Below are 56,329 nucleotides of genomic sequence, written 5' to 3'. Positions count from 1 at the left end.
CAGGCGGCCGGGTGCGCGCCGCCGCGCGTGCGCAGGTATTCGTCGAATTCCACGCCGACTTCCGAATGACGAAGCGCGAATTCGACCGTCGCCTTCAGGTAACCGAGCTTGCTGCCGCAGTCGTAACGCGTGCCCTGGTACTTGTAGGCCAGCACCTGTTCATCGGCGAGCAGCGCCTGGATCGCGTCGGTGAGCTGCAGCTCGCCGCCCGCGCCCGGCTTGAGCTTGCGCAGGTGCTCGAAGATCCGCGGCTTCAGGATGTAGCGGCCCACCACGCCGAGGTTCGACGGCGCGACTTCCGGCGCCGGCTTTTCGACGATCGCCGACATCTTGACGATCGACTCCTCCCACTCCTTGCCGTCGACGATCCCGTACGACTTCGTCTCCGACGGCGGGATCTCTTCGACGCCGATCACCGAGCTGTGATAGTGGTCGAACACGTCGACCATCTGCTTCATCACGGGCGGGTTGCCGTCGAGCAGGTCATCGGCGAGGATCACCGCGAACGGGTTGTCGGCCACGAGCTTTTCCGCGCACAGCACCGCGTGGCCGAGGCCGAGCGCTTCCGGCTGGCGCACATAGAAGCAGTCGACATGGCTCGGCTTGATGCTGCGCACGAGCTCGAGCAGCTTTTCCTTGCCGCGTGCCTCGAGCTCGGCCTCGATCTCGTACGACTTGTCGAAGTGATCCTCGATCGCGCGCTTGCTGCGCCCGGTGACGAAGATCATCTCGGTGATGCCGGCGGCGATCGCTTCCTCGACCGCGTACTGGATCAGCGGCTTGTCGACGACCGGCAGCATTTCCTTCGGGCTCGCCTTCGTTGCCGGCAGGAACCGCGTGCCGAGGCCGGCAACGGGGAATACCGCCTTGGTGACTTTCAACATGATCGAACCTTTATTCCTGTAATCGACTTGTCAGACGGTACATGTTCACGTCCCCATTATAGTGAACGCAAACGGCCTTACCCTTTGTTACGCAGGCAACCGATCGAGCTGCGCGCGCAGTTTTTCGAGCGTGCTCTGGAATTCCGCGACGCGTTTCTGTTCCTGTTCGACCACCGCCGGCGGCGCCTTCGCGACGAATGCCTCGTTGCCGAGCTTCGCATTGCACTTCGTGATTTCGCCAGTCAGGCGCGCGATTTCCTTCGACAGGCGCTCGCGTTCGGCCGCGACGTCGATTTCGACCTTCAGCACCAGCTTGTTCGGCCCGACGATCGCGATCGGCGCGCCGTGCGCTTCCTTGTCGAGCGCCGCTTCGTCCGCGAGGATCTGCACTTCCGACAGGCGCGCGAGAGCCTGGACGTACGGCGCGAACGAGCGCAGGCGCTCGGCATCGCCGGCAGCGAGCAGCGGCACCTTGGTTGCCGGCGACAGGTTCATCTCGCCGCGCAGGTTGCGGCACGCGTCGACGATCGCCTTCAGGTCGGCCGCCCACTGCTCGGACGCCTCGTCGATCTTCTGCAGGTTCGCGACCGGGTACGCCTGCACCATCAGCGACGCTTCGCCCTCGGCCTTACCCTGCGGATAGCGGCCCGCGAGCGGCGCGACCTTCTGCCAGAGCGCTTCGGTGATGAACGGGATGATCGGGTGTGCGAGGCGCAGCACCGTCTCGAGCACGCGCAGCAGCGTGCGGCGGGTTGCGCGCTGCTGTTCCGGCGTGCCGTTCTGGATCTGGACCTTCGCGAGTTCGAGATACCAGTCGCAGTATTCGTCCCACACGAACTTGTAGATGCTGCTTGCGATGTTGTCGAAGCGGTAATCGGCGAAACCCTTCGCGATGTCGGCCTCGGTGCGCTGCAGCAGCGACACGATCCAGCGGTCGGCCGCCGAGAAGTCGAGGTAGCCGCCCGGGCCGCAATCGCCCGCGCCGCACACTTCCGGCTTGTCGCTGCCGCAGTCGTGGCCTTCGCAGTTCATCAGCACGAAGCGCGTCGCGTTCCACAGCTTGTTGCAGAAGTTGCGGTAGCCTTCGCAGCGTGCGAGGTCGAAGTTCACGTTGCGGCCGAGCGTCGCCATCGACGCCATCGTGAAGCGCAGCGCGTCGGTGCCGAACGCGGCGATGCCGTCCGGGAACTCCTTGCGCGTCTTCTTCTCGATCGTCGGGGCTTTCTTCGGGTCCATCAGGCCCGTCGTGCGCTTCGCGACCAGCGCCTCGAGGTCGATGCCGTCGACGATGTCGATCGGGTCGAGCGTGTTGCCCTTGCTCTTCGACATCTTCTGGCCTTCCGCATCGCGCACGAGGCCGTGCACGTAGACGGTGTGGAACGGCACCTGGCCCGTGAAGTGCGTGGTCATCATCACCATCCGGGCGACCCAGAAGAAGATGATGTCGAAGCCCGTGACGAGCACCGACGACGGCAGGAAGTGCTTCAGTTCAGGCGTTTCGTTCGGCCAGCCGAGCGACGAGAACGGCACGAGCGCCGACGAGAACCACGTGTCGAGCACGTCCTCGTCGCGCTTCAGCGCGCCCGCATAACCCTTGGCGGCAGCCTGCGCACGCGCTTCCTCCTCGTTGTGCGCGACGAACACCTCGCCGTTCTCGCCGTACCACGCGGGAATCTGGTGGCCCCACCACAGCTGGCGCGAGATGCACCAGTCCTGGATGTTCTCGAGCCACTGGTAGTAGGTGGTCGTCCAGTTTTCCGGCACGAACTTGATCTGGCCGTTACGCACGACGTCGAGCGACGTTTCGGTGATCGACTTGCCCGGGTTGAACGTGCCTTCCGGCGCCGGCTTTGTCATCGCGACGAACCACTGGTCGGTCAGCATCGGCTCGATCACGACGCCCGTGCGGTCGCCGCGCGGCACCATCAGCTTGTGCGGCTTGACGGAGTCGAGGAAACCCTGCGCGTCGAGATCGGCGACGATCGCCTTGCGCGCGTCGAAGCGGTCGAGGCCGCGATACTGCTCGGGGCCGTTGTCGTTGATCTTCGCGTCGAGCGTCAGGATTTCGATCGGCGCGAGGTTGTGGCGCTGGCCGACCTGGTAGTCGTTGAAGTCGTGCGCGGGCGTGACCTTCACGACGCCCGTGCCGAACTCGCGGTCGACGTAATCATCGGCGATCACCGGGATCTCGCGGCCCGTCAGCGGCAGCGTGACGAGCTTGCCGATCAGGTGCGCGTAGCGCTCGTCTTCCGGATGCACCATCAGCGCGACGTCGCCGAGCATTGTCTCGGGGCGCGTGGTGGCGACGGTCAGCGAGCCCGAGCCGTCGACGAGCGGGTAGCGGATGTGCCACAGGTGGCCGTTTTCCTCTTCGCTCGCGACTTCGAGATCCGACACCGCGGTGAGCAGCACCGGATCCCAGTTGACGAGGCGCTTGCCGCGGTAGATCAGGCCCTGTTCATAGAGCGTGACGAACACGTCGCGCACGGCGGCCGACATCTTGTCGTCCATCGTGAAGTATTCGCGCGACCAGTCGGTCGACGCGCCGAGGCGGCGCACCTGGCCCGTGATCGTCGAGCCGGACTTCTCCTTCCATTCCCACACGCGCTCGACGAACTGCTCGCGACCGAGGTCGTGGCGCGAGACGCCCTGCGCGTCAAGCTGGCGCTCGACGACGATCTGGGTGGCGATCCCCGCGTGGTCGGTGCCGGGCACCCACAGCGTGTTCTCGCCGAGCATCCGGTGGTAGCGGGCGAGGCCGTCCATGATCGTCTGGTTGAACGCGTGGCCCATGTGCAGCGTGCCCGTGACGTTCGGCGGCGGCAACTGGATCGCGAAATCGGGGCGGGACGGATCGAACGCCGGGGCGGCATAGCCGCGTTTTTCCCACTCCGGCCCCCATTGGGACTCGATGGTGTGGGGCTCGAAGCTCTTCGCAAGCGTGTTGTCGCTCATGTTGGAAATCTGCCGAAAAATGCGTGAATTGGATGCCGAATCTGACAATTATAAATGGATGCCCATCGGCCAGCCATCGCCTTGCCGGAACGGCCCTGTCGCGACGGGGCCGCAACGCGCCGGCAGCGCGTCCGAGACGCGTGGTCGAACGGATCGGGAACGGCATCGCTCGGCCGACTTATAATGTCGGGTCCGCATTTTTCTCGCCCGTCCGCTGCCGCTCCATGCCCGATCTGCTCGCCAATCTGAACCCCGAACAACTCGCCGCCGTCACGTTGCCGAACGAACCGGCGCTGATCCTTGCAGGGGCGGGCAGCGGCAAGACCCGCGTGCTGATCACGCGCATCGCGTGGCTGATCCAGCAGGGCTACGCATCGCCGCCCACCGTGCTCGCCGTCACCTTCACGAACAAGGCCGCGCGCGAGATGATGGCGCGTCTGTCGGCGATGATGCCGATCGACACGCGCGGGATGTGGATCGGCACGTTCCACGGCCTGTGCAACCGGATGCTGCGTACGCACTGGCGCGACGCCGGCCTGCCGCAAACCTTCCAGATCCTCGATACGGCCGACCAGCTGTCCGCGATCAAGCGGCTGATGAAGGCCGCGAACGTCGACGATGAAAAGTACCCGCCGAAGAACGTGCAGTACTTCATCAACAATGCGAAGGAGCAGGGGCTGCGTCCCGACAAGGTCGACGCGTCCGACAACTTCAACCGCAAGTTCGTCGAGCTGTACCAGGCATACGACCAGCAATGCCAGCGCGAGGGCGTCGTCGATTTCCCCGAGCTGCTGCTGCGCTGCTACGAGCTGCTCGCGTACAACGCACCGCTGCGCGCGCATTACCAGGCGCGCTTCCGGCACATCCTCGTCGACGAGTTCCAGGACACCAACAAGCTGCAGTACGCGTGGCTCAAGATGCTCGCGGGCGGCGAGAACGCGATCTTTGCGGTCGGCGACGACGACCAGTCGATCTATGCGTTCCGCGGCGCGAACGTCGGCAACATGCGCGACTTCGAAAACGAATTCCGCGTGCGCAACCTGATCAAGCTCGAGCAGAACTACCGGTCGCACGGCAACATCCTCGACGCGGCGAACCAGCTGATCTCGAACAACGCGCACCGCCTCGGCAAGAACCTGCGCACCGACGCGGGCCACGGCGAGCCCGTGCGCGTGTACGAGGCGAGCACCGATTCGCAGGAAGCCGGCTGGATCGTCGAGGAGATCCGCTCGCTGATCAACACCGGGATGGCGCGCAGCGAAGTGGCCGTCCTGTACCGCAGCAACGCGCAGTCGCGCTCGATCGAGCATACGCTGATGTCGTCGGGCATCCCGTACCGCGTGTACGGCGGCCTGCGCTTCTTCGAGCGGCAGGAAGTGAAGCACGCGCTCGCGTACCTGCGCCTGATCGACAACCCGAACGACGACACGGCGTTCGTGCGTGTCGTGAACTTCCCGACCCGCGGGATCGGCGCGCGCTCGATCGAGCAGCTCGCCGACGCCGCGCGCCTGTACGGCTGCTCGATGGCCGCCGCGATTCCGTACGTGACGGGCAAGGCCGGCACGAGCCTCGGCGGGTTCGCGAACCTGGTCGCGAAGATGCGTGCCGACACGCAGCAGATGAACCTGCCCGACACCGTCGAGCACATCGTGCGCGCCAGCGGTCTCGCCGATTTCTACCAGGGCGAGCGCGAAGGCCAGGACCGTCTCGAGAACTTGCAGGAACTCGTGAACGCGGCCACCGCGTTCATCGCCGAGGAAGGCTACGGGCTCGACACGCCCGCCCGTTCGATCCCGCTGCGCGCGGGTGCGATCGCGGCACCCGAGCTTGGCACCGCGACGGACGATCCGGCGGTCGAGGTGCTCGATCCGGTATCGCCCGTTGACCCGGCACAGAACCCCGACACGATGACGCCGCTCGCCGGCTTCCTGTCGCATGCGTCGCTGGAGGCCGGCGACAACCAGGCGCAGGCCGGCCAGGACGCCGTGCAGCTGATGACGGTGCACGCGGCGAAGGGGCTCGAATTCTCGGCCGTGTTCATCACGGGCCTCGAGGAAGGGCTGTTCCCGCACGAGAACAGCGTGCTCGAATCGGACGGCCTCGAGGAAGAGCGCCGGCTGATGTACGTCGCGATCACGCGCGCGAAGGAGCTGCTCTACCTGTCGTTCGCGCAGAGCCGGATGCTGCACGGCCAGACGCGCTACAACGTGCGCTCGCGCTTCTTCGACGAACTGCCCGAACACGTACTCAAGTGGCTGACGCCGAAGGTCGAGGCCGGTTCGCGCTGGGGCGGCCGGTCGGACAACGCCGGATACGGGCGCGACTGGTTCGCGCGGCCGGGCGGCGGCAGCCGCGAGCAGATCGTCGATGCAGCGGTGTCCGCGCCGCTGCCGGCGTTCGCGAACAAGCAGCGCGCCGCTGATACCGGCTTCCGGGTCGGCCAGCAGGTGTTCCATACCAAGTTCGGCGAAGGCACCGTCACCGCGCTCGAAGGCAACGGCACCGATGCGAAGGCGCAGGTGAAATTCAAGCGGCACGGCGAGAAGTGGCTCGCGCTCGCGGTCGCGAAACTGCAGGCGGTGGAATGATGGGCATCGATAAGGTTTCCACGTCTTCGGCCCGCCCGCTGGGCATCCTGGCCGCGCTGCCCGAGGAACTCGGCGACCTGATCGCCGCGATGCGCGCCGACGGCGCGATGAAGACGGTCACGCTCGGCCGCCGCGATTATCACGTCGGCACCGTGCACGGCGCGGCCTGCGTTGTCACGCTTGCGCGGGTCGGCAAGGTCGCGGCCGCCGCGACGGTCAGCGCGCTGATCCACGTGTTCGGCGTGGCGGGCGTGGTGTTCACCGGCGTAGCGGGCGGTGTGTCGCGTACGGTGCGCGTCGGCGATGTCGTCGTGGCCGATACGCTGCTGCAGCACGATCTCGATGCGTCGCCGCTCTTTCCGCGCTACGAGGTGCCGTTGCTCGGCATCACGCGTTTCGCAACCGACGCCGTGCTGACGGCCTGTCTCCGCGAAGCCTGCACGCAGTTCGTCGCAGAAGAGGGCGCGCAGTTCGCCGAACGCTTCGGCCTGGGCGGCGCGACGCTGCACGCGGGGCTCATCATCAGCGGCGACCGCTTCGTGTCGAGCGAGCGCGAGGTCGTCGCGCTGCGCGACGCGCTGCCGGATGCGCTCGCGGTCGAAATGGAAGGGGCCGCGATCGCGCAGGTGTGCGCGGAGCACGACGTGCCGTTCGCGCTCGTGCGCACGATCTCCGATACGGCCGACGATCACGCGACGCAGTCGTTCTCGCACTTCCTGTCGGCGATCGCGAGCAGCTATTCGTCCGGCATCCTCAAGCGTTTCCTGACGCTGCATGCGACGACGGCGGCCTGAAGCCGCCGTCAATTCCGTCGATCGGAGCATCACGGCCGCGGCGCCAGCAGGCGCGCCGCGGCCGTTTTTTTACGCCTTCTTGCGTCGGCTGCTTTCGAGGTTCGGCAGGAACACCGTCAGCACGCCGATCAGCGGCAGGAACGAGCACACCTTGTAGACGAACGTGATGCTCGTCGCGTCGGCGAGCTGGCCGAGCACGGCCGCGCCGACACCGCCGAGGCCGAACGCGAAGCCGAAGAACAGGCCCGCGACCATCCCGACCTTGCCGGGCATCAGCTCCGTCGCGTAGACCAGGATCGCGGCGAACGCCGACGCGAGCACGATGCCGATGATCACGGTCAGCACGCTGGTCCAGAACAGGTTCGCGTACGGCAGCAGCAGCGTGAACGGCGCGACGCCGAGGATCGATACCCAGATCACGTACTTGCGGCCGATCCGGTCGCCCACCGGCCCGCCGATCAGCGTGCCCGCCGCCACGGCCGCGAGGAACACGAACAGGTGGATCTGCGCGGCCTGCACCGACAGGTGGAACTTGTCGATCAGGTAGAACGTGAAATAGCTGTTGATGCTCGCGAGGTAGAAATACTTCGAGAACACGAGCAGCACCAGTATGCCGATCGCGCCCATCACGCGGCCGCGCGACAGCGTCGGGTGGCCGGCCGCCGCGACCTTCTTCTTCATCGACGGATGCTTCTTGTACCAGTGGCCGATCTGCGTGAGCACGATCATCGCGACGAGCGCGGCTGCCGAGAACCACGCGATGCTGTGCTGGCCGTGCGGAATGATCACGAGCGCGGCGAGCAGCGGCCCGAGCGCGGAACCCGCATTGCCGCCGACCTGGAACACCGATTGCGCGAGCCCGTGCTGGCCGCCCGACGCCATCCGCGCGACGCGCGACGATTCGGGGTGGAACACCGACGAGCCGCAGCCGACGAGCGCCGCGGCCACCAGCAGCATCGTGAAATTCGGCGCGACCGACATCAGCAGCAGCCCCGCGAGCGTGAAGCCCATGCCGACCGGCAGCGAATACGGTTTCGGCCGCTTGTCGGTATAGAGGCCAATGAGCGGCTGCAGCAGCGACGCAGTGATCTGGTAGGTGAGCGTGATCAGGCCGATCTGTGCGAACGACAGCGCGAACTGGCTCTTGAGCATCGGATAGATCGCGAGGATCAACGACTGGATCATGTCGTTGAGCATGTGCGAGAAGCTGATCGCGCCGAGCACCGGGTAGACGGTGCGGGCGACGGGTGGCGCGGACGGCTGGGTGGCGGCTGCGCCGACGGTGCCGGTGTCGAGGCTGGTTTCCATGTGAGAGCTGAACGAGTTGAGGTGGTGGGCGCGCTCTGCTGGGGATCGGCGCGTCGTGAATCGTTGCTGCGTCAAAGAAGTGTAATTTGGCGTATCGAGAATGTCCGGACAAGTTTTATCGTGAATCGGACATTCATCTGACGGATCGACCGATGCCCGCTTTTTTGACCGGGTATAACGCAGGCGGCATGCCCGCCCGTCGGCGAGGGGGCGTGCACGGGCCGGTACGTGGTTTACCGGACTCAAGAAACGGCGGTGGCGGCCGTAGAACGACCCAATGACAACAGGCGCGCCGCGCCCGGCACCGGCTATCCGCCGTGCGGGCGCAGGACGCGCGGCATGGCCAGCCATCGCGGGAACGCCGGGACCGACCTTTCCGGCCGCGTGATCAATACGGGGATAGTTCGATGAAAGCAGCATCTTTGCATCCACAGCCGGGTGCGGCCGCCGCCGCACCCGACGTTGCCGCCGGTCGCGCCGCCCGGCGCCTGCGGGCGGCGCGCCGTGAGCGCCGGCCGTGGACCGTCAAGGCGACGTTGCGCGCCGCATTCGCGATCCTGCTCGCCGGCACGCTGGCGATCGGCGTGTTTTCGCTGTGGCAGATCAGCCGGCTGAATGCATCGATCGCGTCGGTCTACGAGCAGGGCCACGTCGCGAGCCGCGCGGCCGAGGAGGTTCGGGCCGAATTGCTGCGCGCGAGCCGCGCCCAGAAGATGCTGCTGACCGCGACCACCGCGAAGGAGCGCGACGAACTGGGTGCCGAGGTTGGCGCGGGGCTCGCGTCGATCGGCCAGGCGCTCGGCACGCTGCAGCGCTATGCGGATCCGGCCGACGTCGACGATTCGGCACGGTTGCGCGCATTCTCGACAGCGGTCGGCACGTGGAGCGCGCATCTGCGCGATTTCGTCGCGCTCGTGCGCGCGCAGCCGCTCGACCTGTCGCAGATGAACTGGCAGGTCGGCACGCAGGACGTGTCGCTGCTGGTCGAAACCGGCAAGCTCGAGAAACTGGTCGCCGAACTCGTGAAGACGCGCGGCGCGAAGTCGAAGGCGACGCTCGATGCGTCCGCCACCATTTTCTCGTCGTCGTTCGCGATGATCGCGGCGATGACGGTTGCGCTGATCGTGCTCGCGATCGTCATCGCCGAGCGCGTCGTGCGCCGTCTCGCGTCGCAGCTCGGTGGCGAGCCCGCGCACGCCAAGGCGATCGCCGCGGACATCGCGCGCGGCGACCTGACGCGACCGATCACGCTGGGCCGGCACGACCGCGACAGCATGGTGCGTGCGCTGGCCGAGATGCAGACGGGGCTCGCGGCGACCGTCGGCGAGATCGCCGTCAGCGCCGAGGCGATCGCGGCCGCGTCGGGCGAGATCTCCACCGGCAACCTCGATCTGTCGAAGCGCACCGAGCAGCAGGCCGTCGCGCTCGAGCGCACCGCGGCCAGCATGGAACAGCTCACGTCGACCGTACGGCAGAACGCCGAGAATGCGCGGCAGGCGAGCGCGCTCGCGGCCAATGCGTCGGTCGTTGCGGAGACGGGTGGGGAAGTCGTCGGGCGTGTGGTGGCGACGATGAGCGAGATCGACGACAGCGCGAAGAACATCCGCGACATCATCGGCACGATCGAGGGGATCGCCTTCCAGACCAACATTCTCGCGTTGAACGCGGCGGTCGAGGCCGCACGCGCCGGCGAGCAGGGGCGCGGCTTCTCGGTGGTTGCGGGCGAGGTCCGCCTGCTCGCGCAGCGCGCGGCGACCGCGGCGAAGGAGATCCGTGCGCTGATCGGCGCGTCGGTCGAGCGAGTCGCGAACGGCGCGGCCCTTGCGCACGATGCGGGCCGCACGATGGGTGACGTCGTGCGCGCGGTCAAGCGGGTGACCGACATCATCGGCGAAATTTCCGCCGCATCGGACGAGCAGAGCGCCGGGATCGACGAGATCGGCCGCGCGGTCACGCAGATGGACGCCGGCACCCAGCAGAACGCGGCACTCGTCGAGCAGGCGGCCGCCGCGGCGAACGCGCTCGACGAGCAGGCGCAGGCACTGAAGTCGCTGGTCGGGCGCTTTCGCATCGCGGCCTGAGCGCCGCGCGGTCGCGGGCCGGCCACCCGCGACACGCGCATTCCGCCGCTTTTCTGTTGCTCGGTGACAAAACCGGCAGTGACGCGGCGCGCAATCCCCTACAATGCGCTTCCACACAGTTGGGGGCAGAACTCGCGGCGCGCGCATCGACACCGGTGCGGCGGTGCGCCGAGCGGGTCATTCATAACAATGACAACGACGATTTATCTGAGCGGATACCTGTGCATCCTCGTCTCCGCGGCGATCGGCTTGCGTACGCGCATGCCCGCGTGGCGGTGGCTCGCGGCGGGCATCGCGCCGGCCGCGACGTTCGCCGTGCTGCGTGGCCGGACGGGCACCGACACGGCGATTTACCAGGACATCATCGCCGGCATCTGGAGCGGGAACCTGAAGGTCGTACCGCGCACGCTCGAGCCCGGCTTCGTGTGGCTCGTGCGCGCGCTCGAATGGGTCGGGCACGACCCGCGGATCGTGACGGCGATCCTGTCGCTGCTGATCGTCATCGCATGTGTCGTCGCGTTCGGGCGGACGGCCGAAGATGCGTGCGTGTTCGCCATGCTGATCTTTCCGCTGTTCTTCTACGACATGGCGATGAGCGGGCTGCGCTACGGTCTCGCGTTCTGCGCGGCCAAGATCGCGTCGGACGCGTGGGCGCGCCGGCGGCATGGCACGTCGATCGCGCTGTCGGCCGCGGCGGCCAGCATGCATGTGTCGGCGGTGCTGCTCGTCGTGCTGCTGCAGGTGCGGCGGCTGCGCCTGCTGCGCTATGCGGGGCTGGCGGTCGCGATCGGCGGCGTGCTGTTCGCGATGCATCACGACGCGTTGCTGGCGAAGTTCGGCCTCTATGCGGCGTTCACGCCGCCGGCGCAGATATCGGGCAGCGCGCCGCTCGTGCTCGCGCTGCTGACCCTCGCGGCAGGCTGGGTGCTGCTTGCCCGCATGCCGCGCACGCTCGTGTTCCTGTTCGCCTGCGAGATCGCGAGCTTCGCGCTCGCTCGGGTCAGCTATGCGGGGCTGCGCTTCCAGTGGCTGGTGCTGTTCGCGATGAGCTGCCAGTTCGTGCCGCTGCAACGCGTGCCACACGTGCGGCGCCCGTATGTGATCGCCGCACTCGTCGTGATCGGTGCCATCGGCTTTGCGATGCGGTTGCGCAACATGATCGGCGAAGCGGGGCTCGGCCCGTCGCCGTTCCTGCCTTACCGGTTCTTCTGGGAGTGACGCAGCCGGGCGGGGTGCCGCCCGGCGCGCTCCGCGCTTACGACTTCTTCTGCTTGTCGGGATCGATGATGACCGTGCAGGTCGTGCCCGCCGACAGCACCACGTCGGCCGGCACTTCGTCGATCCGGATGCGCACCGGCACGCGCTGCGCGAGGCGCACCCAGTTGAAGGTCGGGTTCACGTCCGCGACGAGGTCGCGGCTTTGCGGGTTGTCGCGATCGTAGATGCCGCGCGAGATGCTTTCGACGTGGCCCTTCATCACGCCGCCGCTCATCAGCCGCATCTCGGCCGGCGCGCCGATTTTCACGCGCGGCAGCTTGGTTTCCTCGAAGTAGCCGTAGACCCAGAACGAATGGCTGTCGACGATGGCGAGCTTCGCCTGGCCGGCTACCGCGTAGTTGCCCTTGAACGTCTGCAGGTTCGTGATGTAGCCGTCGACCGGGGCGACGACGCGCGTGCGCTCGAGGTTGAGCTTCGCGGCATCGAGCGCGGCGATCGCCTGCTGGTACTGCGCGTCGGCGCTCGACGCACTGTGCGCGGCGTTCTCGCGGTTTTCCTTCGACACGACGAGCGCATCGAGATCCGCGCGGCGGGCCGCGTCGTCGCGGCGCATCTGCAGTTCCGCGCGGCGGGCGGCAACGGCCGCCTGCGCCTGTTCGACGGCGATCTGGTAATGCGACGGGTCGATCTGCATGATCAGGTCGCCCTTTTTCACGAGCTGGTTGTCATGCACGGGCAGTTCGACGATCGCGCCCGACACGTCCGGCGCGACGTTGACGATTTCGGCGCGTACGCGCCCGTCGCGCGTCCACGGATCGTCCATGTAGTGCACCCAAAGCGAGCGCCCGATCAGGATCGCGACGAGAAGAATGACGGCGGTCGCGACGAAGCCGAAGAGTTTTCTGAGAATCATGATGGTTCGGAATCAACGGTAAACGGCAAGACTCAGTCCGCCGCAAATGCAGACGAGGAGGCAGGCCCGAAACAGCGACGGGTGCCAGACGAGACGGTAGAGGCCCGTATAGGCGAGCACGCGGTCGACGGCCCAGGTCGCGAGCGCGCCGAGGACGAACATCAGCACCACCGTGGGCATGTAGGCATCGAGAATGGCGATTTCACGCGGCATCATGACGAGGCTCCTGGTTGGGGACGCACGGGGCGGTTGCGGTTGAGCGCGGCGAGCGGCGATTCGGGATCGAGCAGTGCCGTGCGCACGAAATGCAGGTGGCTCAGGATGCGCTGCAGCCGGTGACGTTCCTCGCGCGTCGGCGTGAACGCGTCGAGCGTCTGCCGGGTCGTGTCGATTGCATCGTTGACCGCGGCGAGCGTTGCCTCGAAGCGTTGGGTGTCCGGCCGGGTGAACAGCGACGACAGCGCGGCACGCATCGTCTCGATCGCGCGTCGCCACGGCATCGTCGGCGCATAGCGCGGATCGGACGGCAGCGTTGCCAGCTCGTGGCGCAGGTCGATGGCCGCATTGCCGGTTTCGAGCACCGCGAACATCCAGCGCAGCGCGTCGCGCTGCACGTCGGGCTGGTCGGCCGACAGCGTGTGCGCCTGGTACATCAGGTCGCGCGCGCCGCTCTCGAAGCGCGTGCGCAATCCGTCGAGCCGCGCGTGGCAGGCCGCGACGGCCTGGTGACGCAGGTCGGCGAACAGGCGTTTCTTGAGCCACGGCGCGGTCGGCGGGAACAGCACGGCGAACGCGATCGCCGATACCAGCATCGACAACAGGAGCGCGAGCGCGTCGTTCATGAAGCTCATGGGATCGTAGTGCGTGATGCTGTCGGGGCCGGCGAGGAAGCAGAAGAAGATCAGGTAGCCCGCCCCGTAGCCCGCGAGCTTCGGCTTCAGCGTCATGTAGATGCCGATCGCGAGCAACGGCGCGAGCGCCGCGCACAGCAGGACGAAGCCGTCGATCCGCGGGTAGATGCCGAACATCAGCAGGAAGCCGGTGCAAACGGCCAGCGCCGTGCCCATCCCCATCTGCGCGGCCATCGCGGTCGGGCGCGGCGCCGACGACGCGAGTGCGCAGGTCGCCGCGGCGTTCAGCACCAGCATCACGCCGCTCGGCCACGCGGTCTCGATCCAGAACCAGCCCAGCGCGAGAATCACCGTCGCGGTGCGGATCCCCGCGATCGTGGCGGCCGTCCGGTTGGTGCGCGGTTCGTAGCGCTCGATCCAGCGTTCGCGCTCGTGCGTTGCGGTCGCGAGCGACGCATAGGTCGCCGCGTATTCCTGCAGGTCGGTGATGAAGCGATACAGCAGTTCGGCGGCCGTATCGAAGTCGAGCAGCGGGAAGCCGGGCTGCGTTTCGAGTTCCGCGCGCGTCGCGCGGATTCGGCGTGGCAGCGCGTCGCGCCACGCGAGCAGTTGCTCGGCCGAGTGCGCGGCGTCGATCGACGTGCGCACAGGTTCGCCATCGCGCGTGAGCAGCGGCGCGATCTCGCGGAAATACGGCTCGATCGCATCGATCGCGGCCTGCGCGCCGGCCGCGTGCAGCCGGTTCATCAGCTGGTGCAGCGCGTGAAAGCGGCTCGATGCGCTCATGAACTCGCTGTTCAGCCGCGCGAGGCGCCCGCTGCGCATGCGCGTGTCCGGATCCTCGAACACGGCCATGCTGCGCGCGGCCTCGAAACCGACCACGTCGGCGACGAAGCGCGTATGGATGGTCTCGATGTGCGCGCGGTCGAGCTGGCCCGACAGCGCCGACGCGACGTAGTCGACGAAGCTGCCGAAGCGCTTGCGCACCGTCGTGCGCATCTGCTCGCCCGTGTACCGCGGAAACACGAGCGCGCTGACGACGCCGGCCGACACGATCCCGATGATGACTTCGGAGACCCGCGTCATCGCGCTCATGAATGCCCCATCCGGGTGTTGCGACGCGGGCAGGCCGATCAGCGCGGTCGTATAGCCGGCGAGCAGGAAGCCGTAACTGCGGAAGTTGCGGTTGCGCGCGGCGCCGGCGGTGCACAGCGCGATCCACAGGGCGATCGCCAGCAGGAACAGCTGCGGCTGCTGCGGGAACAGCCCGACGAACGTGAGCGTCGCGATGAGCCCGAAGATCGTGCCGGCGACCCGGTAGAAGCTTTTCGCGAGCACGGCGCCGCTTTGCGGCTGCATCACGATGAAGACGGTCGTCATCGCCGTTTTCGGCGCCGGCAGGTCGAGCCGCATCGACACGCCGAGCGCGATGAAGGCCGCGAGCAGCGCCTTGAACAGGTAGAGCCACGCGGCGCCGTCGGTGCGGGCCCAGTCGCCGAACGAGGCGGTCCAGGCCGCGAACGGGCCGCCGGCGGACGTGGAAGCGGGGGAGGAGGCTGACATGGGCTCGCTCCGCGTTACCGTGCGGCCGGCACGCCGGACGCACCGGTGGCCGCGACTTGCGCGGGCCGGGCGGCGGCTGCCACGGGTTTCGCCCCCGACGCGGCGGCAGGCGCGGCTGCGCCCGCGGCGGATTCGTCGTGCGACGGATGGCCGCCCCGCGGATGGCTGCCCGGCACGTCCGTGCCCGTCTCGACGCCACCGCCGAGCGCGGCCATCAGCTGAGCGTGCGCGGCGAGGCGTTCCGCATCGATGCGGGCGGCTGTCTCCTGCGCGCGCAACAATTGCTGCTGCGCGACCAGCACGTTGACGTAGTCGGTCAGCCCGCGGCGGAAGCCTTCGCGCGACAACTGGTAGCTGCGGTCGTTGGCGGCCACCGAGCGCGTGGCGTCCTTCTTCTGTGTATCGAGCGAACGGATCCGCACGACCTGGTCGGCGATGTCCTTGAGCGCGCCGACGATCGTCTGGTTGTATTGCTCGACCGCCTGGTCGTAGCCGGCATCTGCCGCCCCCAGCTGCGCGCGCAGCCGGCCGCCTTCGAAGATCGGCAGCGACAGCGCGGGGCCGGCCGTCCAGCCACCGTTCATCGCGCGCAGGAAGTCGGTGAACGGCGCGGTCACGCCGAAGCCGCCGACCGTCGCGAGCAGGTCGATGTTCGGGTAGAACGAAGCCTTCGCGACGTCGATGCCGCGCGCCTGCGCGTCGACCGTCCAGCGCGCCGCGACGACGTCGGGGCGGCGGCCGAGCAGGTCGGCCGGCATCGCCGACGGCAGGCCGGCCTGTGCGTCGAGCGACAGATGCGGCCGCTTGATCGCATCGCCGGCGCCCGGACCCTTGCCGGCCAGCGCGGCGAGCTGGTGCCGCGCGAGCTGGATCGCTTCCTCATAGCTGTCGATCTGGCGCTCATAGTCGGGCAGCGTCGATTCGGCCTGGCTCACTTCGAGCTGGGTGCCGAGGCCGGCCTGCAGTCGCTTGCGCGCGAGATCGGCGAGCGAACGCTGGCGTTCGAACGTTTCGTGCGCGAGGTCGAGCAGCGCATAGTTCATCGACATGCCGACGTACGCGCGCACGACGTTGACTTCGAGTTCGAGCTTCGCCGCGCGTGCGTCGGCGGCGGTCGCATGCGCGGTGTCGAGCGCGCGCTCGGTCGCGTTCTTGTCCTTGCCCCACAGGTCGAGGTGGTACGACAGGCCGAGCGTGCCGGTGTTGTTCCAGGTATCGGTGTTCGCGAGCGGGCCGGGGCCGTAATACACGTTGTCCGGCCAGTGCTGGCGCATCAGCGAGAGGTTGCCGTTGATTTGCGGCAGTTCGGCCGAGCGGGCCACGCGCGCCATCGCCTGCGCTTCGCGTACCCGTGCCTCGGCGGCCGCGAGCGTCGGGTTGCCGGTCTGGGCGGCAGCGATCCAGGCATCGAGCTGCGGATCGCGGTAGGCGCGCCACCAGTCGGCCGCGGGCCAGCCCGCGTCACGGTCGGCCGCGCGGATGGCGGCGCCGGCATCGAGCGCGTTCGCTTCGATGCGGGCCGACTGCGGCTTGTTGTCGCCCATGCTCGCGCAGCCGGCCATTATTAATGAGACTGCAAGAACCGCCAGTGCGAGCGTCCCTTTTGTCGCCGGAGACTGCACGATTTTCTCCCTTTCGGATATAGATGAGTCGGATGCGATTATATTTTTCAGCGATTCCTGAATATATGGACAAGGGTGCAAGTCATTTTTACGAATCCTGAGACAATACTTGTTCGCCTCTGTGCAACAATCCGTTCGGATTCAAACGGGTAATGGGATGGATACGTTACAAAACATGCGGGTGTTCGTCCGCGTGGTCGACGCGGGAAGCTTTACCGCGGCCGCCCAGCAGATGAATTCGACCACCGCCTATGCGTCGCGCGCGGTCTCCGATCTCGAGGCGCACCTGCGCACGCGCCTCCTGAACCGCACGACGCGCCGGATCGCGCTGACCGAAGCCGGCGAGCGCTACCTGCAGCGGTGCGAGCAGATCCTCGCGTATGTCGACCAGGCCGAAGCCGAGGCGGGCGATGCGCATGCGCGCCCGTCGGGCAAGCTGAAGGTGCATTGCTTCACGAGCCTCGGCCAGCACTACCTGGTGCCGGCCATCGCGCGCTATCGCGAGCGCTACCCGGACGTGCACGTCGAGCTGACACTCGCGCAGCGGATGCCCGACCTGCTCGACGAGGGGTACGACGTCGCGATCGTCGTCGGCCGTGACCTGCCGGATTCGGGGCTCGTGTCGCAGCGGCTCGGCGAGAGCTACAGCGTGGTGTGCGCGTCGCGCGGCTATGCCGAGGCGCATGGCGTGCCGCAGCGGCCGGCGGATCTCGCGCAGCACGTCTGCCTCGGGATGGTCGCGCCGGGCTTTCAGTTCGACGAATGGGCGCTGGCCGGGCCGAACGGCGACGAAATCGTCCCGATCACGGCGCCGCCGTTTCGGGTGAACGTCGCCGAGGCGCTCGCCGTGGCCGTGCGGGAAGGGATGGGGATCGGCGGCCTGCCGCTCTATTCGGCGATCGGCTGGTTGCGCAGCGGGCACATCGTGCGCGTGATGCCCGAATACCGCTCGCACGTGATGAACATCTACGCGCTGTATCCGTCGCGTCAGTACCTCGACGCGAAAATCCGGACCTGGGTCGATTTCCTGCGCGACGAACTGCCGGCCACGCTCGCAGCCGACGAAGCCGCGCTCGAGCCGTACACGCGTGTGACATGACAGCGCGGTTGGCCGCAATCTGACGAGATTTGTCCTTCACGCAACATTTTTTTACGAACGCGTGTCAGACAGTTTGATACTGTGGGAATTAACGAGATACGCAACCCCGGAGTAGCAATGGATACGCACCTGATGATCGGCCTTGGAGTCCTGCTGGGCGCGGCCGCGGCCGCCGCGGCGACCCGCGACCTGCTGCGCGCGATGAAGGCGAAGGCGCGGATGAAGCCGGTGCCGGTGCGAGTGCACGAGCCGCGCCGCCCCGGCCGCTGATCCCGCGGTCACGCTCCGGGTTGAAAAAGGCCGCGCAACGCGGCCGGCCGGGCCGGCGTTCAGCCGAGCTCGACGACCTGGTCCCACGCGAACGCGGTATTTTCCCGTTCGCCGGTGCGCCGGTGGATGTAGCCGCGCGGATTGCACACCACGCGTGTGCCGCCGTCCGACACATAATCGAATGACGTATGCGTGTGGCCGTGGAGCCACAGATCTACCGGCGGCTGCACGAGTTCCGCCATGTCCGTGACGAATCCCGCCGACGCAAGATCGTCCGCATAGCGCTGCGCCAGCGAGCGCCGGTGCGGCGCATGGTGGGTAACGACGATCGTCCGGCCCGCGAACGGTTTCGCGAGCTGCGTTTCCAGCCAGGCGCGGCTGCGTCGATGCAGCGCGATTGCGTCGGCCGGCGAGAAATCGCGTTCCGGCGTGCCCGGTGCTGCATGCAGCGCCGCGTCATGCGGCCAGGTCACCTGGATCAAGCCCTTGAAATCGAGCATCACGCGCAGCGCGGCGTCGATTGCGCCGGCCATGCTGGCTTCATCGGCGCCGAACAGCGAAAAATCGGCCCAGAGCGTCGTGCCGAGCACGCGGAAACGCTGCGCGGGATCGACGTAGACGTCGTTGTTCAGGTAATGCACGTTGTCGAGCGCCTGCGCAGCATCGCGCATCGCCGTCTCCAGCGCGCCGAATTCCCCGTCGTAGTACTCGTGGTTTCCCGGCACGTAGATCACCGGCACCGCCGGGTCGAACGTTTCGGCGGCCCAGCGCAGGCCTTCCGCGTGATTGTGGATGTCGCCGGCCAGCACGACGAGATCCGCATCGGCATGCGCGATCGCGTCGGGCTGGTTGCTTTCGAGGTGCAGGTCGGACAGGACGCGGACTTTCACGGGCGGGGCTCCGGAGTGGGCGGCTTCAGCGCAGGACCTTGCCGGGATTCATCAGGCCGCGCGGGTCGAGCGCGGTCTTCAGCGTGCGCATCAGCGTCGTTTCGACCGGCGACTTGTAGCGCTGCACGTCGTCGATCTTCAACTGGCCGATCCCGTGCTCCGCGCTGATCGTGCCGTGGTGGCGGTGCACGTTGTCATAGACGATCCGGTTGATCGGCGCCTGGAACGCCGCGAGGAACGCCTTCGCATCGCCGCCTTCGGGCATCTGCACGTTGTAGTGGAGGTTGCCGTCGCCGAGGTGGCCGAACGTGACCATCCGCGCGCCCGGCGCGGCCTGCTGGATCGCCGTGTCGGTCTCGTCGATGAAGCGCGCGATCGACGAAGTCGGCACCGCGATGTCGTGCTTGATGTTGAGCCCCTCGTCGGCCTGCGCGAGCGGGATGTGCTCGCGCAGGTCCCAGAACGCGCGCGACTGCGCGAGATTCTCCGCGACCACCGCGTCGGTCACGAGCCCGGCCTCGAACGCTTCTTCCATCAGTTTCTCGAACAGCGCGCGCGCATGCGCTTCGCTTTCGTTGTCGGACAGTTCGAGCAGCACCGTCTGCGCATGCGTCTGCGCGAACGGGTAGCGCAGTTGCGGGTAGTGCTTGCCGACGAGCTGCATGCAGAAATCCGACATCAGCTCGAAGCCGGTCAGGAGCGGCCCGGCCGCGCGCTGCGCGAGGGCGAGGAAATCGAGCGCCGCGTGCGGCGACTCGAGCGCGGCGAGTGCCGTGACCTGCGCGGCCGGCAGCGGATGCAGCTTCATCACGGCCGCCGTGATGATCCCGAGCGTGCCTTCCGCGCCGATGAACAGGTCGCGCAGGTCGTAGCCCGTGTTGTCCTTGCGCAGCCCGCGCAAGCCGTCCCAGATCTCACCTTGCGGCGTCACGACCTCGAGCCCGAGACACAGCTCGCGCGCGTTGCCGTAGCGCAGCACCGCGGTGCCGCCCGCGTTGGTCGACAGGTTGCCGCCGATCGTGCAGCTGCCTTCCGCCGCGAGGCTCAGCGCGAACAGCCTGCCACCTTCGCGGGCGCGCGCCTGCACGTCGGCAAGGATTACGCCGGCTTCGACGGTGATCGTGTTGTTGTGCGGATCGAGCGCGCGCACGCGGTTCAGGCGCGCGAGGCTCAGCACGGCCTGGCTGCCGCTCGCGTCGGGCGTGGCGCCCCCGGCGAGGCCCGTGTTGCCTCCTTGCGGCACGAGTGCGACGCCGTGCGTGTTGGCCAGCTTCACGAGTGCGGCGACTTCGGCCGTGTTCGCGGGCTTCAGCACCGCGCACGCGGTGCCCTTGTAGCGGCGGCGCCAGTCGGTCAGGAACGGTTCGGTATCGTGCGGATCGGTCAGCACGTAGTCGGCGCCGATCGCATCGCGGCACGCGGAAACGAAAGCTTCGGAGGACATCATCACCTTGTCGCGTAAGGGTCAGGACGCGGCACGCGATTTTTTCGCCGCGCGCTTGAACGGCGCGACGTACGCCAGCGCCGCCACGAAGAAACCGACGGCGAGCGCGGTCTCGTACCAGCCGAGCGTCGCGGACAGCCCGCGATCGGACATGCCGCGCACGACGCCTTCGGCGAAATAGACGAGTATCAGCATGCTCGCCCACTGCATCGTATAGATGTTACGCCGCCAGACGCCGGGCAGCGCGAGCGCGAGCGGTATGGCCTTGAGCATCAGCGCGGAACCGCCCGGGCGCAGCGGCGCGAGCCACAGCTCCCACGCGAGCGACAGCGCGATCAGCGCGACGAGGCACGCGGTGGCGATCAGCGCGTAGCGCGGCCGGGCCGTGACGGCGGGGCGGGCGGGGGCGTTCATGCTGCCTGGGCGCTGGAGAGGGCGGCCGCCGCGCGCGCGAGCCGCACGCCGAGCGCGGCCGCGAGCGCCTTTTCGTCCGCCGACAGGCCGGCGGCGGCCGAGCGGTCGTGCTGCGCGACGTGGGATGCGCCGTACGGCGTGCCGCCGGTGCGCGTCGTGCTGAGCGCGGATTCCGTGTACGGGATCCCGACGATCATCATCCCGTGATGGAGCAGCGGCAGCATCATCGACAGCAACGTCGATTCCTGGCCGCCGTGCAGGCTGCCCGTCGACGTGAACACGCTTGCCGGCTTGCCGGTCAGCGCACCCGACAACCATTGCGGCGTGGTGCCGTCGAGGAAATACTTGAGCGAGGCGGCCATGTTGCCGAAGCGGGTCGGCGAGCCGAGCGCGAGGCCCGCGCATTCCTCGAGATCGCGCAGCTCCGCATACGGCGGGCCGTCGGCGGGGATGTCGGGGGCGGTGGCTTCACAGACGGTCGACACGGGCGGCACGGTGCGGATGCGGGCCTGCATGCCCGGCACGCTGTCGATGCCGTTCGCGATCGCGAGCGCGAGATCGCGCGTGGCGCCGTGACGGCTGTAATAGAGGACGAGGATGTCTTTCATGGGCGACGGAGCCACGTGCGGCCGCGCGCGTGCCCGGTGCAGTCGGCCCCTGCTGGAATCGAGCGGCTATTATAGGGGCTGAAGCCGTCGCGTAGCGCGGCGGCGGCGCGCCGTGAGGCGCGCGGCATCAAGAAGGAGAAGTCGTTTGCCGAAGTTGAGCGTCGATCTCGACACCCTCAAGCGCCTCGCGCAGTTCGCGGCCCGGCGCAGCGCCGAGGATCGCATCCCGCAAGTGGCGGGCAGCCTGACCTTCACGACGATGCTGGCCCTCGTGCCGCTCGTGACGGTCGCGTTCGCGCTGTTCACCGCGTTCCCGATGTTCGCGTCGTTCCAGATCTCGCTGCAGGGGTTCCTCGCGGATCACCTGATGCCCGCGCAGTTCAACATCCAGATCTTCAAGTACCTGAACCAGTTCGCATCGAAGGCGAAGGGGCTGACGACGGCCGGCCTGATCGTGCTCGTCGTCACGTCGGTGATGACGATGATGACGATCGAGTCGGCGTTCAACCTGATCTGGCGGGTGCGCAAGCCGCGGCCGTTCGCGCAGCGCGTGCTCGCTTACTGGGCGCTGATCACGCTCGGGCCCTTGCTGTTCGGCGTGAGTCTGTCGATCTCGTCGTACCTGTTCACGCAGTCACTCGCCTTTACCGGCGCAGCGCCGTCGACGTCGATCGTCGAGTGGCTGCTCGCGCTCGTGTCGTTGCCGCTGACGGTGCTCGCGTTCACGCTGCTGTACGTGTACCTGCCGAACTGTACGGTCGCATGGCGCGACGCGGTGATCGGCGGGCTGTTCGCGGCCGTCGCTTTCGAACTCGCGAAGCGCGGTTTCGGCTACTACGTGCGGCGCATTCCGACCTATACGGCCGTCTATGGCGCGTTCGCGGCGTTGCCCGTGTTCCTGTTATGGGTGTACCTGAGCTGGTTCATCGCACTGCTCGGCGCGATGGTGGCCTCCGCGCTGCCGGCGATCCGCGTCGGTCAGTTCCACCGCATTCACTATCCGGGCAGCGACCTGCTCGACGCACTGGAAATGCTCGCGCGGCTGGCCGAAGCGCGCACGGCCGGCAAGCGCGGCTATACGGCGATACGGCTCGCGGCCATGCTGCGCTGCGACATGGAAACCGCACAGCGCTTGCTGACGACGATGGAGGAGCGGGAATGGATTGCGCGCCTGGACGGCGGCGGCGACACCACGCCGCGCTATATCCTGCTCGCGAACCCGGAGCAGCTGACGCTCGCGCAACTGTTCGACGTGCTGGTGATCGACCGCACGGAGCTGACCTACCAGCTGCAGCGCCGCCGCAGCCATGTCGAAGGCGCGGCGCTGCTCGCGGTGCTGTCGAGCGATCGCTTCGACGTGTCGCTCGCGTCGCTGATCGCCGCGCACCGGCTTGCCGGCGCACCGCCGGAGGGCATCCCGGGGCAGACGCCGAGCGGCGCGTCCGACCCGCACGCGCGGCCGCCGCGGCCCGCATGAGCGGGGTGCTCGGCCGTTACAACGGGATCTTGCCGGTGCAGATGTCCTTGAACATCACCCAGTCGCCCATCAGGCTGTAGATCGGGTGCCGGAACGTGGCCGGGCGGTTCTTCTCGAAGAAGAAGTGTCCGACCCACGCGAACCCGTAGCCGCAGACGATTGCCGCCGGCAGCCACAGCCAGTCGCCGGTCGCGATCGCCATCGCGACGCAGCCGATCACGCCGAGCGAGCCGACGAAGTGCAGCCGCCGCGACGTCAGGTTCTGGTGTTCGTTCAGGTAATACGGGTAGAAATCAGCGAAGCTGGCGAATTGCTCCGAATGCGTATGCGCCATGGCCGTCTCCTCGGGCCGCTGTTCATGCGGCCATTGTGCTGCCGGCGGCGCGCTTCCGCAAGCGGGGGCGGCCCGCCGCACGGGCCCGAGCTTTCCTTTTGACAGGCTTTCCGATAGGATCGAAAGAGGTTTTGCATTCAAGCATGAGGGGACTACGATGCGCGTCAGCGATATTCTGAAAGTAAAGGGCAACACGCTGTTTACGGTGACGCCCGACAAGCCGCTGCGCGAAGCGGTCGATACGATGGCCGAGCACGACATCGGTTCGCTCGTCGTGATGGAGTACGGAGATCTCGTCGGGATGCTGACGTTCCGCGAGATCATCCTGCGCCTGCACGTGAACGGCGGCGCGATCGGCGACGTGCAGGTGCGCAAGGTGATGGACGAGCCGCTCACGTGTACGCCGGAAACGGACGTCAACGAAGTGCGCCGGATGATGCTCGAGCGCCATGCGCGCTATATGCCGGTGCTCGACAAGAAGGTGCTGATGGGCGTCATTTCGTTCTACGACGTCGCGAAGACGGTCGTCGAGGCGCAAAGCTTCGAAAACAGGATGCTGAAGGCGTACATCCGCGACTGGCCGGAATCGGAAGCCGAAGCGCACAAGTCGTGAACCACGCCGCGCCCGTCGCCGTTATGCGCGGGCGCCGCCACCCGGCACGCGGCGGCGCAGGCTTGTCCTGCGCCGCCGTTTTTTCAATGACCATACAAGGCCCGTGCAGCGTCGCCCAGACGGCGCGCGCGTATTCCGCATGAGCGATCAAACGCAAGCCACTTCCGGGCGGCGCGGCGAACGGCAGGCCCACGCGTCGCAGTTCGACCTGCTGCGCGAGCGCCGTTTCGCGCCGTTCTTCACGACCCAGTTCCTCGGCGCGCTGAACGACAACGTCTTCAAGATCGGCTTCACGTCGCTCGTCACCTATCACACCGCGCGGTTCGCCGGTGTCGATGCGAAGACGGCGGCCTTCCTGATTTCCGCAATCTTCATCCTGCCGTTCGTGCTGTTCTCGGCGACGTCCGGCCAGATCGCCGACAAATACGACAAGGCGACCCTCACGCGTTTCGTGAAGACCTTCGAGATCGGGCTGATGCTGGTCGGCGCGGCCGGCTTCGTCACGCACAGCGCGCCGCTGCTGTATCTGTGCACGTTCATGATGGGGATGCACTCGACGCTGTTCGGGCCCGTCAAGTATTCGTACCTGCCGCAGCATCTCGGCGAGCATGAGCTGGTCGGCGGCAACGGCCTCGTCGAGATGGGCACGTTCATCGCGATCCTGATCGGCACGATCATCGGCGGTGCGGCGGCGGGCATCGAAGGCGCCGGCGAGCGCGTGCTCGCGGTGAGCGTCGTCGTGATCGCGCTCGCGGGGCGGCTCGTCGCGCAGCGCGTGCCTTCCACGCCGGCGCCGCAGCCCGATCTCGTGATCAACTGGAATCCGGTCAGCGAGACCTGGCGCAACCTCGGGCTCGCACGCCAGAACCGCACCGTGTTCCTGAGCCTGCTCGGCATCTCGTGGCTGTGGTTCGTCGGCGCGACGTTCCTCACGTCGTTCTTCAATTTCGCGAAGGACGTGCTGTCTGCGAGCCCCGACGTCGTCACGATCCTGCTCGCGACGTTCTCGGTCGGTATCGGCCTCGGTTCGCTGCTGTGCGAACGGCTGTCGCAGCGGCGCGTCGAGATCGGCCTCGTGCCGCTCGGCTCGATCGGCATCAGCGTGTTCGCGATCGAGCTGTATTTCGCGAGCCACGCGCTGCCCTCGCCCGGCCATTTGCTGTCGGTCGGCGAATTCCTGGCCGGCGCGCGCCACTGGCGCATCCTCGCCGACCTGTTCCTGCTCGCGATGTTCGGCGGCTTCTACAGCGTGCCGCTGTACGCGCTGATCCAGAGCCGCAGTGCGCCGACGCACCGCGCGCGGATCATCGCCGCGAACAACATCCTGAACGCGCTGTTCATGATCCTGTCGGCCGTGATGGCGATGGGGCTGACCAAGGCCGGCGTCGACATCCCGGGGCTGTTCCTCGTGACCGCGCTGTTGAACGTCATCGTCGCGGCGTATATCTATCTGCTCGTGCCCGAGTTCCTGCTGCGCTTCGTCGCGTGGGTGCTCGTCCACACGTTCTACCGGATTCGTCTCGTGCACGCGGAGCGGATTCCGGCGGAAGGGGCGGCCGTGCTCGTGTGCAACCACGTCAGCTACGTCGATGCGCTCGTGCTGGCTGCGGCGAGCCCGCGCCCGATCCGTTTCGTGATGGATCACCGGATCTTCAAGACGCGCTTCGCGAGCTGGGTGTTCCGGCATGCGAAGGCGATCCCGATCGCGCCGCGTCACGAAGATCCCGCGATGCTCGCGCGCGCGTACGACGCCTGCGAGGCCGCGCTGAAGGATGGTGAACTCGTGTGCATATTCCCTGAAGGCAAGTTGACGAAGACGGGCGATATCAACACGTTCCACCACGGCATCATGGAAATCCTGGGCCGCACGCCGGCACCCGTGATTCCGATGGCGCTGCGCGGGCTGTGGGGCAGCTATTTTTCGCGGCATTCCGATGCGCGGATGCCGCGCCCCATCAAGCGCGGCGTGATGAGCCGGCTGACGCTGGCGGTCGGCGAGCCGATCCCGGCGTCGGTCGCGACGCCCGAGTCGCTGCAGGCCGCCGTAACCGAACTGCGCGGCGCGCGGAAGTAGGCTGGGCGGGCGCGGCGCGGGTTGCCGATCGCCGCGCCGGGCCGTGACGGCGGTCGCGAATCGGTCACGGGCCGGCCGGCCTCGACCGGAATGGCGCGAGTTGCCGACCGTTGCACCGGGCCATAGCCACGGCCGGGTCGTGTGGTCTGAGCGGTTCACACGGCCCGCGTGCCCGGGACGGCTGGCATAATAGCGGCTTACCTCTTTTTCTCGACCGGCAAACGATCGACCTGCCTGCGGCCCGGGCAGCGCATCGGTTTGCCCATTTCTCTTTGGGCGGTTCCATCATGTCCGGCAATACCCTCGGCACGCTTTTCACTGTCACGACCTTCGGCGAATCGCACGGTCCCGCGATCGGCTGCGTGATCGACGGCTGCCCGCCGGGAATGGGGCTGACCGAAGCCGACATCCAGGTCGAGCTCGATCGCCGCAAGCCCGGCACGTCGCGTCACGTGACGCAGCGGCAGGAGGCTGACGAGGTCGAGATCCTGTCGGGCGTGTTCGAAGGCGTGACGACCGGCACGCCGATCGCGCTGCTGATCCGCAACACCGACCAGCGCAGCAAGGACTACGGCAATATCGTCGAGACGTTCCGTCCCGGCCACGCCGACTACACCTACTGGCAGAAATACGGCATCCGCGACTACCGTGGCGGCGGCCGCTCATCCGCGCGCCTGACCGCGCCGATCGTCGGCGCGGGTGCGGTCGCCAAGAAGTGGCTGCGCGAGCGCTTCGGCGTCGAGGTGCGCGGTTACATGAGCGGCCTCGGCGAGATCGACGTGCCGTTCGTCGACTGGTCGCACGTGCACGAGAATCCGTTCTTCTCGCCGAATGCGGCGGTCGTGCCGGAACTCGAGGCGTACATGGATGCGCTGCGCAAGGACGGCGATTCGATCGGCGCGCGCATCGACGTCGTCGCGTCGGGCGTGCCGGTCGGCTGGGGCGAACCCGTGTTCGACCGTCTCGATGCCGATATCGCGAAGGCGATGATGAGCATCAACGCGGTGAAGGGCGTCGAGATTGGCGCGGGCTTCGACAGCGTCGCCCAGCGCGGCTCGGTGCACGGCGACGAGTTGACGCCAGGCGGGTTCGTCGGAAACCATGCGGGCGGTGTGCTTGGCGGGATTTCGACGGGGCAGGACATCACCGTGTCGATCGCGATCAAGCCGACGTCGAGTATCCGCACGCCGCGCCGTTCGATCACGAAGGCGGGCGACGAAGCGACGGTCGAGACGTTCGGCCGCCACGATCCGTGCGTCGGCATTCGTGCGACGCCGATCGCAGAGTCGATGCTCGCGCTGGTGCTGATCGACCATGCGCTGCGGCATCGCGCGCAGTGCGGGGACGTCGAGACGCCGACGCCGAAGATTGCGGGTAGCGCGACCTGATACGAGCGGGCGGGGCGCAGCGCGTCTCGGCCGGCTGGCATGCGGGGAATGCGGGGAATGCAAAACGGGGCGCTGCCTGAAGCAGCGCCCCGTTTCGTTTGCGGCGACCCAAAAAACGCGCCGCTCGTGGCGGCGCGTTCCGGCTGTTACATGTTCGGATAATTCGGTCCGCCGCCGCCTTCCGGCGTGACCCACACGATGTTCTGCGTCGGGTCCTTGATGTCGCAGGTCTTGCAGTGCACGCAGTTCTGCGCGTTGATCACGAGGCGATCGCTGCCGTCGTCGTTCTTCACGAATTCATACACGGCCGCCGGGCAGAAGCGCCCCTCCGGCCCCGCGTACGTGCGCAGGTTCACGTTCACCGGCACGTTCGCATCCTTCAGCGTCAGGTGCGCCGGCTGATTCTCCTCGTGGTTCGTGTTCGAGATGAACACCGACGACAACCGGTCGAACGTCAGCTTGCCGTCCGGCTTCGGATATTCGATCGGCTGGCATTGCGATGCCGGCTTCAGCATCTCGTGGTCCGCGTGCTCGTGGTGCAGCGTCCACGGCACGTTGCCGCCCATCACCTTCTGCTCGAGCCCGACCATCAGCGTGCCGAGGTACAGCCCCTTGGCCATCCACTGCTTGAAGTTGCGCGCACGGTACAGCTCCGTGTACAGCCACGACTGCTTGAAGGCGTCCGGGTACGCGTTGAGTTCGTCCGACTGGCGGCCGGCCTGCACCGCGTCGAACGCGGCGTCGGCCGCCAGCATGCCGGTCTTGATCGCCGCGTGGCTACCCTTGATCCGCGATGCGTTCAGGAAGCCCGCGTCGTCGCCGATCAGCGCGCCGCCCGGGAACACCGTCTTCGGCAGCGACAGCAGCCCGCCCGCCGTAATCGCACGCGCGCCGTACGACACGCGCTTGCCGCCTTCGAGGAACGCGCGGATCGACGGGTGCGTCTTGTAGCGCTGGAATTCCTCGAACGGCGACAGGTACGGGTTCGTGTAGCCGAGGCCGACCACGAAGCCGACCACGACCTGGTTGTTGTCCATGTGATACAGGAACGAGCCGCCGTAGGTATCGGACTTCAGCGGCCAGCCGGCCGTGTGGATCACGAGGCCCGGCTTGTGCTTCGCCGGGTCGATTTCCCACAGCTCCTTGATGCCGATGCCGTACGCCTGCGGCTCGGCGTTCGCGTCGAGCTTGAACTTCGAGATCAGCTGGCGGCCGAGATGGCCGCGGCAGCCTTCGGCGAACAGCGTGTACTTCGCGTGCAACTCCATGCCGAGCTGGAAGTTCTCGGTCGGCTCGCCGTCCTTACCCACGCCCATGTTGCCGGTCGCGACGCCCTTTACAGAGCCGTCGTCGTTGTACAGAATCTCGGCGGCCGGGAAGCCGGGGAAGATCTCGACGCCCAGCGCCTCGGCCTGTGCCCCGAGCCAGCGCGTGACGTTGCCCAGCGAAATCACGTAGTTGCCGTGGTTCTGGAAGTTGGCGGGCAGCGCCCAGTTCGGCGTCGTGACCGCGCTTTTCTCGGACAGGAACAGGAAGCGGTCTTCCGTCACCTCGACGTCGAGCGGCGCGCCGCGTTCCTTCCAGTCGGGGAACAGTTCGTTGATCGCGCGCGGATCCATCACCGCGCCCGACAGGATGTGCGCGCCGATCTCGGAACCCTTCTCGAGCACGCACACGCCGATCTCGGTGCCTTTCTCGGCGGCCAGCTGCTTGAGCCGGATCGCCGCCGACAGCCCGGCGGGGCCGCCGCCGACGATCACGACGTCGTATTCCATCGATTCGCGCGGGCCGTATTGCTCGATGAGGCTTGCGGGGGTCATTGGCGTTCCTCTAACCGTTAGAATGCTTTTATTCGGGAGCGTATTGTCTGCGAAACGAAACGCTTGCCGCAACAGCATGCGGCTAGATTAGCACGATCGTTCTATTTTTGTGCTAGGGTAATGCCGCTCGGGCCGTGCTGCCCGTAGCGGCGAAACGACATCGAAAGGGGATGTGCAAATGGGTCGGTCGATCAATCTGGAAGGCAAGGTTGCGCTGGTCACGGGTGCGTCGAGCGGCCTGGGGCAGCGCTTTGCGCAGGTGCTGTCGCAGGCCGGTGCGAAGGTCGTGCTTGCGAGCCGTCGCGTCGAGCGACTGAAGGAGTTGCGTGCCGAGATCGAGGCGGCGGGCGGCGCCGCGCACGTCGTGTCGCTCGACGTCACCGACGTCCAGAGCATCAAGGCGGCGGTCGCGCACGCGGAGACGGAGGCGGGCACGATCGACATCCTCGTGAACAATTCGGGCGTCTCGACGATGCAGAAGCTCGTCGACGTGACGCCGGCCGATTTCGAGTTCGTATTCGACACCAACACGCGCGGCGCGTTTTTCGTCGCGCAGGAAGTCGCGAAGCGGATGATCATGCGCGCGAACGGCAGCGGCAACGGCAAGCCGCCGTGCCGGATCATCAACATCGCGTCGGTGGCCGGGCTGCGCGTGTTTCCGCAGATCGGGCTGTACGCGATGAGCAAGGCCGCGGTCGTGCAGATGACGCGCGCGATGGCGCTCGAATGGGGGCGCCACGGGATCAACGTCAACGCGATCTGTCCGGGTTATATCGATACCGAAATCAATCATTACCTGTGGGAAACCGAGCAGGGCCAGAAGCTGCAGTCGATGCTGCCGCGCCGGCGCGTCGGCAAGCCGCAGGATCTCGACGGGCTGTTGTTGCTGCTCGCGGCCGACGAGTCGCAGTTCATCAATGGCTCGATTATCTCCGCCGACGACGGCTTCGGCCTCGCCTGAGCGGATGACATTCAGCAACAAAGAAGACTGCAATGAGCGCAACAAGCGATTACTCCCCCGTATTTGAGATGTCGATGCCGATCCGCTGGGGCGACATGGACGCGTTCGGCCATGTGAACAACACGGTCTATTTCCGCTACATGGAGCAGGCGCGGATCTCGTGGTTCGAGGAGCTCGGCATTGCCGGCGGCAATGGCGAAGGGCAGGGGCCCGTCATCGTCACGGCGTCGATGGAATTCCTCAAGCAACTGCATTATCCGGGTGACGTGATCGCGAAGATGACGGCCGCCAAACCCGGCCGAAGCAGCTTCGACACCGGTTTCGAGCTTACGCGCGCGGACGATCCGCAGCACGTCTATGCGCGCGGCAAGGCGCGCTGCGTGTGGGTCGACTACGCGCTCGGCAAGGCGGTGCCGCTGCCCCAGCTGCTGCGCGACACGATCGAGCGCGCGCTCGCGACGAAGGTCGGCTGAGCGCCGATACGGCGAGGCCGGCGCCAGGTCGCCGGCGGCACGCCATGCCCGTTGTTTCCCGAATCGGCCGCCATGCGCGGCCGATTGTCATCCGGAAGCCGCCATTCACTGCCCGAGCAGGCGCTGCAGCAGCTCCGGCGTATTGTTGGTCCCGTACTTGCGCATCAGTCGCGCGCGGTAGATGTCGACCGTGCGCGAGCTGATGCCGAGCACGCGCCCGATCTGCTTGCTGGTCTTGCCGGTTGCAAGCTGCGCGGCGATCTCGCGCTCGCGCGGGGTCAGTTCGACGGCGACCCGGCGCGTCGCACTCAAATCCTCGAAGGTCCAGACACCCGCCGCGAGCGGCGCGGTGCGATCGAGTGCGCGGCCGGTGACGTGGCACCAGAACAGTTCGCCGTCCGCGCGTTTCATGATTCTGTCATCCGAGTAGATGCCGTTCGCGGCCATCACGCGCGCGATACGTTCGCCGATTCGCTGGAATTCGTCCGTCGACGGGTAGAGCACCTCGTACGATTTTCCGATCAGGTCGGCCCGCACGCAGCGGAAGATCGACGCGAGCGCGTCGTTGCAGTCCTCGATCACGCGGTCGCGCGACAGCACGAGGCCGAGCGGCGCGAGGTGGAAGGCGGTCTGGTAATCGAGAGCGGGCATGGCGCAGGCAAGCGGAGGCAAACGCTTATGTATTTTTGCGTATTGTGCCGCATCCGCGCCGCATCGTACCCTTTCAGGCATCTCGTGGCGGTTTGCCGCGGTATAAAAACAGCGCGCCTCGACGCAGGCATCGCCGTGCATGCATAGAATGATGCGGCGGGCTTGCGGGCCACGTGGGCGCGTGAACCGGTTTCGCTGGTTTCCATAGAGGAAGGGACAACAGATGAACAAAGTCTATCCAAGCGCGGCTGCCGCGCTGGAAGGGATCGTCCGTGACGGGCAGACCTTCGCGGTGGGCGGCTTCGGCCTGTGCGGGATTCCGGAGGCGCTGATCGCGGCGTTGCGCGATTCGGCCGTCAAGGGCATCACCTGCATCAGCAACAACGCGGGCGTCGACGGCTTCGGCCTCGGCCTGTTGCTGGAAACGCGCCAGGTCAAGAAGATGATCTCGTCGTACGTCGGCGAGAACAAGGAGTTCGAGCGCCAGTACCTGGCCGGCGAACTCGAACTCGAATTCACGCCGCAAGGCACGCTCGCCGAAAAGCTGCGCGCGGGCGGCGCGGGCATCCCGGCGTTCTTCACGAACACGGGTTACGGCACCGTGATCGCGGAAGGCAAGGAAACGCGCCAGTTCGGCGATCGCCACTACGTGCTCGAGCCGTCGCTGACGGCCGATGTCGCGCTCGTGAAGGCCTGGAAGGCCGACAAGTCGGGCAACCTGATCTTTCGCCGCACCGCGCGCAACTTCAACCCGATGTGCGCGATGGCCGGCAAGATCACCGTCGCGGAGGTCGAGGAGATCGTCGAGAACGGCGAGCTCGATCCGGACCACATCCACACGCCGGGGATTTTCGTGCAGCGCATCGTGCTGAACGCGACGCCCGAAAAACGCATCGAACAACGCGTCGTACGCGCGAAAGGAGACTGACATGGCCTGGAATCGTGACCAGATGGCCGCGCGCGCGGCGAAGGAACTGCAGGACGGCTTCTACGTGAACCTCGGCATCGGCCTGCCGACGCTCGTCGCGAACCACGTGCCGGAAGGTGTCGAGGTGTGGCTGCAGTCGGAGAACGGCCTGCTCGGCATCGGCCCGTCGCCGACCGAAGACGAAGTCGACGCCGATCTCATCAACGCCGGCAAGCAGACCGTCACGACGCTGCCGGGCTCGTCGATCTTCTCGTCGGCCGATTCGTTCGCGATGATCCGCGGCGGCCACATCAACCTCGCGATCCTCGGCGCGATGCAGGTCAGCAAGCAGGGCGACCTCGCGAACTGGATGATCCCCGGCAAGATGATCAAGGGGATGGGCGGCGCGATGGATCTCGTCGCCGGCGTGAAGCGCGTCGTCGTGCTGATGGAGCATGTCGCGAAGGGCGATCAGCACAAGATCCTCGAGGAATGCAACCTGCCGTTGACGGGTGTCGGCGTGGTCGACCTGATCATCACCGATCTCGGCGTGATCGAAGTGACGCCGTCCGGCCTGAAGGTCCTCGAACTCGCCGATGGCGTGAGCGCCGACGAGATCCAGGCGAAGACGGGCGCGCCGCTCGACGTCAGCGCGGTCGCCTGAGTTTTTTTCATGTCGATTCGCCCCGCGTACCGTCAGGTATGCGGGGCGTTTTTGTTGGTGGCATGCACGACCGGCCGCGTCAGACGGCGATCCGTAACGAGTCGACGCGTTGTTCGTCGGTGGGCGTGCCGTCGTCGGGCGAACCCAATTGCAGCGCATGAAACAGGAAACGTTGCAACGTGACTGCCGCCGACGTGCGATCGCCGGCGTCCACGCGGCTGAACAGCCCGAAATCCGCGGCGGGCGGCACGGGCAACCCGGCGGCCTGCGGATCGAGTGCGCGCATCGTGTCGCGCCGCACGTTCCAGTCGAGCAGCACTGCGACGCCGAGGCCTGCCTCGACCGCCGACTGGATGGCGGACAGGCTCGTGCTGGTGCAGATGACGCGCCACGCACGGCCGGCGTCGCGCAACGTCGCGAACAGCTTTTCCTGCCACGGGCACGTGCCGCCGAACGCGACGATCGGCACCGGTTCGTTGCGCGGGAGCCGGTTGGTGGTGCCCGCGGCGGCCCAGCGCAGCGGATGCTGCCACGTTGCGAGCGGCTCGGCCCGGATCAGCGCGGGGTCGCCGATCACGAAGTCGAGCGCATGGGTCGAGAGTCGCTGCGACAGCACGGGGCTCGTATCGACGACGATCTCGAGTGCGACGTTCGGAAATGACGCCGCGAACTGTCGCAACGCGTGCGGCAGATGGCCGACGGCGATGTCCTCGAGGATGCCGAGCCGTACAGTGCCCGAGATGTCGCCCGCGGCGAGCGCGGCGCGGGCGGCGAGCCCGACGCCGAGCAGCTTGTGCGCATAGGGCAGCAGCACGTTGCCCGCGGCCGTCGGCGTGACGCCGCGCGGCGAGCGTTCGAGCAGGCGCTGGCCGACTTCATCTTCGAGCCGTCGCAGCGCCATGCTGACGGCGGCCTGCGTGCGATGCAGCGCCATTGCCGCCGCGCTGACGCTGCCGGTTTCGACCACCGTGACGAACGTGCGCAGCAGCGTGCTGTCGAGATCGCGGGTCATCAATTTTCCTGATGCGGGCATAAGAATTATCAGCTTATAACAAGCATGCGGCCGCGGTTAGCATCGGCGTGTCACTGAACCGGAGCGGTTGCATGAGCGAGGAATCGAGCACGGTACGACCGGATGTCGCGCAGCGTGCGGCGTCACCATTCGCGAATGCGGTCGCGCCGCTGCTGGCCGTCGCGTCGATGTGCAGCGTGCAACTTGGCGCGGCGCTGTCGAGGCCGGCGACGATCGAGTACGGCACCGTCAGCACGACCTGGCTGCGGCTCTGTTTCGCCGCGTTCGCGCTGGCCGTCGTCGTCCGGCCGCCACTCCGTACCTATTCCCGGCAGCGCTGGATCGCGGCCATCGCGCTCGGCACCGCGATGGCCGTGATGACGCTGTGCTTCTTCGAAGCCGTGCGTCGCGTGCCGCTCGGGCTCGCGGTGGCCATCAACTTTCTTGGGCCGCTGGCGGTTGCCACTGTCGGCGTGCGCAAGCCGGCGATGCTGGCATGGCCGGCCCTTGCGCTGGCGGGCGTGCTGTTGCTGGCGCGGCAGGACGGCATGTGGGTGACGGCGCCGGCCGCGCTGATCTTTCCGGTCGGCTCGGCGCTTGGCTGGGCCGCCTATATCCTGTTGATGAAGCGTGTCGGCACGCTGTTCGACGGGCTGCAGGGGCTGTCCGCGTCGCTGTTCGTGGCCGCGCTCGTCACGACGCCGTTCGGGCTTGCGCAAAGCGGCGGCCACCTGCCGGCCGGGCAACTGGTCGATGCCGCGTATCTGGCGGTGCTCGTCCCGCTGTTCCCTTACGTGCTCGAACTGATTGCGTTGCGGCGGATGAGCGCGTCGGCGTTCGGCATCCTGATGAGCGCCGAGCCCGCGATCGCTGCGGGGATCGGCTTCATCGTGCTGGCGCAGCCGATGAGCGCGCTGCAGATCGCCGGCACGCTGTGCGTGGTCGGCGCGAGCATCGGCGCGGTCATGCGGAAATAGCCGTGCTTGCCCGGCCATGACAATGACAGGCCGGCGCACGATGACGCGTTCGCGGCACCGTTACCGCGGCCGCGGGATCGGCCGGACGGTAGCCGGCTGAACACGGAACACCGCGCCCGGTCCGCACGGGCACGCGTGACATTTCATTGGCGCTCGCACGAGCCGCAAGCCCGCAAGGGTGGTCAGGCGACTCGTGATCCGGAACGGGTTTACAATCGGTCGCATCCCCCGGCTGCCCTGGCGGGCCGGGCCTGCGCATGCCATCGCGCCGCACCGTTCGACAGGACGCCACCGATGCCCACTTCCCCCGTGAACTCCCCGATTCCCCGCCAGCGGCGCGTGCAGTGTGCGAGCGCTGCCGGCCTTCATCACGTCGCCTATACCGAGTGGGGCGATCCCGCCAACTCGCGCGTGCTGGTTTGCGTGCATGGCCTGACCCGCTCCGGGCGCGATTTCGACAGGCTCGCCGCCGCGCTGTCCGATACGTATCGGGTCGTCTGCCCCGATGTCGTCGGGCGCGGCCAATCGGACTGGCTGGCCGATCCGCGGCTCTATGCGATTCCGCAATACGTGGCCGACATGGTGACGCTGATCGCCCGGCTCGACGTCGAATCGGTCGACTGGTTCGGCACGTCGATGGGCGGCCTGATCGGCATGGCGTTCGCGGGGCTGCCCGGTTCGCCGCTGCGCCGGATGATCGTCAACGACGTTGGCCCCCGCATCGAACCCGATTCGCTGACGCGCATCGGCGAATATCTCGGCGTGCAGCCGCGCTTTGCGACCAAGCAGGAGGGCATCGACTATCTGACGTCGCTGTCGCTGTCGTTCGGTGCGCTGACCGCCGACGAGTGGCGCGAGATCAACGGGCCGCTGCTGCGCGAACTGCCCGAAGGTGGCTGGGCGATCCGCTACGATCCGCGCATCGCCGAACCGTTCAAGGCAACGACGCCCGAGTTGGCCGCGCTCGGCGAGGCCGCACTGTGGCACGCCATCGAGACGACGGACGCATCGCTGCTCGTCGTGCGAGGCGAGACGTCCGACCTGCTGTCGCGCGAGACGGTGGCCGACATGATGCGCCGCGGCCGGCATGTCACGCACGCCGAGATTCCCGGGGCGGGCCACGCGCCGGCGTTCATCGATGCAGGCCAGATTGCGCTCGCACGGCGGTTTTTCGTCGAAGGCGGCGCATAAACGCGTCATAATATGCGGTTCGGCGGCACGCGGGCCGTGCCGTCGCCCGAATCTCCATCCACTCACGACCGGAACATTCCATGGCAGTCATTCGTCACCACGTCGGGGCCCGTCTCTCCGAAACCGCGATCCACAACGGTACCGTGTATCTGGCCGGCCAGATCGCCGAAGACACCACGCAGGACATCAAGGGCCAGACGCGCGAAGTGCTCGGCCATATCGACCGCCTGCTTGCCGAAGCGAACAGCGACAAGGCGCATCTGCTGTCGGTGCAGATCTACATCTCGGATCTGGCGAACTTCGACGGCATGAACGCGGAGTGGGACGCGTGGGTTGCGCAGGGCAACACGCCGCCGCGCGCCACCGTCGAGGCGAAGCTCGCGGATCCGGCGCTGCTCGTCGAGATCGTGGTCGTCGCCGCGCAGCGGAGCTGAACCGAACGTAACCCGACGATGATCGCATTCCGCCAGGCCGAGCAATGACCGAGTCCGTTTCCGCTTCCTCCGTCGCGGCACCGTCGTTCGACGACGTGCTCGCGTTCGTGCGCGAGCGGGCCGGCGACGCGCGCCTGTCGTCGGGCGAACTGCTCGCCGATCACTCTGCAGGCACCGCGTCGATCATGCGCACGCTGAACGTCGATCCGAGCGCGATGCAGGCGGCCGCGCTGTTCGTGCTGACGCCGCACCTGAGCGACCCCGAGCGCGAACTCACCGGGCGTTTCGGCGACGAAGTGGCGCGGCTCGTGTCCGACGTGCGCAAGCTGTTGCGGCTCGGCACCGTCAGCCTGCGTGCCGCGCAAAACGCGGTACCCGACGCGGGGCGCGACACGGCGGAAGAGCGGCGTACGCAGATCGAGGCGCTGCGCAAGATGCTGCTTGCGTTCGCGCAAGACATCCGCGTGGTGCTGATCCGGCTTGCGTCACGCTTGCAGTCGCTGCGCTACTACGCAGCCGCGAAGATCGACCCGCCGCCCGACGTCGCGCGCGAGACACTCGAGATCTATGCGCCGCTCGCGAACCGTCTCGGTATCTGGCAACTGAAGTGGGAGCTCGAGGATCTCGCGTTCCGCTTCGAGGATCCCGTCACCTACAAGCGGATCGCGAAACTGCTCGACGAGAAGCGCATCGAGCGCGAGGCGTATGTCACGCAGGCGATCGATCGGTTGCAGCAGGAGCTGGCGGACGCGAGCATCCAGGCCGACGTGAGCGGCCGGCCGAAGCATATCTACAGCATCTGGCGCAAGATGCGCGGCAAGGAGCTCGATTTCTCCGAGCTGTACGACGTACGCGCGTTTCGCGTGATCGTGCCAGACATCAAGGATTGCTACGCGGTGCTCGGTATCGTGCATCACCTGTGGCAGCCGGTGCCGAAGGAATTCGACGACTACATCTCGCGGCCGAAGCCGAACGGCTACAAGTCGCTGCACACGGTCGTGATCGGCGATGACGGCCGAGCGTTCGAAGTGCAGATCCGCACGCAGGAGATGCACCGTTTCGCCGAGTACGGCGTCGCTGCGCACTGGCGCTACAAGGAGGCCGGCGCGCGCGGTTACGGCGGCCAGTTCTCGGCGAGCGACAAGTACGACGAGAAGATCGCGTGGCTGCGGCAGTTGCTCGCATGGAAAGATGATGTCGAGGACGGCGCGGAAAAGTCGGGCGACAAGGCGTGGGCGCAATTGCGCGAGACGTCGCTCGACGACGACCACATCTACGTGCTGACGCCGCAGGCGCGCGTGATTGCATTGCCGCAGGGCGCGACACCGGTCGATTTTGCGTACCACCTGCACAGCGAACTGGGCCATCGCTGCCGTGGCGCACGCGTTGACGGCGCGATGGTGCCGCTCAACACGCCGCTCGCAAACGGCCAGACGGTCGAGATCGTCGCGGTGAAGGAGGGCGGGCCGTCGCGCGACTGGCTGAACCTGCAGCTCGGTTATATGAAGAGCCCGCGCGCACGCCAGAAGGTGCGTGCGTGGTTCAACTCGATCGAGCAGGAAGAAAACGTCTCGCATGGCCGCGCGCTCGTCGAAAAGACGCTGCAACGCGAGGGCAAGACGTCGGTCAACCTGGACAACCTTGCCGCGAAGCTCGGCTTCAAGTCGCCCGAGGAGCTGTTTTCGGTCGTCGGCAAGGAAGAGTTCAGCCTGCGCAATGTCGAGCACGCGTTGTCCGATGCGCCACCGCCCGAACCGGCGCCCGAAGCGCCGGCTGATTTCGAGAAGCGCAGCAGCGGCGCGAGCGTGGCGCACGGCGCGTCGACCGGCGTGCTGGTCGTGGGTGTCGACGCGCTGCTGACCCAGCTCGCGCGCTGCTGCCGTCCGGCGCCGCCCGATCCGATCAGCGGTTTCGTCACGCGCGGCAAGGGGATGTCGATTCACCGCACCGATTGCCCGACGTTCCGCCGGATGGTCGATCGCGCGCCGGAGCGCGTGCTGCAGACGACCTGGTCGGCCGACGTGCTCGGCGGGCGCGGTGCGTCCGTCTATCCGGTCGACCTGATGATCGAGGCGAGCGACCGGCAGGGGTTGCTGCGCGATATCTCCGAAGTGTTTGCGCGCGAGAAGATGAACGTGGTGGGCGTGAAGACGCAGAGCCGCCGCAACGCGGCATTCATGCAGTTCACCGTCGAGGTGACGAACTCGGCGCAGGTGCAGCGCGCCTGCACGCTGCTCGGCGAAGTGCAGGGCGTCGTGCGGGCGGGGCGGAAGGCGTGATGGGGATCGAACACCGTTATTTTGCTGCGACCGCATAAAAATACTTGCCAAGCAGGTAACGGCTCCATATAATCTTAGCTTCACTAGGCTCGTAGCTCAGCTGGTTAGAGCACCACCTTGACATGGTGGGGGTCGTTGGTTCGAGTCCAATCGAGCCTACCAACGAATTGAGAATGCCCGGTCCCCGGGTGTTCGATGCAGTAGATAACTCAACGCGAACAAGGCGAATACGGTTATGACACCGCGAACGTTGACCGAAACCTTTTCGGAGCGACGCTAGTCGAGGAACCCTTTCGCCCTTTCAGTTTGAGTGAAGTATCGAATGCGGCCCCTCGAAAGCGGGGCCGCATTTTTTTTGTCGCGAAATTTTCCCGCGTGATTTTTATATCGCGTACCTGGTCTGCCGCCCACTGTCGGCATCACGGAGATTGCTATGGTTTCGATACGCTTGCCTGACGGCTCAGTTCGACAATACGAGCATCCGGTGACAGTTGCCGAGGTTGCAGCCTCGATCGGTCCCGGCCTTGCGAAGGCTGCGCTTGGTGGCAAGCTCGATGGCGAGCTCGTTGACACGTCCGCGGTGATCGACCGCGACGCTTCGCTTGCGATCGTCACGGACAAGGATGCCGACGGCCTCGACATCATCCGTCACTCGACGGCGCACTTGCTCGCGTACGCGGTGAAGGAACTGTATCCGGACGCGCAGGTGACGATCGGCCCGGTGATCGATAACGGCTTCTATTACGACTTCTCGTACAACCGTCCGTTTACGCCTGAAGATCTGGAGAAGATCGAAAAGCGCATGCAGGAGCTCGTGAAGAAGGACGAGCCCGTGACGCGCCGTGTCGTGTCGCGCGACGAGGCGGCGGGCTACTTCCGCAGCATCGGCGAGAAGTACAAGGCCGAGATCATCGAATCGATTCCGCAAAGCGACGAAATCAAGCTGTACTCGCACGGCGGCTTCACCGATCTGTGCCGCGGCCCGCACGTGCCGTCCACCGGCAAGATGAAGGTCTTCAAGCTGATGAAGGTCGCGGGCGCGTACTGGCGCGGCGATTCGAAGAACGAGCAGCTGCAGCGCATCTACGGCACCGCGTGGACGAAGAAGGAAGACCAGGACCAGTACCTGCACATGCTCGAGGAGGCGGAAAAGCGCGACCACCGCAAGCTCGGCAAGCAACTCGACCTGTTCCACATGCAGGAAGAATCGCCGGGCATGGTGTTCTGGCATCCGAAGGGCTGGGCGCTGTGGCAGCAGGTCGAGCAGTACATGCGCCGCCGCGTGAACGAAGCCGGCTACCTCGAGATCAAGACGCCGATGATCATGGACCGCTCGCTGTGGGAGGCGTCGGGCCACTGGCAGAACTATCGCGAGAACATGTTCACTACGGAGTCGGAGAAGCGCGACTACGCGATCAAGCCGATGAACTGCCCGGGTCACGTCCAGGTGTTCAAGCACGGCCTGCGCTCGTACCGCGACCTGCCGCTGCGTTACGCGGAATTCGGCTCGTGCCATCGCAACGAGGCGTCGGGCGCGCTGCACGGCCTGATGCGCGTGCGCGGCTTCGTGCAGGACGATGCACACATCTTCTGTACGGAAGACCAGTTCATCTCGGAATCGATCGCGTTCAACACGCTGGCCATGAGCGTGTACAAGGACTTCGGTTTCGATCACATCGACATCAAGTTGTCGCTGCGTCCCGAGCAGCGCGCGGGCACGGACGAGACGTGGGATCGTGCCGAGCAGGGCCTGCGCGACGCGCTGACCGCCTGCGGCCTCACGTGGGAAGAGTTGCCGGGTGAAGGCGCGTTCTACGGCCCGAAGATCGAGTACCACATCAAGGATGCGCTCGGCCGTTCGTGGCAGTGCGGCACGCTGCAGCTCGACATGGTGCTGCCGGAGCGCCTCGGCGCCGAGTATGTCGCGGATGACAGCAGCCGCCGTCGGCCGGTGATGCTGCACCGTGCGATCGTCGGTTCGATGGAGCGTTTCCTTGGAATTTTGATCGAGCACCACGCCGGGGCAATGCCGGCCTGGCTCGCGCCGTTCCAGGCAGTTGTGCTCAATATCGCCGAAAGTCAGGCCGAATATGCGCAATCTCTGGCCCAATCGTTGCAAAAACAAGGGGTTAGAGTGGCGGCAGATTTGCGCAATGAGAAGATTAGCTATAAAATACGCGAGCACACGCTGGAAAAGGTGCCTTATCTCCTCGTCGTGGGTGATAAGGAGCGTGATGCGCAAACGGTAGCCGTGCGTGCCCGTGGCGGCGTCGATCTTGGCGTGATGCCGGTCGATGCCTTCGTTGAGCGTCTGCAGGAAGACCTGCGCTCGTTCAAGTAACCGCCCTGGCAGCGCGGCTCGTTTTTTAAATTTTTAGAGGAAACGTAACATCGCTACTGATAAGTCGTCGCATCGCATCAACGGTGAAATCACTGCGCCGGAAGTGCGTCTGGTCGGGATCGAGAACGAACCGCTCGGTATCGTAAAACTCGCTGATGCTTTCCGTAAATCGGAAGAACTGGATGTTGACCTGGTGGAAATCGCGCCGCAAGCGGTTCCCCCGGTTTGCCGTCTGATGGATTACGGCAAGTTCAAGTACCAGGAATCGAAGAAGCAGCACGAAGCGAAGCTGAAGCAGAAGGTCATCCAGGTCAAGGAAGTCAAGTTCCGCCCGGGTACCGATGACGGGGATTACAACGTCAAGCTCCGCAATCTCGTGCGCTTCCTCGAAGAAGGCGACAAGACGAAGATCACGTTGCGTTTCCGCGGTCGCGAAATGGCTCACCAGGAAATCGGTATGCGGATGCTTGAGCGTCTGCGCACGGATCTCGAGGAAGTCGGCCAGGTCGAGCAGATGCCGAAGATGGAAGGGCGCCAGATGATCATGGTGCTCTCGCCGAAGAAAAAGAAGTAACGGGCCCGCGCGCTTCGCGCGCAGGTTCGGAAGTGGTTCGGCGCGTTGCCCGGTCAGGGCGGCGTGCCAACAATGACGGCGGTTGCGCAAGCGGATCGCCGTACACAAGTGGACTGGGTTTCGAAGGGCGGGTCAAGGGCGCAAGCCAACCGCACACCCATCGCCATCTAATAAACTGGAGTTGTCGTCATGCCGAAGATGAAGACCAAGAAGAGTGCTGCAAAGCGCTTCGTGGTGCGTCCGGGCGGTACCGTCAAGCGCGGTCAGGCCTTCAAGCGCCACATCCTGACCAAGAAAACCACGAAGAACAAGCGTCACCTGCGCGGCGCAACGGCAGTTCATGATTCCGATCTGAACTCCGTCCGCGCAATGCTGCCGTTCGCGTAACCCCTCAACAGATACTCACAGGAGAGAAACATGCCTCGAGTCAAACGTGGGGTAACCGCACGGGCCCGCCACAAGAAGATCATCAACCTGGCCAAGGGTTATCGCGGCCGCCGCAATAACGTCTATCGCATCGCCAAGCAGGCGGTGATGCGCGCTGGTCAGTACGCGTACCGCGATCGCCGCAACAAGAAGCGTGTGTTCCGCGCACTGTGGATCACGCGTATCAACGCGGCAGTTCGCCAGCACGACATGACCTACAGCGTGTTCATCAACGGCCTGAAGAAGGCGTCGATCGAACTCGACCGTAAGGTGCTGGCCGACATGGCGGTGTTCGACAAGGCTGCTTTTGCTGCGATCGTCAAGCAGGTGAAAGCCGCCGTTGCAGCCTAATTGCGAAATTAGCACTGCGTGGTTAGCTGCAGCGATGATCCGGTAGTTTCGGCCGCTGCAGCGAAAACGGGGCTCTTCCGAGCCCCTTTTTTGTTTGGTGGAGCAGTTTCGCTCGCCAAGACCGAATGACGTTGGAAATGATGGGATCTATGGATCTGGACCAGATTGTCGCCGACGCGCAGCAGTCCTTCGAACAGGCTGCCGACATCACCACGCTCGAAAACGAGAAAGCACGATTTCTCGGCAAGTCGGGTGCGCTGACCGAGTTGCTGAAGGGCCTCGGCAAGCTCGATCCCGAAACACGCAAGACCGAAGGCGCACGCATCAACGTCGTGAAGCAGCAGGTTGAAGCCGCGCTGACCGCCCGTCGTCAGGCACTGGCCGACGCGCTGCTGAACCAGCGCCTCACTGCCGAAGCGATCGACGTCACGTTGCCGGGCCGCGGCGCCGGTGCAGGTAGCCTGCACCCCGTGATGCGCACGTGGGAGCGTGTCGAACAGATTTTCGGCTCGATCGGTTTCGATGTGGCCGACGGCCCCGAAATCGAGACCGACTGGTACAACTTCACGTCGCTGAACAGCCCGGAGAACCATCCGGCGCGTTCGATGCAGGACACCTTCTACGTCGAAGGCAAGGATGCCGACGGCCGCCAACTGCTGCTGCGCACGCACACGAGCCCGATGCAGGTGCGTTACGCGCGCATGAACCGTCCGCCGATCAAGGTGATCGCGCCGGGCCGCACGTATCGCGTCGACAGCGACGCGACCCACTCGCCGATGTTCAATCAGGTCGAGGGGCTGTGGATCGACGAAAACATCAGCTTCGCCGACCTCAAGGGCGTCTATACCGACTTCCTGAAAAAATTCTTCGAGCGTGACGACATCCTCGTGCGCTTCCGTCCGTCGTACTTCCCGTTCACGGAGCCGTCGGCCGAGATCGACATGATGTTCGAGCAAGGCAAGAACGCCGGCAAGTGGCTCGAGATCTCCGGTTCGGGGCAGGTGCATCCGACCGTGATTCGCAACATGGGCCTCGATCCCGAGCGCTACATCGGCTTCGCGTTCGGCAGCGGCCTCGAGCGCCTGACGATGCTGCGCTACGGCGTCCAGGATCTCCGGCTGTTCTTCGAGAACGACCTGCGTTTCCTGCGCCAGTTCGCATAACGCCGCGCCGCGCCGACCTGTGCCCGTGCATGCCCCGACGGACGATCCGACGGGGCCCGGGCGTCGATCTAACCTGTTTCGAACGTAGACATCCATGCAATTCCCTGAATCCTGGTTGAGAACCTTTGTCGACCCGCAGCTGACGACCGACGAACTGTCGCACGCGCTGACGATGGCGGGGCTCGAAGTCGAATCGCTGAGCAAGGCTGCGCCGCCGACGTCGAAGATCGTCGTCGGCCGCGTGCTCGAAGTCGTCAAGCATCCGGATGCGGACAAGCTCAATGTCTGCCAGGTCGACGCCGGCACCGGCGCGACGCTGAATATCGTTTGTGGCGCACCGAACGTCGCGCCCGGCATCAAGGTGCCGGTTGCATTGGTCGGCGCGGAACTGCCGCCGGCGGAAGAGGGTGGCAAGCCGTTCGCGATCAAGCTGTCGAAGCTGCGCGGCGTGGAGAGCCAGGGGATGCTGTGCTCGGCGCGCGAGCTGAAGCTGTCCGAGGACCACAGCGGCCTGCTGGTGCTGCCGGAAGACACGCCGGTCGGCCAGGACATCCGCGAGACGCTCAATCTCGACGACACGATCTTCGAAATCAAGCTGACGCCGAACAAGGCCGACTGCCTGTCCGTGTTCGGTATCGCGCGCGAGACGGCCGCGATCACCGGCGCACCGCTGACGCCGGTCGACATCCGCCCGGTGCGCGTCGAGCTCGACGAAACGCTGCCGGTGCGTATCGCCGCGCCCGATCTGTGCGGCCGCTTCTCGGGTCGCGTGATCCGCGGCGTGAACGCGCATGCGAAAACCCCGCAGTGGATGGTCGAGCGCCTCGAGCGTTCCGGCCAGCGCAGCGTGTCGGCGCTCGTCGACATCTCGAACTATGTGATGTTCGAGCTCGGCCGCCCGTCGCACGTGTTCGATCTCGACAAGATCCACGGCGGTATCGAGGTGCGCTGGGGCAAGCGCGGCGAATCGCTGAAGCTGCTCAATGGCAACACGGTCGAACTCGACGAAACGGTCGGCGTGATTGCGGATGATCGCCATGTCGAAAGCCTGGCCGGCATCATGGGCGGCGACAGCACGGCCGTCACGCTCGATACGACCAACATCTACCTGGAAGCCGCGTTCTGGTGGCCGGACAGCATCCGCGGCCGCGCGCGCAAGTACAACTTCTCGACCGATGCGGCCCATCGCTTCGAGCGCGGCGTCGATTACGCGACGACCGTCGAGCACGTCGAGCGCATCACGCAACTGATTCTCGAGATCTGCGGCGGCAAGGCCGGCCCGGTCGACGATCAGTCCGTGAACCTGCCGCAGCGCGCGCCGGTGAAGATGCGCGTGTCGCGCGCGAACCGCATCATCGGCGTGAAGATCAGCGCCGACGAGATCGCCAGCATCTTCACGCGCCTCGCCTTGCCGTTCGAGCGTGAAGACGACGCGTTCCTCGTCACGCCGCCGTCGCATCGCTTCGACATCGAGATCGAGGAAGACCTGATCGAGGAAGTGGCGCGCATCTACGGCTTCGAGAAGATCCCGGCGCGTCCGCCGGTCGCGACGAGCGAAATGCGCGCGACCAACGAGACGCGGCGCTCGATCCACGACATCCGTCACGCGCTCGCCGCGCGCGACTACGCGGAAACCGTCAACTTCAGCTTCGTCGATGCGGAGTGGGAGCAGGATTTCGCGGGCAACGACCATCCGATCCGCCTGCTGAACCCGATCGCGAGCCAGCTGTCGGTGATGCGCACGACGCTGTTCGGCAGCCTGATTTCCGTGCTGCGCCACAACCTGAACCGCCGTGCAGATCGCGTGCGCGTGTTCGAGGCTGGTCGAGTGTTCCTCGCCGATTCGTCGGTGAAGGCCGGCGAGCTGGCGGTCGAAGGTCATGTGCAGCCGAAGCGTGTTGGTGCGCTGGCGTACGGTCCGGCAGTCGACGAGCAGTGGGGCGTCGCTACCCGCGCAGTCGATTTCTTCGACGTGAAGGGCGATCTCGAAGCACTGCTCGCGCCTGCGGCCGCACGCTTCGTGAAGGCAGAGCATCCGGCCCTCCATCCGGGCCGCAGCGCGCGCATCGAAGTCGATGGTCGTGCGGTTGGCTGGATCGGCGAACTGCACCCGCGCCTGATGCAGAAGTACGAGCTGCCGCACGCACCGGTGATGTTCGAGATCGATGCGGACGCGCTGATTGCGCGTGCGCTGCCGGCACCGACCGATGTGTCGAAATTCCCGCCGGTGCGTCGCGATATCGCCGTTGTCGTCGATCAGGCGGTCGAGGTTCAGGCACTTTTCGACGAAATGAAGAAGGCGCTTGCCGAAGAGGCCTGCCGATTCGTTCAGAAGGTTGTACTCTTCGACGAATTTCGTGCAAAATCAAATACTTCCGGTGGTCTTGCCGCGCACGAGAAGAGCCTTGCCTTCCGCGTGACGCTGCAGGACGCGGCTGGCACGCTACAGGACGAGGTCGTCGATCAGGCGATCCAGACGCTGGTCGAGCGGATGGCTCGCGTCGGTGCGCGCCTGCGCGGCTAAGGAGGAGGTCCGCCCGCTCGCGGGCGGCCTTTTCCGATCGTAAGTTTTGATTTAACGCGCTGTATGGCAGATATGAACGACATGACCTCGAGTGAATTCGAAGCCCTCCTGACGGCGCAACGCAGCGCCATGAACCGCGACGCTTCGGCGCCGGCGTCCCCCGAGACGCCCACGCTGACGAAGGCGGAACTGGCGGAGCTGCTGTTCGACAGCGTCGGGCTGAACAAGCGTGAAGCGAAGGACATGGTCGAGGCGTTTTTCGAGGTGATCCGCGACGCGCTCGAAAACGGCGAAAGCGTCAAGCTGTCGGGGTTCGGTAACTTCCAGTTGCGCGACAAGCCGCAGCGACCGGGCCGCAATCCGAAGACGGGCGAGGCGATTCCGATCGCGGCCCGCCGGGTGGTAACCTTCCACGCGAGCCAGAAGCTGAAGGCGCTGGTCGAAAACGGCGCGGAGTAAGCCCCGCGCGCTGACGTCCCGCGCGGCCGCCGCGCACCCTTTACCGACGGTTAACCGACGATGACCACTACGGTTGAGAAAGTCGTCTTGCCTCCGATTCCCGCGAAGCGCTACTTCACGATCGGTGAAGTCAGCGAACTGTGCGGGGTCAAGCCGCATGTGTTGCGTTATTGGGAACAGGAATTTACTCAACTGCGGCCGGTGAAGCGGCGTGGCAATCGTCGGTATTACCAGCACCACGAAGTGCTGCTGATCCGGCGGATTCGCGAGTTGTTGTACGAGCAGGGATTCACGATCAACGGTGCGCGCAACCGGCTCGATTCGCCGGGCGGCGAGCGGGCCGCAGCGGCACCCGTCGAGCCGGAGGCACAGGCTGCTGATGCACGCACGCCGGGCAAGCCGGGCGCAACCGTCGACGTCATTGCATTGCGGCAGGCGCTGCTCGATGTGATCGATGGACTGAAGCACGATTGAGCGCGAAGTGCGAAGGATGAAATGAAAAGCCCGGTTGGCGATATGCCACCGGGCTTTTTGCATGGATGTCGGGCACGCGCATCAACGCGATGCGAGCGGGTTCCTTTGCCCCATGTCGACGACCAGCGTGCCGTCCGGCAGCATCCGCACCGAGCCCTGCGCAACCTGGCTGCGGTAGCCGTACAGGTCGAAACGCATCGGACCGGCCTCGGCCGAATTCCTGATCAGTGCGCGCACGTTCAGTTCGAGCACGTTGAACATCTTCATGTCGCCGCCTTCCATCCACATGTAGCTCGGCGCATCGATCTGCGGCCGTTGCGGCGCGGGCGAACCTGCCACGCGCCTGAACGTGAGGCGCAGCCCGTCGCGCTCGACGGTTGCCTGTCCGAGCTTGCCGTTCAGCACGGGTGGCGGGAACACGGTGTACTGGTCGAGCACGAGCGTGTCGCCGCGCAGTTCCGCACCGCGACGCTGCAACGGCGTCAGCGACGCGAGCTCGATGCCGAGCGAACGCAGCAGCTTCGCCTGCGGAATGCCGAGCACCGATACCTGGGATGGCTTGAACGCGAGGTGCCGGTCGTCGAGCACGGACAGCGAGCCCTTCATGTCGGTCGGGAGCCAGACGCCCGGCACGTGGTTCCACAGCTTGATGCCGCCCTGGACACGCAGGTTCGTGCCGTCCGCGCTCAGTTGCAGGTCGTTGAGCGAGCGCGGCGAGTAGTCGAGCAGATAGTTGTTGAAGAGCGCGGACATCGCCTTCCACGACTCGACGACCGTACCGCCGAGAATGCGGATGTCGTACTGGTTCGGGTCGTCGAGATCGACGGGTTCGCCGGGCCGCTTCGATACGAGTTCCACGTCGAGATCCTCGACGTGGAAGCCGATATCCCCGGACAGGTTGAAGTCGACGTTGCGCAGATGGATCGTCGGGTTGCGGTTCGACACGTGCCGTTCGTTGAACGGCGTGGTCGACGTGCGCCGCATCGCGACCTTCTGCATGCCCGGGTGAGCGATGTTCGCCGCGAGTGCGTAGGCTTCCCAGTGCTGGCGTACGTCGCGCAGCGCAGTCTGCTGCGCGGCGAGGAAGCTGTCGTTCAGGCGCGCGGCTGCGTTGCCGAGCAGTGCGCCGCTGGCCGGGCCCGCGTACGAAGGCATCCGGATCGCCATCGCACCGCTTTCGTCGAAATTGAAGTAGCCGGCCGACACCTGGTCGCGATAGTGATACAGGTCGAACACGAAAGCCTGGTCACGCTTCGCCGGATCGACCGGACCGATCACGATGTCCGCATTCATCGGCATCGAGCGCATGAACTTCACGTCGCCGCCGCGAATGTACATCGCCTGCTGGGGTGCATTCGCGGGCATCGCGAAGCCGGCATGCGTGCCGTCGTCGAGCTTCAGGTCGAGGCCGGCCGGCGTCACGCGCACTGCAGTGATCGTGAGCTTCAGGCGCGGCGGCGGCATCAGCTTGTCGACCGACATCACGAGATCGTCGCCGGCGAGTTGCGCGATCGGCGTCTGGACTTTCAGCAGGTCGGCCATTTTCACGTTGGCCGCGCGCATCACCGGCTGCGCGTTGATGCCCGATACGCGCACACCCGTCGGATGGAACACGAGCTGGCTGCCGTCGCGGATCGCAAGCGTGCCGGTCAGCGAGAACGGCACCCAGCCGTCACGCTGCATCTCGCCTTGCAGGTGAATCACGCCGTCGCCGGCCGACACGGCGAGCTTGCGCAACGGCGCATTGCGGTAGCCGAAGATGTAGGTGCTGAAGAGCGCGGTCAGCTTCGCGTTGTCGAGCGTGACCGTGCCTTCATGTACGTCGATCTCGAAACTCGTCGGATCGTCGAACACCATCGGCGCGCCGGCCTGCGTCGGCACGAGCGTGGCTGACAACTGATGGATGAAGAAGCCGAGGTTGTTGACGATGCGGAAATCGACGTCGCGCAGGAACGTCATCGCGCCGTTCTGGCCCGAGTCGCGCAACGTGAACGGGCGCGGTTGCGTCAGGCTGATCGATGCAAGCGACGGCACGGTGCGTGCGACCTGCTGTTCGCGCGCGAGGCGTTCGGCTTTGGTGCGTTCGATCTTCGTCGACGCGACCGACGCGTTGCCGTCACGCTGCGCCGACGATTCCGCGCAACCGGCACACAGCAGCGCGAGCGCCAGCATGCCGCAGCCGAACACGCGGGATGTCCTCGGCGAGATGGGGCGGGCCGCGCGTTGCGGGCCGGAAATCCAGTCGAAAATTGCCAAAGGCGAGCGATGGCCGCGCCGGACCGCATTCCGCATCGTCTGTCTCCATGTCTTGTCGTGATCGACGGCGGTGCGCGCCATTGCACGGCACGAGCGTCGACGCCGTGCAGTGTGGCATAGCGCGCTAGAGCGGCGTTACCAAACAACGGGCGCGTGGGCAGGGTGGGGCGGCGTGCTGCGGGACAACGGATTCGGGGTGATTGGGCGACCGGATCAAACGGTCGTTTGGTTTGCACGGCCGGTCGGCGGCGGCAGTCGTTGCGCCGCGCAAACCCGCTCCAGCCTTGGCCGGTGCGGGTTCTTCCGGATACGAGGTGCAGCGGCCGCTGCGGTCGAAACGCGGATGCGATCCGGCCCCGTCGAAGCGGCTTGCCGGTGGATCAGACCAGCATGTGCTGCCGGATTGCGTTCAGCGTTGCCTGGTCGAGTTGCAGGCCGTTCGCGATATACGACGCCATCGAGCCGTACGACGCGGTGACCTGATCGAATGCCGCCTGCAGATAGTCGGCGTGCGCGCCTTGCAGTGCGGTCATCATATCTGCTGCATTTTGTCCGCCGGCTTTTTGGGCCTGGGAGACGGAGGCGGCGATTTCGGCTGCGCTGTACGCGTTGGTCAGCAGGTAGTCGTCGACGATCGTTTGCTGCGGGACGCCGACGATCGTGTGCAGGATGGCGGTTGCCCAGCCGGTGCGATCCTTGCCGGCCGTGCAATGGAACACCAGGTTTTCACCCGTGCCGGCGAAGCCGGCGAACAGCGCGTGATAGCTCGCATGCGCGGTGTCCGACGTCACGAACGCGCGGTACATGCGCAGCATGAAAGCGGTCGCGGTTGCTCCGCTGGTCGGGAGCGGATCGATGCTGGCGGAGCCGAGCACGTTGAGGTTTTGCCAGGCGGCACCGGCGAGCGTCACATCCGGTTGCGTCTTGATTTCGGCGGGCGTGCGCAGGTCGCAGATCTGCTTGATGCCGAGCGTGCCGACGGTCGCGACGTCGGTGCTGGACAGTGCGAGCGCAGACGAGCGATAGATCACGCCTTTCTTCATCTTCGCGCCGCCGGTCGTTGCATAGCCGGTGCCGTCCGGCCCGGCCGTGTCGCGAAAGTTCGGTGCCGAAGCCAGCCGCGGCGTCGTGACCGGTGCGACCGAGATCGAGTCGCCGCCGCATGCCGATAGCAGGGACGTGCTCCCCAGCGCCACGCCTATCGTGCCGGCGCTCAGCCGGAGAAATTGTCGACGGGAGATTTCGTTTTTCTGATGCATTCAATGCCCTTTGTCGAAGACGGTTACAGGACGTCGCGACCGCGGGGTGACCGAAGCCGCCTCCTGTCTCGCGCAACGCGGCAAAGCCGGGCGGGCCGGATCGATCGGCATGCAGTCGGACGGTTCGCCGGGCGCGTCGATCTCGCGCCGGCTAACCGCACGGTAGCGATTTACGGTGAATCGTCCATCGTCCTTTTTGATGAGAGACGCATGCGGATCGCCGACGCGGGCCGTGCATCAACGGATGCGATCGGTGTTGACGGCGAGGTAAGATCGGCATCAGTGGCTGGTTCGATCACAACACGGTAGCCATCACGGGGAAGCGCCATGGACCTGAAGGAAGTCGACGTACTGGGTGCGGGGGTAGGCGATCACTGGTACTACGCGTCGAAGGCGAGTGCGATCCGACGGTTTCTGGGCGGGGCGGGCGCGAACCGGATCCTCGACGTCGGTGCAGGCTCCGGCTTCTTCTCGAAGCACTTGCTGGAGCGTACGCAGGCGTCGGAGGCGTGGTGTGTCGATACGAGCTACGCCGACGATACTGACGGCGAGACGGCTGGCAAGCCCATCCACTTTCGGCGCTCCCTCGATCGATTCGATGCCGATCTCGTGTTGCTGATGGACGTGCTCGAGCATGTCGACGACGATGTCGGTCTGCTCGCGCACTATGTGACGGGCGCGCCTCCCGGCAGCCGGTTCCTGATCACCGTTCCCGCGTTCCAGTTCCTCTGGAGCGGACATGACGATTTTCTCGAGCACAAGCGCCGATATACGCTGGGCAATCTCGAGGATGTGGTGCGTCGCGCGGGGCTCGACGTCGAGCACGGCGCTTATTACTTCGGTCTCACGTTTCCGCTGGCGGCCGCGTTGCGGCTCGGCGAGCGCGTGCGTCGGCAGCCGCGCGCGCCGGCATCGCAACTGCGCCGTCACCATCCGCTCGTCAACGGCCTGCTCAAGACGATCTGCCGCATCGAGTTGCCGATGTTCCGCTTCAATCGCGTCGCCGGATTGACGGTCATCTGTGTCGCGCGCAAGCCGTGAATGCGATGCGGGGCCGTGCGGCCGGTGTGCAGGTCGCTAGGTCATGCGCGGCGTTGGTTTCATCTGGGTCGTCACGCCAAAAAATTTCACAAGAACATTCACAAAATGCATGCGACCCGATTCTAAATCGGAAAAGTCTCTGTTATACTTTTCTTCTTTCGGGGCGTAGCGCAGCCTGGTAGCGTACCTGCATGGGGTGCAGGTGGTCGGAGGTTCAAATCCTCTCGCCCCGACCAGACAAGAACCCGCGTCGGCTTAGGCTGACGCGGGTTTTTTCTTGCCGGTCGCTTTTTTGCACATCGCGGCGCGGCCCCGGTAAAATCCAAGGTTGATCCACGGAAAGCGCCGTGATTTAGCGGAAGAGGATTCCCCGAACATGACTGATCTTCGTCTTACCATGCGGTTCGCTGCAGTGCTCGCCACCGGCGCGCTCGTTGCCGGTTGCGGTACGTCGTCGCCCACGAAAGTGGACTACAAGAGCGATTCGAAATCGAAGGAAGCGTCGCTCGCAGTGCCGCCCAACATGCTCGACGAGACGGCCGATCAGCGTTCGCTGCCGCCCCAGGGCGGCGCGACTTCCCTGTCTGCGCTTCAGCAGGTCCAACGGGCGGCGCCTGCGCTGGACACAGTTGCTCCGGCCGTGACCGGCATGCATATCCAGCGCGACGGCACCGAGAGCTGGCTCGTGATCGACGGCAAGCAGCCTGCCGACGTCTGGCCGCAGGTCCGCCGCTTCTGGCAGGAGCAGGGCTTCCTGCTCGTCGTCGACCAGCGCGACAAGGGTGTGATGGAAACCGACTGGAACGAAACCCATCCGCAGATCAACGATGGCCTGATCCGCAGCGTGATCTCGAAGGCGATGGGCAACTCGTACGTGACGGCCGAGCGCAACAAGTACCGCACGCGTCTCGATTCGGCGCCGAATGGCGGCACCTACGTGTTCATCAGCCAGAAGGGGATGCGCGAAGCGATCACGGGCTCGAACAACGATTCGAGCAAGTGGGAAGCGAAGCCGAACGATCCGGCACTCGAGACCGAGTACCTGAAGCGGCTGATGGCCGTGCTCGCGCAGAACGAGCAGCGCGCGAAGAATGGCGAGCCGCCGATCGCGAACATCAAGGACAACACGGTACCGAAGGACAAGAAGGCGGACACCGACGCATCGTCGAAGGCGGCTGCAGCGATTGCCGCGCAAAACGTCAGCCGCACGTCCGCGCAAGGCAACGATGCGGCCGACGCGGCCGTGCCGTCGGAAGTCACGCTTGGCGAGCCGTACGACCGGTCGTGGCTGCACGTCGGTCTCGCGCTCGACCGTGCGAACTTCACGGTCGACGATCGCGATCGTTCGAAGGGTCTGTATTTCGTGCGCTATGTCGATCCGAAGGACCTGACTTCGGCTGAGCAAGGCTTCTGGAGTCAGCTGTTCCACGGCAAGAAGGAAAAGCAGGCGAAGCAGTACCGTGTCAACGTGAGGGCGCTCACGGACGACCAGACGCGCGTGGCAGTCGTCGACGATTCGGGTGCGATCGACACGTCGTCACCGGCTCGCCAGATCATGGGGCTGCTCGTGAATCAGCTCCGCTGATTTCGGCGTTTCTCCGCGCCAGTGAAAAGCCCGCCGCATGGCGGGCTTTTTCATGGCCGCTCGCCGGCGCACACGTGAGCCGGAGGTTCGGTCCCTCCTCGTGACGTTACGTAACATCCGCGCGTTACGGCGGCAAAACACATGCCGTATTGTCGTCGGTTAAAAATTTGTCCTTATAAATCAATAAGGTGGCTGGCTTGCTTTGGCTGGCACGCAACCTGCTTTATATGTTGGAATTGTTGAAACAGGGAGGATGGCGTCAGATACCGGGGGTGCGCCGCGAGCGCCCGATCAACGGTATCGACGTCTTCGAATGCCGGCGTGACCAGCGTCGGCGCAACTGATGATGATCCGCGCCAGCGTGCGGATCTCGATGGCCCCGTCGCCTATCCTCGTAGGGCGACGGTTTCGCCCGCGCTTCTCTGAAGCGCGGGCTATTTTTTTGGGGCCGTCGTGCGGTGCCGTGCTGACGCAGTCGACGCACGATTCGCGTATTCTCGGACTTTTCCAGATGAAGGGAGGCGGAATGCCGGAAATTGCAGTCGTGGCGCTGATCGTGGCGAAGCCGGGCGCCGAGGAGAAGTTGCGCGTCCAGCTCGAAGGGATCGTCGAGCCGACCCGCAACGAAGCAGGTGCATTGCAGTACGACCTGCACCGTGACCTGAAGGAGCCGGCGCGGTTCGTATTTGTCGAGCGCTGGGAAAGCGAGGAGGCGCTTGCTGCCCATGCGAACTCCGCGCACATTCTCGCTTATCGCGAAGCGGCCGCGAACTGGATCGAGCGTTCCGAAATCCGCGTGCTGTCGAAGCTCGTCTGAGCCGGGTGGGGCGACCGGACGTGTCCGGTCGCGGAGTGTGTCAGTGCGACGTGCTGGGGACGTCGAGGATCAGGATGATCGTCCAGTCGGCGTCGCCGTCGTGATGATACTGGCGCTCGGCGACGATGAACGGTTGCTGCTTGCCTTGCGGGCCGAGGAAAAGCACATCGCCCTCCATCGGCAGGCACTCGATCGGCGGCAGCGCGAGGAACGCGTCGGTCGAGCCGCGGGGCATCAGTTGCTTGATCTGGCGAGTGGCGGCTTCGGTCCACTCGATGTCGAGTTGAATGTTGCTCATGCTGTCCTCCGCACCGGGGTGCGCACGGGTGGAAAATTTCGGTGCGCGACTTTAGCACAGCGCACGGGCGCCGCAACCAAAAAAGCCGAATCCGGTTGCCCGGATTCGGCTTTTTGCTTGTGCGGTGCCGCCAAATTTACTGGCTGGCAGCGTCTGCGGCCTTGGCAGCCTTCTTGCCGGCCTTCTTCGCGGCAGCCTTGTGGTGAGCAGCCTTCTTGCCGTGGTGATGCTCTTCCTGCATCGCCGGCTGTGCGGCTTCGGCCGCTTGCTGCTGCTGCAGCGCCTGTGCGCGCTGCTCGATCTCGGAGATCTTGGCCGGATCGGTAATCGTCTTGATTTCCGTGCTCTCTTGCGCATACGCTGCGCCAGTCAGCGCCGACATCGCTACCAGGATAGCCAGGGACGTCTTCTTCATTGCTTTACCTCCGCTAAGTGGTGATGAACCCGAGTGTTGCCGTTTTGTCTGGCGACTGCAATCGAGTGCGTGTCGAGTGTAACAAAAGTGACGGATCAATGTGCATCGGATCGCGGCGCGACGCAAGGCCCCGTTGAAGTCGCGCAACACTTCACGCACTTCGTCACGCGCCTGCCATCGTCGCCGCCGCAGTCATTTCCGCTCCGGTTTCCCGCAGCCGTCAGAACCACCCGAGCCATCGATAAACGTGGAATTGCGCGATGCCGACCAGTTCGTGCAGCGCCTGCTCGGCGTTGGCCACATTGCGCCAGCGCGGCAGCCAGCCCGTTTGCGCGCGCCGGCGATTCGCATAAACGGGCTGCGGGTCGATCCCGAAGCGGTGGAAATCGAGCAATGCGCGGCGCATCTGGTATGACGAAGTGACGAGAATGCGTGCGTCGTCATACTGTGAGCGTAGTATAGGTGCAGTGAATTCCGCATTTTCGTAGGTTGTGCGGCTATCCGGTTCCAGAACGAGGTCCGCGGGAGCGATGCCTTCCGCGATGAGCTGTCGCCCGTAGACGGCCGCCTCGGTTTCGCCGTGATGCTGCGGGTCGCCGCCCGACATCACGACGGTGCAGTGCTCGGCCTGCTGGCGGCAGGTGCGGTAGAGCGCCGCGACCTTGTGGATGCGGGCGGCTCCGTCAGGTGGCGGCCGCAGCCCGAAGTCGGTGCGCTGCGTCCCCGCGCCGATGAGAATCAACGTGGTCCGCCCGTACATTGCCGGGTGCTCGACGGGTACGACGCCCGCCTCGGTCCAGGCGATCAGCGGCGCGGTGAGCCAGCCAGTCGCGAGCAGCCAGAACAGCGCAACGGCGGCGATCGAGATGATTCTCCGCCGCTTGCGGCAGAGCATGAAACAGATGAAGAGAAGTACAAATGAATCGAACAGAATCAATTTGATTGGGGTATGGTGTCTTTTTATGGACGGCTGACGATCCGGCCCTGACGCGACGCCGAACGTCGGCCTCCAGAATCGGTGGCGGTATCGGCGGGCGGAGACCCGCCCGGCGCGCCGCTTCGCATTGTCGCTGCACTTTAAGAAAGAATCGAGATGGCCACGTATTCCAACGAAGCGGTGCTCGACGCATTGAGACGAGTGCAGTACCGCCAGGTACCGTGGGCACGCCGCCCGGGTGTGTTCGAGTATCTCCGTTCGCTCGGGCTGATGGACACGGTCAGGCAGAAAACCGTCGCCCCCGCGCCGGGCTTCCACGCACCGGTCGACATTGCCGTGCTGACCGAAAGCGGTCGAGCCGAATTCTCGCGCCTCGAGCGCGACGAGAAACTACTTTCCTGGACTGATCGCCGCATGGCCGACTACGCATTGAGCGAAGCGAGTGCCGTGGCGATTCTCGAAAGCCGTCTGTAGCGGTCGATCGTCCCGCCGCACGCATCGCCGCGCGGCCGGCGATGCCCCAAAAAAAAGGTTCATCGAGGATTACCGGGGAACGCGGCGCGGATCTTGAGGAAGAAGTATTCCTCGTCGCGGTACCCGTAAGCTCGACGCTTGATGACCTTGATGGTGTTGTTGATACCTTCGACGACGC

The 56,329-nt window shown here is 65.8% G+C and carries 51 protein-coding genes and 2 tRNA genes (1 of these 53 cut by a window edge); 32 read left to right on the top strand and 21 right to left on the bottom strand.

All coding sequences use genetic code 11. The features are described 5' to 3' along the window. Both galU and HAV18_RS28570 read right to left on the bottom strand, forming a co-directional pair. On the bottom strand, positions 1–884 hold the 5' portion of the coding sequence (gene galU, locus HAV18_RS28575) for a UTP--glucose-1-phosphate uridylyltransferase GalU (RefSeq protein WP_166962850.1). The gene continues 1 nt to the left of window position 1, outside the view; the window shows 884 of its 885 coding nt (coding positions 1–884); it begins with the start codon at positions 882–884; only part of the stop codon is in view: it crosses the left edge, with 2 bases visible at positions 1–2. Between the two features lie 87 nt (positions 885–971). After that, positions 972–3,839, bottom strand: a complete 2,868-nt coding sequence (locus HAV18_RS28570) for a valine--tRNA ligase (protein WP_166962849.1) — start codon at positions 3,837–3,839, stop codon at positions 972–974. Positions 3,840–4,063: 224 nt separating this feature from the next. Here HAV18_RS28570 and HAV18_RS28565 point away from each other — a divergent pair, with 224 nt between their 5' ends. Both HAV18_RS28565 and HAV18_RS28560 read left to right on the top strand, forming a co-directional pair. Further along, entirely contained in the window at positions 4,064–6,427 is a 2,364-nt protein-coding gene (locus HAV18_RS28565) for a UvrD-helicase domain-containing protein (protein WP_166962845.1), read from the top strand. After that, complete coding sequence (locus tag HAV18_RS28560) at positions 6,424–7,221, top strand: 5'-methylthioadenosine/adenosylhomocysteine nucleosidase (protein WP_166962843.1); 798 nt, start codon at positions 6,424–6,426, stop codon at positions 7,219–7,221. Before HAV18_RS28565 ends, HAV18_RS28560 begins: the two co-directional genes overlap by 4 nt. A gap of 69 nt (positions 7,222–7,290) precedes the next feature. On the opposite strand, the gene HAV18_RS28555 is transcribed toward HAV18_RS28560, so the two are convergent. Beyond that, positions 7,291–8,529 carry an MFS transporter gene (locus tag HAV18_RS28555; protein ID WP_166962842.1) on the bottom strand — a complete coding sequence of 413 codons (1,239 nt, stop codon included), beginning with the start codon at positions 8,527–8,529 and terminating at the stop codon, positions 7,291–7,293. Between the two features lie 407 nt (positions 8,530–8,936). On the opposite strand from HAV18_RS28555, the gene HAV18_RS28550 reads away from it, so the two are divergent. Both HAV18_RS28550 and HAV18_RS28545 read left to right on the top strand, forming a co-directional pair. After that, entirely contained in the window at positions 8,937–10,610 is a 1,674-nt protein-coding gene (locus tag HAV18_RS28550) for a methyl-accepting chemotaxis protein (RefSeq protein ID WP_166962841.1), read from the top strand. 189 nt (positions 10,611–10,799) lie between these two features. After that, complete coding sequence (locus tag HAV18_RS28545; RefSeq protein WP_166962839.1) at positions 10,800–11,828, top strand: EpsG family protein; 1,029 nt, start codon at positions 10,800–10,802, stop codon at positions 11,826–11,828. 37 nt (positions 11,829–11,865) lie between these two features. On the opposite strand, the gene HAV18_RS28540 is transcribed toward HAV18_RS28545, so the two are convergent. Genes HAV18_RS28540 through HAV18_RS28525 form a run of 4 tightly spaced genes read right to left on the bottom strand, consistent with a single transcriptional unit; the run spans position 11,866 to position 16,777 of the window. Further along, on the bottom strand, positions 11,866–12,741 hold the full coding sequence (locus HAV18_RS28540; protein ID WP_014897260.1) for an HlyD family secretion protein: 876 nt from the start codon (positions 12,739–12,741) through the stop codon (positions 11,866–11,868). A gap of 12 nt (positions 12,742–12,753) precedes the next feature. Next, positions 12,754–12,957: a DUF1656 domain-containing protein gene (locus HAV18_RS28535; protein ID WP_059769419.1), complete on the bottom strand. Its 204-nt coding sequence runs from the start codon at positions 12,955–12,957 to the stop codon at positions 12,754–12,756. Then, on the bottom strand, positions 12,954–15,155 hold the full coding sequence (locus HAV18_RS28530; protein WP_166962838.1) for an FUSC family protein: 2,202 nt from the start codon (positions 15,153–15,155) through the stop codon (positions 12,954–12,956). Before HAV18_RS28530 ends, HAV18_RS28535 begins: the two co-directional genes overlap by 4 nt. Positions 15,156–15,169: 14 nt before the next feature. After that, complete coding sequence (locus HAV18_RS28525; RefSeq protein ID WP_166962836.1) at positions 15,170–16,777, bottom strand: efflux transporter outer membrane subunit; 1,608 nt, start codon at positions 16,775–16,777, stop codon at positions 15,170–15,172. 157 nt (positions 16,778–16,934) lie between these two features. Here HAV18_RS28525 and HAV18_RS28520 point away from each other — a divergent pair, with 157 nt between their 5' ends. After that, positions 16,935–17,876 carry a LysR family transcriptional regulator gene (locus tag HAV18_RS28520; RefSeq protein ID WP_166962835.1) on the top strand — a complete coding sequence of 314 codons (942 nt, stop codon included), beginning with the start codon at positions 16,935–16,937 and terminating at the stop codon, positions 17,874–17,876. Between the two features lie 117 nt (positions 17,877–17,993). Continuing rightward, a complete protein-coding gene (locus HAV18_RS28515) occupies positions 17,994–18,146 on the top strand; it encodes a hypothetical protein (RefSeq protein ID WP_166962833.1) in 153 nt (50 codons plus the stop codon). Positions 18,147–18,205: 59 nt separating this feature from the next. Here the strand turns inward: HAV18_RS28515 and HAV18_RS28510 are convergent, their stop codons facing one another. Genes HAV18_RS28510 through wrbA form a run of 4 tightly spaced genes read right to left on the bottom strand, consistent with a single transcriptional unit; the run spans position 18,206 to position 21,502 of the window. Next, positions 18,206–19,036 (bottom strand): metallophosphoesterase, encoded by an 831-nt coding sequence (locus tag HAV18_RS28510; protein ID WP_166962832.1) that lies wholly within the window; start codon positions 19,034–19,036, stop codon positions 18,206–18,208. A gap of 25 nt (positions 19,037–19,061) precedes the next feature. Then, positions 19,062–20,483, bottom strand: a complete 1,422-nt coding sequence (locus HAV18_RS28505; protein ID WP_166962830.1) for an FAD-binding oxidoreductase — start codon at positions 20,481–20,483, stop codon at positions 19,062–19,064. A gap of 18 nt (positions 20,484–20,501) precedes the next feature. After that, entirely contained in the window at positions 20,502–20,894 is a 393-nt protein-coding gene (locus HAV18_RS28500; protein ID WP_166962829.1) for a DUF2069 domain-containing protein, read from the bottom strand. Continuing rightward, positions 20,891–21,502, bottom strand: coding sequence for an NAD(P)H:quinone oxidoreductase (gene wrbA, locus HAV18_RS28495; RefSeq protein WP_166962828.1), 612 nt, complete (start codon positions 21,500–21,502; stop codon positions 20,891–20,893). The genes HAV18_RS28500 and wrbA overlap by 4 nt, the downstream gene beginning before the upstream one ends. Positions 21,503–21,647: 145 nt before the next feature. Between wrbA and HAV18_RS28490 the strand changes: the two genes are divergently transcribed. Continuing rightward, complete coding sequence (locus tag HAV18_RS28490) at positions 21,648–22,979, top strand: YihY family inner membrane protein (RefSeq protein WP_166962826.1); 1,332 nt, start codon at positions 21,648–21,650, stop codon at positions 22,977–22,979. Positions 22,980–22,995: 16 nt separating this feature from the next. Here HAV18_RS28490 and HAV18_RS28485 read toward each other — a convergent pair whose 3' ends face one another. Beyond that, complete coding sequence (locus HAV18_RS28485; protein ID WP_166962824.1) at positions 22,996–23,313, bottom strand: Mpo1-like protein; 318 nt, start codon at positions 23,311–23,313, stop codon at positions 22,996–22,998. Positions 23,314–23,470: 157 nt separating this feature from the next. Between HAV18_RS28485 and HAV18_RS28480 the strand changes: the two genes are divergently transcribed. From HAV18_RS28480 to aroC, 3 genes are all read left to right on the top strand, one after another. Further along, positions 23,471–23,926 (top strand): CBS domain-containing protein, encoded by a 456-nt coding sequence (locus tag HAV18_RS28480; protein ID WP_006755543.1) that lies wholly within the window; start codon positions 23,471–23,473, stop codon positions 23,924–23,926. Positions 23,927–24,065: 139 nt separating this feature from the next. Continuing rightward, positions 24,066–26,000, top strand: a complete 1,935-nt coding sequence (locus HAV18_RS28475) for an MFS transporter (RefSeq protein ID WP_166962822.1) — start codon at positions 24,066–24,068, stop codon at positions 25,998–26,000. A 287-nt stretch (positions 26,001–26,287) separates the two neighbouring features. After that, positions 26,288–27,388 carry a chorismate synthase gene (gene aroC, locus HAV18_RS28470; protein ID WP_043183141.1) on the top strand — a complete coding sequence of 367 codons (1,101 nt, stop codon included), beginning with the start codon at positions 26,288–26,290 and terminating at the stop codon, positions 27,386–27,388. A 146-nt stretch (positions 27,389–27,534) separates the two neighbouring features. Here aroC and HAV18_RS28465 read toward each other — a convergent pair whose 3' ends face one another. Next, the gene (locus HAV18_RS28465) at positions 27,535–29,208 is read right to left on the bottom strand and encodes an electron transfer flavoprotein-ubiquinone oxidoreductase (protein WP_166962820.1); all 1,674 of its coding nucleotides are present in this window, start codon (positions 29,206–29,208) and stop codon (positions 27,535–27,537) included. Between the two features lie 178 nt (positions 29,209–29,386). Between HAV18_RS28465 and HAV18_RS28460 the strand changes: the two genes are divergently transcribed. Together HAV18_RS28460 and HAV18_RS28455 are read left to right on the top strand one after the other, a co-directional pair. After that, entirely contained in the window at positions 29,387–30,169 is a 783-nt protein-coding gene (locus HAV18_RS28460) for an SDR family oxidoreductase (protein WP_011351770.1), read from the top strand. A gap of 32 nt (positions 30,170–30,201) precedes the next feature. Beyond that, entirely contained in the window at positions 30,202–30,642 is a 441-nt protein-coding gene (locus HAV18_RS28455; protein ID WP_166962818.1) for a thioesterase family protein, read from the top strand. A gap of 105 nt (positions 30,643–30,747) precedes the next feature. Here HAV18_RS28455 and HAV18_RS28450 read toward each other — a convergent pair whose 3' ends face one another. Then, entirely contained in the window at positions 30,748–31,293 is a 546-nt protein-coding gene (locus HAV18_RS28450; protein WP_166962816.1) for a LuxR C-terminal-related transcriptional regulator, read from the bottom strand. A 223-nt stretch (positions 31,294–31,516) separates the two neighbouring features. Between HAV18_RS28450 and HAV18_RS28445 the strand changes: the two genes are divergently transcribed. Further along, on the top strand, positions 31,517–32,221 hold the full coding sequence (locus HAV18_RS28445; protein WP_166962814.1) for a CoA transferase subunit A: 705 nt from the start codon (positions 31,517–31,519) through the stop codon (positions 32,219–32,221). A gap of 1 nt (position 32,222) precedes the next feature. Next, positions 32,223–32,864: a CoA transferase subunit B gene (locus tag HAV18_RS28440; protein ID WP_021162427.1), complete on the top strand. Its 642-nt coding sequence runs from the start codon at positions 32,223–32,225 to the stop codon at positions 32,862–32,864. 79 nt (positions 32,865–32,943) lie between these two features. Here HAV18_RS28440 and HAV18_RS28435 read toward each other — a convergent pair whose 3' ends face one another. Beyond that, on the bottom strand, positions 32,944–33,876 hold the full coding sequence (locus tag HAV18_RS28435; protein ID WP_166962812.1) for a LysR family transcriptional regulator: 933 nt from the start codon (positions 33,874–33,876) through the stop codon (positions 32,944–32,946). A 92-nt stretch (positions 33,877–33,968) separates the two neighbouring features. Here HAV18_RS28435 and HAV18_RS28430 point away from each other — a divergent pair, with 92 nt between their 5' ends. The 13 genes from HAV18_RS28430 to HAV18_RS28370 all read left to right on the top strand — a co-directional run bounded on the left by HAV18_RS28430 (position 33,969) and on the right by HAV18_RS28370 (position 47,069). Then, positions 33,969–34,853: a DMT family transporter gene (locus HAV18_RS28430; RefSeq protein WP_166962810.1), complete on the top strand. Its 885-nt coding sequence runs from the start codon at positions 33,969–33,971 to the stop codon at positions 34,851–34,853. Positions 34,854–35,147: 294 nt separating this feature from the next. Further along, on the top strand, positions 35,148–36,044 hold the full coding sequence (locus tag HAV18_RS28425) for an alpha/beta fold hydrolase (protein ID WP_166962808.1): 897 nt from the start codon (positions 35,148–35,150) through the stop codon (positions 36,042–36,044). A gap of 80 nt (positions 36,045–36,124) precedes the next feature. Further along, positions 36,125–36,478 (top strand): RidA family protein, encoded by a 354-nt coding sequence (locus tag HAV18_RS28420; protein WP_021162422.1) that lies wholly within the window; start codon positions 36,125–36,127, stop codon positions 36,476–36,478. 44 nt (positions 36,479–36,522) lie between these two features. Next, positions 36,523–38,757: a bifunctional (p)ppGpp synthetase/guanosine-3',5'-bis(diphosphate) 3'-pyrophosphohydrolase gene (locus HAV18_RS28415; RefSeq protein WP_166962806.1), complete on the top strand. Its 2,235-nt coding sequence runs from the start codon at positions 36,523–36,525 to the stop codon at positions 38,755–38,757. A gap of 85 nt (positions 38,758–38,842) precedes the next feature. Then, a tRNA-Val gene (locus tag HAV18_RS28410) sits at positions 38,843–38,919 on the top strand. Between the two features lie 271 nt (positions 38,920–39,190). Next, positions 39,191–41,098, top strand: a complete 1,908-nt coding sequence (gene thrS, locus HAV18_RS28405; protein ID WP_166962804.1) for a threonine--tRNA ligase — start codon at positions 39,191–39,193, stop codon at positions 41,096–41,098. A gap of 49 nt (positions 41,099–41,147) precedes the next feature. Beyond that, positions 41,148–41,672: a translation initiation factor IF-3 gene (infC, locus tag HAV18_RS28400; RefSeq protein WP_071734130.1), complete on the top strand. Its 525-nt coding sequence runs from the start codon at positions 41,148–41,150 to the stop codon at positions 41,670–41,672. 189 nt (positions 41,673–41,861) lie between these two features. Then, positions 41,862–42,059, top strand: a complete 198-nt coding sequence (rpmI, locus tag HAV18_RS28395) for a 50S ribosomal protein L35 (RefSeq protein ID WP_004191477.1) — start codon at positions 41,862–41,864, stop codon at positions 42,057–42,059. Positions 42,060–42,089: 30 nt separating this feature from the next. After that, positions 42,090–42,449, top strand: coding sequence for a 50S ribosomal protein L20 (gene rplT / locus HAV18_RS28390; RefSeq protein ID WP_004192938.1), 360 nt, complete (start codon positions 42,090–42,092; stop codon positions 42,447–42,449). Positions 42,450–42,598: 149 nt separating this feature from the next. Further along, positions 42,599–43,612 (top strand): phenylalanine--tRNA ligase subunit alpha, encoded by a 1,014-nt coding sequence (pheS, locus tag HAV18_RS28385; protein WP_059234715.1) that lies wholly within the window; start codon positions 42,599–42,601, stop codon positions 43,610–43,612. A gap of 94 nt (positions 43,613–43,706) precedes the next feature. Continuing rightward, positions 43,707–46,136, top strand: a complete 2,430-nt coding sequence (gene pheT / locus HAV18_RS28380; protein ID WP_166962801.1) for a phenylalanine--tRNA ligase subunit beta — start codon at positions 43,707–43,709, stop codon at positions 46,134–46,136. A 72-nt stretch (positions 46,137–46,208) separates the two neighbouring features. Further along, entirely contained in the window at positions 46,209–46,595 is a 387-nt protein-coding gene (locus HAV18_RS28375) for an integration host factor subunit alpha (protein WP_034190156.1), read from the top strand. Between the two features lie 60 nt (positions 46,596–46,655). Then, positions 46,656–47,069 carry a MerR family transcriptional regulator gene (locus tag HAV18_RS28370; protein ID WP_166962799.1) on the top strand — a complete coding sequence of 138 codons (414 nt, stop codon included), beginning with the start codon at positions 46,656–46,658 and terminating at the stop codon, positions 47,067–47,069. Positions 47,070–47,150: 81 nt separating this feature from the next. Here the strand turns inward: HAV18_RS28370 and HAV18_RS28365 are convergent, their stop codons facing one another. Next, positions 47,151–49,361 carry a hypothetical protein gene (locus tag HAV18_RS28365; RefSeq protein WP_166962797.1) on the bottom strand — a complete coding sequence of 737 codons (2,211 nt, stop codon included), beginning with the start codon at positions 49,359–49,361 and terminating at the stop codon, positions 47,151–47,153. Between the two features lie 344 nt (positions 49,362–49,705). Beyond that, positions 49,706–50,521, bottom strand: a complete 816-nt coding sequence (locus HAV18_RS28360) for a tyrosine-protein phosphatase (RefSeq protein ID WP_347814787.1) — start codon at positions 50,519–50,521, stop codon at positions 49,706–49,708. A gap of 390 nt (positions 50,522–50,911) precedes the next feature. Here HAV18_RS28360 and HAV18_RS28355 point away from each other — a divergent pair, with 390 nt between their 5' ends. The 4 genes from HAV18_RS28355 (at position 50,912) to HAV18_RS28340 (ending at position 54,027) form a co-directional block, all read left to right on the top strand. Next, a complete protein-coding gene (locus tag HAV18_RS28355; protein ID WP_166962794.1) occupies positions 50,912–51,625 on the top strand; it encodes a methyltransferase domain-containing protein in 714 nt (237 codons plus the stop codon). Positions 51,626–51,784: 159 nt separating this feature from the next. Beyond that, positions 51,785–51,861, top strand: a tRNA-Pro gene (locus HAV18_RS28350). A 140-nt stretch (positions 51,862–52,001) separates the two neighbouring features. Next, positions 52,002–53,210, top strand: coding sequence for an outer membrane protein assembly factor BamC (bamC, locus tag HAV18_RS28345; RefSeq protein WP_166962792.1), 1,209 nt, complete (start codon positions 52,002–52,004; stop codon positions 53,208–53,210). Between the two features lie 526 nt (positions 53,211–53,736). Then, complete coding sequence (locus HAV18_RS28340; RefSeq protein WP_166963204.1) at positions 53,737–54,027, top strand: putative quinol monooxygenase; 291 nt, start codon at positions 53,737–53,739, stop codon at positions 54,025–54,027. 40 nt (positions 54,028–54,067) lie between these two features. On the opposite strand, the gene HAV18_RS28335 is transcribed toward HAV18_RS28340, so the two are convergent. From HAV18_RS28335 to HAV18_RS28325, 3 genes are all read right to left on the bottom strand, one after another. Further along, complete coding sequence (locus HAV18_RS28335) at positions 54,068–54,325, bottom strand: DNA-binding protein (RefSeq protein WP_128842225.1); 258 nt, start codon at positions 54,323–54,325, stop codon at positions 54,068–54,070. Positions 54,326–54,461: 136 nt separating this feature from the next. Beyond that, positions 54,462–54,740 (bottom strand): hypothetical protein, encoded by a 279-nt coding sequence (locus HAV18_RS28330; RefSeq protein WP_011351789.1) that lies wholly within the window; start codon positions 54,738–54,740, stop codon positions 54,462–54,464. Between the two features lie 220 nt (positions 54,741–54,960). Next, entirely contained in the window at positions 54,961–55,677 is a 717-nt protein-coding gene (locus tag HAV18_RS28325; protein ID WP_166962790.1) for a YdcF family protein, read from the bottom strand. A gap of 156 nt (positions 55,678–55,833) precedes the next feature. Between HAV18_RS28325 and HAV18_RS28320 the strand changes: the two genes are divergently transcribed. Further along, positions 55,834–56,151, top strand: coding sequence for a hypothetical protein (locus HAV18_RS28320; protein ID WP_011351791.1), 318 nt, complete (start codon positions 55,834–55,836; stop codon positions 56,149–56,151). Positions 56,152–56,210: 59 nt separating this feature from the next. Here the strand turns inward: HAV18_RS28320 and HAV18_RS28315 are convergent. Further along, positions 56,211–56,329, bottom strand: a 119-nt coding sequence (locus tag HAV18_RS28315; RefSeq protein ID WP_166962788.1) for a transposase, incomplete at its 5' end; no start/stop codon positions are given.

This window comes from Burkholderia sp. D-99 (genome assembly GCF_011605345.1).
GTDB lineage: Bacteria > Pseudomonadota > Gammaproteobacteria > Burkholderiales > Burkholderiaceae > Burkholderia.
Note: the sequence above shows the minus strand (reverse complement) of the source record. Positions and strands in the feature narration are given on the sequence as shown.

Excerpts from the sequence above, each read along its gene's own strand:
- HAV18_RS28570 (WP_166962849.1), bottom strand. The coding sequence starts at position 3,839 with ATGAGCGACAACACGCTTGCGAAGAGCTTCGAGCCCCACACCATCGAG.
- HAV18_RS28565 (WP_166962845.1), top strand. The coding sequence starts at position 4,064 with ATGCCCGATCTGCTCGCCAATCTGAACCCCGAACAACTCGCCGCCGTC.
- HAV18_RS28560 (WP_166962843.1), top strand. The coding sequence starts at position 6,424 with ATGATGGGCATCGATAAGGTTTCCACGTCTTCGGCCCGCCCGCTGGGC.
- HAV18_RS28555 (WP_166962842.1), bottom strand. The coding sequence starts at position 8,529 with ATGGAAACCAGCCTCGACACCGGCACCGTCGGCGCAGCCGCCACCCAG.
- HAV18_RS28550 (WP_166962841.1), top strand. The coding sequence starts at position 8,937 with ATGAAAGCAGCATCTTTGCATCCACAGCCGGGTGCGGCCGCCGCCGCA.
- HAV18_RS28545 (WP_166962839.1), top strand. The coding sequence starts at position 10,800 with ATGACAACGACGATTTATCTGAGCGGATACCTGTGCATCCTCGTCTCC.
- HAV18_RS28540 (WP_014897260.1), bottom strand. The coding sequence starts at position 12,741 with ATGATTCTCAGAAAACTCTTCGGCTTCGTCGCGACCGCCGTCATTCTT.
- HAV18_RS28535 (WP_059769419.1), bottom strand. The coding sequence starts at position 12,957 with ATGATGCCGCGTGAAATCGCCATTCTCGATGCCTACATGCCCACGGTG.
- HAV18_RS28530 (WP_166962838.1), bottom strand. The coding sequence starts at position 15,155 with ATGTCAGCCTCCTCCCCCGCTTCCACGTCCGCCGGCGGCCCGTTCGCG.
- HAV18_RS28520 (WP_166962835.1), top strand. The coding sequence starts at position 16,935 with ATGGATACGTTACAAAACATGCGGGTGTTCGTCCGCGTGGTCGACGCG.
- HAV18_RS28515 (WP_166962833.1), top strand. The coding sequence starts at position 17,994 with ATGGATACGCACCTGATGATCGGCCTTGGAGTCCTGCTGGGCGCGGCC.
- HAV18_RS28505 (WP_166962830.1), bottom strand. The coding sequence starts at position 20,483 with ATGATGTCCTCCGAAGCTTTCGTTTCCGCGTGCCGCGATGCGATCGGC.
- HAV18_RS28500 (WP_166962829.1), bottom strand. The coding sequence starts at position 20,894 with ATGAACGCCCCCGCCCGCCCCGCCGTCACGGCCCGGCCGCGCTACGCG.
- wrbA (WP_166962828.1), bottom strand. The coding sequence starts at position 21,502 with ATGAAAGACATCCTCGTCCTCTATTACAGCCGTCACGGCGCCACGCGC.
- HAV18_RS28485 (WP_166962824.1), bottom strand. The coding sequence starts at position 23,313 with ATGGCGCATACGCATTCGGAGCAATTCGCCAGCTTCGCTGATTTCTAC.
- HAV18_RS28480 (WP_006755543.1), top strand. The coding sequence starts at position 23,471 with ATGCGCGTCAGCGATATTCTGAAAGTAAAGGGCAACACGCTGTTTACG.
- HAV18_RS28475 (WP_166962822.1), top strand. The coding sequence starts at position 24,066 with ATGAGCGATCAAACGCAAGCCACTTCCGGGCGGCGCGGCGAACGGCAG.
- aroC (WP_043183141.1), top strand. The coding sequence starts at position 26,288 with ATGTCCGGCAATACCCTCGGCACGCTTTTCACTGTCACGACCTTCGGC.
- HAV18_RS28465 (WP_166962820.1), bottom strand. The coding sequence starts at position 29,208 with ATGACCCCCGCAAGCCTCATCGAGCAATACGGCCCGCGCGAATCGATG.
- HAV18_RS28460 (WP_011351770.1), top strand. The coding sequence starts at position 29,387 with ATGGGTCGGTCGATCAATCTGGAAGGCAAGGTTGCGCTGGTCACGGGT.
- HAV18_RS28455 (WP_166962818.1), top strand. The coding sequence starts at position 30,202 with ATGAGCGCAACAAGCGATTACTCCCCCGTATTTGAGATGTCGATGCCG.
- HAV18_RS28450 (WP_166962816.1), bottom strand. The coding sequence starts at position 31,293 with ATGCCCGCTCTCGATTACCAGACCGCCTTCCACCTCGCGCCGCTCGGC.
- HAV18_RS28445 (WP_166962814.1), top strand. The coding sequence starts at position 31,517 with ATGAACAAAGTCTATCCAAGCGCGGCTGCCGCGCTGGAAGGGATCGTC.
- HAV18_RS28440 (WP_021162427.1), top strand. The coding sequence starts at position 32,223 with ATGGCCTGGAATCGTGACCAGATGGCCGCGCGCGCGGCGAAGGAACTG.
- HAV18_RS28435 (WP_166962812.1), bottom strand. The coding sequence starts at position 33,876 with ATGACCCGCGATCTCGACAGCACGCTGCTGCGCACGTTCGTCACGGTG.
- HAV18_RS28430 (WP_166962810.1), top strand. The coding sequence starts at position 33,969 with ATGAGCGAGGAATCGAGCACGGTACGACCGGATGTCGCGCAGCGTGCG.
- HAV18_RS28425 (WP_166962808.1), top strand. The coding sequence starts at position 35,148 with ATGCCCACTTCCCCCGTGAACTCCCCGATTCCCCGCCAGCGGCGCGTG.
- HAV18_RS28420 (WP_021162422.1), top strand. The coding sequence starts at position 36,125 with ATGGCAGTCATTCGTCACCACGTCGGGGCCCGTCTCTCCGAAACCGCG.
- HAV18_RS28415 (WP_166962806.1), top strand. The coding sequence starts at position 36,523 with ATGACCGAGTCCGTTTCCGCTTCCTCCGTCGCGGCACCGTCGTTCGAC.
- thrS (WP_166962804.1), top strand. The coding sequence starts at position 39,191 with ATGGTTTCGATACGCTTGCCTGACGGCTCAGTTCGACAATACGAGCAT.
- rpmI (WP_004191477.1), top strand. The coding sequence starts at position 41,862 with ATGCCGAAGATGAAGACCAAGAAGAGTGCTGCAAAGCGCTTCGTGGTG.
- rplT (WP_004192938.1), top strand. The coding sequence starts at position 42,090 with ATGCCTCGAGTCAAACGTGGGGTAACCGCACGGGCCCGCCACAAGAAG.
- pheS (WP_059234715.1), top strand. The coding sequence starts at position 42,599 with ATGGATCTGGACCAGATTGTCGCCGACGCGCAGCAGTCCTTCGAACAG.
- pheT (WP_166962801.1), top strand. The coding sequence starts at position 43,707 with ATGCAATTCCCTGAATCCTGGTTGAGAACCTTTGTCGACCCGCAGCTG.
- HAV18_RS28375 (WP_034190156.1), top strand. The coding sequence starts at position 46,209 with ATGAACGACATGACCTCGAGTGAATTCGAAGCCCTCCTGACGGCGCAA.
- HAV18_RS28370 (WP_166962799.1), top strand. The coding sequence starts at position 46,656 with ATGACCACTACGGTTGAGAAAGTCGTCTTGCCTCCGATTCCCGCGAAG.
- HAV18_RS28365 (WP_166962797.1), bottom strand. The coding sequence starts at position 49,361 with ATGCGGAATGCGGTCCGGCGCGGCCATCGCTCGCCTTTGGCAATTTTC.
- HAV18_RS28355 (WP_166962794.1), top strand. The coding sequence starts at position 50,912 with ATGGACCTGAAGGAAGTCGACGTACTGGGTGCGGGGGTAGGCGATCAC.
- bamC (WP_166962792.1), top strand. The coding sequence starts at position 52,002 with ATGACTGATCTTCGTCTTACCATGCGGTTCGCTGCAGTGCTCGCCACC.
- HAV18_RS28340 (WP_166963204.1), top strand. The coding sequence starts at position 53,737 with ATGCCGGAAATTGCAGTCGTGGCGCTGATCGTGGCGAAGCCGGGCGCC.
- HAV18_RS28335 (WP_128842225.1), bottom strand. The coding sequence starts at position 54,325 with ATGAGCAACATTCAACTCGACATCGAGTGGACCGAAGCCGCCACTCGC.
- HAV18_RS28330 (WP_011351789.1), bottom strand. The coding sequence starts at position 54,740 with ATGAAGAAGACGTCCCTGGCTATCCTGGTAGCGATGTCGGCGCTGACT.
- HAV18_RS28320 (WP_011351791.1), top strand. The coding sequence starts at position 55,834 with ATGGCCACGTATTCCAACGAAGCGGTGCTCGACGCATTGAGACGAGTG.